We start from the raw sequence: 48,305 nt of genomic DNA, 5'->3' as shown, positions 1-48,305 counted from the left end.
CGTCACCACCCTGGATGCGATCACCGCCCCCAACCCGTTTGGTTTCGGCAGCCGTAGCGATGTGGCACTGAACTCCGAGCAGACCAGCAACGACGTCAGCATCGACGGCATCAACACCGATGCACCGGTGAGCGTGACGGGCGGCGAGTACAGCATTGACGGCGGTGCGTTCACGAGCGCGGACGGCACGATCGCGCCGGGCGGACAGGTGCGCGTGCGGGTGATCGCGTCAAGCCAGTTCTCGACCGGTGCCACCGTGACACTGAACGTTGGCGGTGTCGAAGGCAGCTTCGTCGTCACCACGCTGGCGGCGGATACCACGCCGGATGCGTTTACCTTTGGCAGCATCAACGACATTCCGCTCAACTCGGTGCAGACCAGCAACGAGGCCACCATCACCGGCCTCAACACCGACGCGCCGGTCAGCGTCAGCGGCGGCGAGTACAGCATCGACGGCGGCAGCTGGACCAGCGCGGCGGGCACGATCGCAGCCGATGCTGCAGTGCGCGTGCGCGTCACCGCAGCCGGCATGTTCTCGACGCCGGCAACGGCGACGCTGGACATCGGCGGCGTGACGGCGGACTTCACCGTCACCACGCTGGCGGCAGTGACTGATCCGAACGCGTTCAGCTTCGGCAGCGTCAGCGACGTGCCGCTGAACTCGGTGCAGACCAGCGGCGCGGTGACGATCACCGGCATCAACACCGGTAGTCCGGTGAGTGTCGTCGGCGGTGAGTACAGCATCGACAACGGACCGTTCACGGCCGCGGACGGCCTGATCAATCCGGGCCAGATGATCGCGGTGCGCACGACGGCTAGCGGGGATTTCAGCACGGCGGTGACGGTCATTGTGACGATCGGTACCGTGACCGGCACCTATACGGTGACGACGCTGTCCGAGGACCTCACGCCGGACAACTTCAGCTTCAGCGGCGTCACCGGCGTGAACCCGTCGACCGAGCAGACCAGCGATCCGGTGACGATCACCGGCATCAACTCGGCAGCGCCGGTGCTGGTGACGGGGGGCAGCTACAGCATCGACGGCGGCGCGTTCACCAGCGCGCCGGGAACGATCACCAGCGGCCAGCAGCTGCGTGCACGCACCAACGCCAGCCCGGACTACGACACGACGGTGCAGGCGCAGATTGATGTGGGTGGGGTCTCGGCCGGTTTCAGCGTCACCACGCGCAGTGCAGACGGCGCGCCGGACCCGTTCGCCTTTGCGCCGGTGACCAACGCCCAGCTCGGTCGTACCTACACCAGCAACAGCGTGACGATCAGTGGCATCGATCTCCCTGTGGCGATCACCATCGGCGGCGGCAACGGCAGCTACAGCATCAACGGCGGCGCGTTCACGCGCGCGGCCGGCACGGTGCAGGCTGGCGACACGGTACGCGCGCAGGTGCAGGCCGCGACCAGCTACGGCGAAACCCGTCAGGTGGTGGTGACGGTGGGCAATGGTGCCCAGGCGCAGAGCGCGATGTTCCGGGTCAGCACGGCGGATGACGACCTGTCGCCGAACTATCTGAATTTTGGTTCGGTGGCCGACGCTCCGCTGGGCAGTACGCAGACCAGCCGGCGCGTGACGATCAGCGGCATCACCACCGCAGTGCCGATCAGCATCAGCGGCGGGCGTTACAGCATCGACGGCGGTGAGTTCACCACGGGGGCCGGCACGATCAGCGAAGGTCAGACGGTCGTGGTGGAAGCGATCGCTGCGTCGACCTACGCGACCACGGTCACGGTGCAGGTAACGGTGGGGGCCGCGCGTGGCGAGTTCACGGTGACGACACTGGCCGAAGACGCCAATCCGGATGTGCTGGACTTTGATGTCGTGCCGGATGCGCTGCCGGGCAGCGTGCAGACCAGCGTCACGCTGATCGTCAGCGGCATCAACGTGCCGACGGCGATCCGCGTCAGCGGGGGCGAGTACGCGATCGGCGATGGCGAGTTCACTCACGCGGACGGTGAGATCGCTCCGGGTGAGACGCTGACTCTGCGCGGGATCGCGTCGATGCAGTTCGGGGCCACGCAGACGGTGACGCTGACGATCGGCACAATCACGGCCCACTTCACGATCGTGACGGCGGCGGCGGACACCGACCCGGACAGCTTCGTGCTCGGCACGATCTCCGGAGCGGACCCGGACAGCGAGCAGCGCAGCGGCGTGATCACGATCAGGGGCATCAACACTGCGGCGCCGGTCACCATCAGTGGCGGGCGCTACAGCATCAATGGCGGCGCGTTCACCAGCGCGCCCGGCACGGTGGAGGCGGGCGAAGAGATCGTTGTCGCCGTCACTGCGGCCAGCACATCGGACACCACCGTCACGGCGACCCTGAGCATCGGGGCCGTGAATGCGCAGTTTGCGGTGTCGACGTCTACGGTTCTGCCTCCGGTGGAAGTCGAAGGACGCCGTGGCGGCGGTGCGATGGGACCGGGCTGGCTGCTGAGTCTGGCGGCCCTGGCCTTCTGGCGCCGTCGGAGGCCTGCCGGCGTGCTGCGCCGCTCGGGTGACGCCATGCGGTAATGGATGCGACCCGGCGCTGGCTCAGCCTGCTCCCACAGCGCCCGCCGGGTTGCGCTGGCTGGCTCCCGCAAACCGTGACCGGGCGCCTTCGCGGCAGTGCGTGAGCTTGTCGGTGGTTTTGAATCACATTCAAAGTCTTGCGTCTGTGACGCGAGCCGGGCTTGTTTGCCTGGCGTAGCGGATTGCGGCGTGTGGGCGTCCAGCGCGAACGCTCCCGGGGCAAGGTGCTGGCCCCGCGCGCTGCGCCTTTGGGTAGTTCTGGCGCTGACGCTGGTGTTGCTGATCGTGACCGTATGTCGCAACCAGACGGCTTTCGGCTGGAAATACCCGATACTGCGCCCGTGCCCGAGCCAAGATCCGGATTCATGGGGGCAAACCAACTGATGACTGCGGAACCCGAGTCGGGGAAGCCCGGCGCTGTAGTCACGCGTTCGCCCGAAGTGGTTGACGCGTTGCAGCGCAATGCTGCGCGTATCGACGCGGTTTACCAGGCGGCAGAAGTCGTTGGCGACGATGATCCGTCAATGAACCGCCTGCTGCGTATTGCCGTGCAGCTGACCGGTGCCCGCTTCGCTGCTTTTTCTCTGGTGGCTGAAAAGCGTTCCATTGTGAAGGCGTCACTTGGGTTCGCCCCAGACATCGCGGGCCTGATGTGGCCGCTGGATCAGGCGGTGGTTGCCGCCAATCACCTGCTGGCCGGTCCGGAGATCGAGCCCATCGAGTCACCACTGCTGCGTGCATTGGCGCAGCAAGGCATTGCTCCGGCGCACTACGCCGGTATTCCGATCCGGATGCCCAATGGGCTGGTCGTCGGCGTGCTTTCGGTGGTGTGCGCGTCGGATATCGCCATGCATCCGGAATTGCAGAAAGCGCTGGAAGATGTCGGGGCACTCGCGGAGGACTGGATCCTGCTGCGCAGCGCATCGATCGTCGATGTGCTGACCGGCCTGTTCAACCGGCGCTATTTCGAAGAGCTGGTCGCCCGGGAATGGCGCCGCTCACTGCGGCATCTGGCGCCGATTGCGATGCTGATGATCGATATCGATTACTTCAAGGCGCTCAACGACGGTCTGGGGCACGAGGCGGGCGACGCAGCCCTGCGGCAGGTGGCCACCATTCTCAAGGCGCAGTTCCGTCGCGGCGGCGACGTCGTTGCCCGCTACGGCGGTGAGGAGTTTGTGGTGGTGCTGCCAGAGACCACTGCCGAAACCGCCATGGACCTCGCGCGCGCTGCGCTGCGTGCAATTGAGGACGCACAGCTGAAACATCCGGATTCGCCCTACGACGCGCTGACGGTCAGCATCGGCGTGGCGTCTGCAGCGTCTGCGGAGGAGCAACGGCGCGGGCCGATCTGGCTGCTGACGCGTGCGGACCAGGCGCTGTACGAAGCCAAGCGCAAGGGGCGTAATCGCGCTGTGTTCGATCCTGCCAGTGCGTATCGCTGAGTGCCTGAAGCCGGGCGGCTGTTTGGTGACCCGAACAGTTCTGGCCGGTGGGGCTGCGTTTATCGGGGCGGCACGAGCGACTAGACTGAACTGACATGTCGGTCAGAAAAATTCATGCGGCACTGCAATCGATCGCGATCCTGTTGTTCGGCGCGGTGTTGCTGCTGTCTGCGCATTACATGCTGAGCCTCGCGCGTCAGGCGCGTGAATCGAATGTGCGTGACGAGGTGCTCGAAACTGCAGCGGTGGTCCGTGCGCGAATCGAGAGCGAACTGAATGCGACGGTGTTTCTGGCGCAGGGCTTTGCCACCTACGTGACCGCGCTGGGGCCGTTGCCGGATTCGGATGTCGATCAGGCGCTGCGCGCCTTGTACGAATCCGGGCGTCATCTGCGCAATGTCGGTGTCGCGCCGCAGAATGTGATCCGCCACGTTTATCCCCTGGCGGGCAATGAAAAAGCGCTGGGAATGCGCTACGAATCCAATCCGCAGCAGTGGCCTGCGGTGCAACGGGCAATCGAGTCGCGCAGCACGGTGATGGTCGGGCCGATTGATCTGGTTCAGGGTGGCCGCGCGCTGTTGAGCCGAACGCCGATTTTTCTGGCCGATCAGAGCTACTGGGGGATTCTCAGCGTCGCCATCGATATTGATGCGCTGCTCGACGTCGCGGGCATCCAGCGGGCTCCCCACGATCTGGACTTTGCGCTGCGTGGAGTCGACGGGCAGGGGGCGCAGGGCGCCCTGATCTCGGGAGACCCCGGTGTTTTTCAGCACGATCCGGTCCTGATGGAGCTGAAGGTACCGGGCGGGAGCTGGCAATTGGCTGCGATGCCGGCCGATGGCTGGAATCAGCGCCCGGCCGGGGACTGGATCTGGGATCTGCTGGCCTACGGTATTGCCGGGATATTGATCCTGTCCTTGTGGGCCGCGGTGAGGGAGCGGCGGCTGGCGACGCAGGCACGTGATGCGCTCGAGGCCCTGAACCAGCAGTTGTCTGCCGCCAATTACGAACTGGGGCGCTTGTCGGAGACCGATCCGCTGACCGGCGTGCCGAACCGGCGCGGCCTGGATGAGGTGCTGGCGCTGGAATGGCGACGCTGTCGTCGCCACGGCGAGGCGCTGACGCTGATGATGATCGATATTGATCAGTTCAAGGCCTACAACGACGCTTACGGACACATCCAGGGCGACAGTTGCCTGCGCCAGGTGGCCGACGCCTTGCAGGCAACTGCGCAGCGCGCGGGGGAGTTTGTTGCACGCGTCGGCGGCGAGGAGTTTGTGATGGTGTTGCCCGGAATGAATCACGATGGCGCGGTGGCGCAAGCCGAACGCATGCGTGCCGACATCGAAGCGCTGGCAATCCCCAATAGCGGGTCGACGGTGTCCGCCGTCGTGACCATCAGTCTGGGCGTCGCGACGCGGGTGCCCGAATCGACCCTGACCCTAGAAGCGCTGATGGAAGCCGCCGACAGTGCGCTGTATCGCGCCAAGCGCCTGGGCCGCAACCGGGTCGAGATCGCGTCGCTGTAGATAGCGGTCCGGAAGTCCGCCGTCTAATCGATCAGGACTACCTGACGCACGGCTTCGCCGCGCGCGAGGCGGTCGAAGGCGGGATTGAGTTCGTCCAGGGTCAGCGTGTGCGTCAGCAGGCGATCGACCGGCAGGCGGCCGGCGCGGTATAGAGCGATGTAGCGCGGCAGGTCGCGCGACGGCACGGCCGAGCCCATGTACGAGCCTTTGACCGTGCGTTCCTCTGCGACCAGGCTGACCGCCGGGATCGCGAATTGCCTGGACGGATGCGGCAGGCCGGCAGTGATCGTGGTGCCGCCGCGGCGGGTGGCCTGATACGCCTGCAGCAGGGCGATTTCCGAGCCCGCGGTCTCGATCGCATGATCCACGCCGCCACCGGAGTGCTCGCGAATCTGCGCAACACTGTCGCTGCCGGCGAGCACGGTATGGGTGGCACCCAGTGACCGCGCCAGTTCCAGCTTCGACTCCAGCAGATCGACCGCGATCACCGGGTTGGCGCCGGCAGCAACAGCGCCCAGCAGTGCCGCCAGACCGACTCCGCCCATGCCGAAAATGGCAACGCTCTGTCCCGGCGCGACGCCGGCCGTGTTGACCACGCTGCCGACCCCGGTCATCACCGCGCAACCGAATAGTGCGGCGATCTGCGGTGGCAGATCCGGGGCAACGCGGACGGCGGAGCGCGCTGACACCACGGTGTATTCGGCGAAGCCGGAAACGCCCAGGTGATGATGCAGTTCGCTGCCGTTGTCGGTGTGCCAGCGCCGTTGCCCGCTCAGCAGCGTGCCGGCGGTGTTGGCTTCGGCGCCGGGCGCGCACAGTGCCGCGCGGCCTTCGGCGCAGTAGGCGCAGTGCCCGCAGCTCGGCACGAATGCAAAGACGACGGCGTCCCCGCGTGAAAAGCCGTGAGTGTCCGCGCCGCATTCGACGACTTCCCCCGCCGCCTCGTGCCCCAACACCATCGGCATCACCCGGGGGCGCGAGCCGTCAATGACCGACAGGTCGGAATGGCACAGACCCGCCGCGCGGACTTTGACCAGCAGTTCTCCCGGTCCGGGCGGGTCCAGCTCGATCGTTTCGATCGCCAGCGGGCGTGACTCCATATAGGGAGCGGGCAGTCCCATTTCCCGCAATACGGCGGCGCGGACTTTCATGCCTCAGCTCTCCGGTGATTTGATGTGCAGTGCTTCCAGTGCCGTGCGTAACGCCTGCGGCAGCGGGGTGGGGCGGCGCTCGGCGCGATCGACGAACACGTGCACGAACCAGCCTTCGGCGGCGGCCTCGTCGTCGTCCTGCTGGAACAGTGCGATGTCGTAACGGACGCTGGTCCGACCGATTCGCGATACGCGCAGCGCGGCGTCCACCGCATGCGGGAACGCCAGCGCCTTCAGATAGCGGCAATGCGATTCGGCGCAGACGCCGATGACGTCGCCGCGATGAATGTCGAGACCGCCATAGCCGATGAGATAGCTGTTGATCACGGTGTCGAAGTAGCTGTAGTACTCGACATTATTGACGTGCCCGTAGATGTCGTTGTCCTTCCAGCGTGTGCTGATGCGCTGGATATGCGGAAAATTGCTGCGCTGCAAAATATTGGGCACTCGATTCTCCGGCCGATTCATCGGTACGATCCTAACCTTAGTTAGGCATCAAGCCGAGCTGGATTGCGTACGATGGGGCTCGGCAGCTGTTCGCCGTTGTATGCCTGTATGGCCAAAAAATCACGAGGAGATTCGACCATGTCGGTACCGTTGCTGGGACAGATGATGGATGCGCCGCTGCTGCTGTCGGCGTTGTTGACGCATGCCAAGGACTATCACGGCGATACCGAAGTGGTGTCTCGCACGGTTGAAGGCGGCATCCATCGCTACACCTATGCTGATGCCGCGCAGCGCTCGCGCCAGCTGGCCAACGCGCTGAAACGCATCGGTGTGGGTATGGGCGACCGCGTCGGTACCCTGGCCTGGAACGGCTACCGGCATTTCGAGTTGTACTACGCCGTGTCCGGGTCCGGTGCGGTGATGCATACGGTCAATCCGCGCCTGTTTCCGGAACAGGTTGCGTGGATCATCAACGATGCCGAAGACAGCGTGCTGTGCTTCGATCTGACCTTTGCCCCGCTGGTCGAGGCGATTGCGCCGAAATGCCCGACGGTCAAGCACTGGGTGGCGATGACCGACCGTGCGCACATGCCGGCAATCAAGCTGCCGAACCTGCTGTGTTACGAAGACTGGGTCGAGGCGGAATCCGACGAGTACGAGTGGCCGCAGTTCGACGAAAAAGCTGCATGCACCTTGTGCTACACCTCAGGCACGACGGGCAATCCCAAGGGTGTGCTGTATTCGCACCGCTCGATGATGATTCACACGATGTCCGGTGCTGTGCCTGACGTGTTCAATCTGTCGGCGCGCGACTGTGTGTTGCCGGTGGTGCCGATGTTCCACGTCAACGCCTGGGCGGTGCCTTACGCGGCGCCGATGGTCGGGGCCAAGCTGGTGTTTCCGGGGGCGGCGCTGGATGGTGCAAGTCTTCATGAATTATTCGAATCCGAGGGCGTGACCTTCTCCGCCGGTGTGCCCACGGTATGGCAGGGACTGCTGCAGCATCTGCAGGCCAACAAGCTGAAGGTCTCGACGCTGAAGCGCTGTGTGATCGGTGGTTCGGCCTGTCCGCCTGCGCTGATGAAGACCTTCGAGCAGGACTATGGCGTCAAGATCCATCACGCCTGGGGCATGACTGAAATGTCGCCGCTGGGCACGTTCAACCAGCTCAAGAACAAGCACCTGAAGCTGTCGGCCGAGCAGCAGTTCGCGATCGAAACCAAGCAGGGCAGACCGCCGTTCGGTGTGCAGCTGAAGATCGTCGATGCCGACGGCCGTAGTCTGCCGCGCGACGGCCATGCCTTCGGCGATCTGCTGGTCAAGGGCTACTGGATCGTCGACCGTTACTTCAAGGGCGACAAGAGCCCGTTGCAGGATGGCTGGTTCCCGACTGGCGACGTCGGCACGCTGGATTCCGACGGCTATCTGCAGATCACCGATCGCTCCAAGGATGTCATCAAGTCGGGCGGTGAGTGGATCAGCTCGATCGATCTGGAGAACGTGGCCTGTGCGCATCCCGGTGTCGCGCAGGCAGCGGTGATCGGCGTGCATCATCCGAAGTGGGACGAACGTCCGTTGCTGGTGGTGGTGAAGAAACCCGGCGAAGAGGTCGATCGTGACGCGCTGCTGGCGATTTTCCCGGATCGGGTGGCCAAGTGGTGGATTCCGGACGACGTGGTGTTCGTGTCGGAGCTGCCGATGACCGCAACCGGCAAGATCTCCAAGCTGCGCCTGCGAGAGCAGCTCAAGGATCATCGCCTGCCCGGCGTCTAGCACTGCGGAGGTCCGCGGCAGGCGGCAGGCCGAGGAGAATGTCAGGGTTATTTCGGATATCAGGTCGTAATGCTGGCGTGCTAGCGTTACGGCTGCGGTATTCTGGCCGCCTCTCCAAGTTGATCCCTGTTCGACATGATCGGATTCAGACTCCTGTTGCCTGCATGCATGGTGGCGCTGCTTCTTGGTGCGTGCGGGGGAAGCCAGACTTCGTCCGAACCGGGCGGTTCGTCCTCCGGTGGCGGTTCCGTTACGCCGGTCGGTGACGCCGATACGGAGACCTGGCGCGCGTTGCAGAGCTATCTGAAGGTCATCAAGACCTCGTCGGACTTCGACGAATGCTTCACCAACACTCCGCAGACCGAGCCCTGGCAATGCGCACGTGGCCCTCGCACCGGCACCGCCCTGGGCAAGGCGGTGCACACTTGGCTGATGTCGGAGTTCCGTGCAATCCCGGAATTGCGCGCCCTGCAGACCCAGGAGTTCGAACTGCCGATCTTCAAGCCAGTTCGCTATGGTCTGACGGTGGAGACGGCCGACGGCGTCGAATCGATTCCGGCATTCCCCTGGTACTACCGCGGGATCACTACGCGGGATGGCGTGACCGGCGCGCTGGTGGATGTTGGCGACGGCAGCCTGATCCCGCAGCTCACCAGCGGCGATCTGAGCGGCAAGATCGCGATGATGAATATTTCGCTGACCTTGAATTCGGAGGACGGCCAGGCAGCGAATCAGCTGGCGCAGTTGCGCGCCAAGGGGGCGATTGCGGCCATCGTGGGCACCGATGCGCCGGGCAACGAGATCGCAACGCAGAACTACGACATCGCGGACGGACTGCGGGCACTGCCGACGGTCATCGTCGGTCAGCAGGACCTGGCACGTCTTCGCGCGATGGAAGGCAATGCCGCGACACTGACCGTGGCCGCTGGGTATCTTGCCGGGACGAACTCGGTGCCGGCTTCGCTGATCGGTCAAACCGGCTATTCGCGCAATACCATCGCGGTGCTGCCCGGCGCGGACAGCAACAACATCGTCGTGGTTGGCACGCCGTTGAACGGCTGGACCTCGGTGGGCGGTGAGCGCGGACCGGGCGTCGGCATGCTGGTGTATCTGGCCCGCTATTTCGCCGAACGCGCGCGCACCGAAGGGCCGTTGCCGTACACCCTCTGGTTTGTTGGCACGGGCGCCCACGAAATCTACGGGTTCGGCCTGAACCGTTTCCTTTCATGCTTCGACAAGGACCGGATTGTTGCCTACGTGCACCTGGGTTCGGGCTTGGTCTATCCCGGCTATACGGAACCGCTGCTCGGCGACGGACATCCGACGCCGACGGGTGGCATGTCGCAGACGCGAACACTCGCGATCTCGGAGAATTCGATGCTGCAGGCGATCACCGGGCCGGCGTTTTCCGATCCTGTGCTGCAGCCGTATTTCACCATTCCGCCGTCGCTGTTCGTGCCGGGTGAGAACCGTGGTCCGTATGCGCAGGGCATTCCGACCGTTGGCATGAATGGCGCCAATGCCTATTTCCACACGATGCTTGACGACGACACGCAGATCTTTCGTGCTGCCTTGGGGCCAATGGCGCTGGCGTTCCGTCAGACCGTGGATGGACTGCTGAATGTCGATGCGGCGGCGCTGCGGCGTGCCAATTTGCTGGCGTCAACGATCGGAGCGTCGATGCAGGACGTCGCTCGCTATTGGAGCTGTGCGGGCGAAATCAGCGTGCCTTGAGTTGCAAACGGTTTAGCCCTGCGCGATCAGGTAAGTCGCGACCACGCCGCCGAGCAGGGCGGTGAGCCATATCATCGCCGGCGCCAGCGGCAGCCAGTAGTGTGATGGCACGTCGCTGGCGGAGATCGTGCGCAGCAGGCGCTGATGCTGCACCGACGCCAGCACCGCCAGCACGGTCGCAGCGAGGATGAAGCCCAGGCCGATCAGGTGCGCCCACGGGGCTTCGGAGGCGACCGTGGTCTGACCCTGCGCGTGCAGAAATTTCACGAACAGCCCGAAGCGTTCAATCAGAAAGCCAAAACCCATCAAGGTCAGGCAGCTGCGCTGCCATGCCAGCAGAGTGCGCTCGGCGGCAAACAGCACGCGTGGATCAGAGGTCATGGCAAAGGCTCCACTGCCGCAGGGGTATCAGCTCGGGACCGGCTCGGTGCTGGCGCGGCGCTCGGCCTGCAGCCGGTTCAGGTTCAGAAACACCCGCGCGGCGACGCGCGGATACTGGCGGCAGATGCGCTCCTGATCGGCGTCGTCGAAGCGCAGCAGACGCGCATCACTGACGGTATCGACATTGGCCATGCGTTTCTGGCCGAAGTACCCCACCTCACCGACGACGGCTCCGCGTGACAAGGTGTTGAGATGCATTTCCTGGCCGTCGCGTTCAATCCAGACCCGCAGCGAACCATCGATGACGACGTAGATGTCGCCTGCGGGATCGCCGGGGCGACCGTCGCCGCAGTCATCGCCCTCGCTCATCAGCCGGGTGCCGGCCGGTACCGTCTGCAGGTTGGCCATCAGCGCGAACACGCGGGCCTGCCGCGTGCTCAGGCCTGACAGCAGCGGGATCGTTTCCTGGACGTCGGCACCGAGATTCACGCGCAGCGTGTCCCACAAGGTCACGATCCGTACGCCGCTCATGAAGGCCGGAGTGATCAGCACGTCGACCAGCCAGGCCGCGACCAGGGTCAAGGCGGCGAGCCATCCAAACACGACCTGGTTGTGCAGGTCGCCGGTGATCAGCACCAGAAAGCCGAGCGCGAGAACGGCCTTGGTCAACGTGACTGGGCGCAGCACGGCGGCCAGGGCGACAACCGCGCCGCGGGACTCGGAGGCCTTGTCGCGTGCGGCGTTGTTGAAGCGGGCGAGATAGTGAATGGTGTCGTCAACCGCGAGGCCCAGGACCAGGCACTCGACCAGGCTGGTCGTTGCGTTCAAAGTGATTCCGCTCAGGCCCAGACCGCCAAAATAGATCGCGGTTTGCAGCAAGGTTGGCAAGGTGGCCATCAGGCCGATCTTGAACGACGCGAACTGTAACGCCAGACAGGCATAGATCAGCAGCAGCGCGAGCACGATGCTCTGCAACTGGCCGGCGGTGACGACGTCGACCGACTCCGTGACCAGCACCGCTTCGCCGGCGACCTTGGCCACCAGTGGTTGCGGCAATGCCAGCAGCTGGGGCTTCAAGTGTTGCAGGAATGCGTCGACCTCCACGGTTTCATCGACCGTCAGGCGCAGGCGGATCTGTGTGGCGGAGCGGTCCGCATTGACCATCGCGCGCAGCGCGTTGCTGTCGCCGAAGAACAGCAGTTGCTCGATGCGGGTCTGCTGCTCCGGCAGGGTGCCGGTCGGCGCGTTCATCAGCGTCTGATTGAGCACGCGCAAGTGGTCGGGCAAGCCCACCACTGCGCCGACCTCGGGTTGCTTGCGCAGCCAGTCCTGCAGCCGGTCCAGCGCAGCGACCATGTCCGGATCGCTGAGAACATTGCTGGCGTAGCCGTCGATCAGGATATTCATCGGGGTCACGCCGCCGAGTGCGGCATTGGCCGCTTCATAGTCGACGCGCACACGGGCTCCGGGTTCGAAGACGCCGATAAACTGATCGCCGACATGAACACGGCTGCCTGCGGCGAGGGCGGCCACCAGCAGCATGCCGGCGACGGCCAAGATCTGGCGCCGGTAGCGGGTGTCGAAATTGCCGAGCCGGATCGCCAGACGCTCGAACAGATCCGGTCCGGATGTTGGGCGGTGGCGTGGACGCGCGAAGACATGCAGCAACGCCGGCGCCGTGACCAGAGCAAGCACGGCGGAATAGATCACCCCGAGTGCCGACAGCACGGCAAAGTCACGCACCGCGGGTAACGGGCTGATGCACAACGCCAGCAGGCCGATCATCGTGGTAAATGCGGTCAGTGCAACCGGCGACGACATCGACCGCAGCAATTCCAAGGTCTGCTCGGCACGCGTGGTGGGCTTGGTCGTGCGCTGCAAGGCGTCGAATTCGGAGACGATGTGTGCGCAATACGCCAGCCCCATGGTCACGACCAGGGGGGGCACCAGGCAGGTGATCAGGTTCAAGCTCAGGCCGAGAGCCGCCATCGTGCCCAGAGTCCACAGCAGCGCGATCGAGACCACCGTCAGCGGAAGCGCTACGCCGCGGATGCTGCGAAACACCAGCGTCAGGAATGCGGACATCAACACGGCGATCGCGGGAATCACCCATGTCAGCTGATTGATCACGGCGTCGCTGGTCGCGGCACGTAACACTGGCGCGCCGGTCACGTGGACCTGGACCGTCGGTGTCGTGTAGCGCTCAGCGAGATCGAGGATGCGTTGAGGCAGACCCAGCGCGCGCAGTTCGGAATCGTCGTCGCTGCTGAGGTCGGCGACGATCGCGGTGGCGCGGCTGTCGCCGGCGACCAACTGATCCCGGATCAGCGGATTGGCGTGGATCGCGGCGCGTTGTTCCGGCGTCACGGGTGTTTCGCCGACGCGCTCGAAGGTCAGCGTACTGTCGCTGCGTCGGGGCAGCGCGGTGTTGGTCAACGACTGTACCGATTCGATTCCCGGAACTGCATTCAGATCGCGCGTCAGCGCGCGGACAGTGTTCAGGGCCTCCCCGGCGAAGATGTCGGCGGCACGCACCACCACGACCACCTGCTCACGATGGCCGAAGCGGCGCTTGATCTCGTCCTCGGTTGCCTGCGCCGGAATCTCCGGCACCACCAGGGTGCGCACCGAGGAATCAATGCCCAGCCGAAGATGTCCATCGCGTGGATCGACCAGCTGTACCGTTGCCAGCAGCGTCAATGCCGCTGTAGCCAGAAGTGCACCCCATGGATGGCTGACCATCCAGCGCCGTGGATGCCACCGGCGCGGATCAAGCCCCCTCATGCGCGCTGAACCTCAGGTGGCGGCGCGGGTCCGGATCAGTCGTAGGGCTCGAAGAAGCGGCCGGCATCGAACATCCATTCCGGCAGATGCTCCAGCAGCGTGAAGTCGCTGAGTTCGATCACGGTCTTGCTGCCGGCCGCGTGGTTGCTCATCGTGTAGCCGAGTACAACGGAATAATCGTCCAGCGTGATCAGCGAAGTGGCGTCTGCGCTCAGTGTCTTCACCGGAGTACTGCCCTTGGCGAAGAATTCGCTCTTCAGCAGCACGCAGGTCGCTTGATCGACGTAGGAGCGTACCGACTGATAGCCGGAGGCGTCGGCATCCGCGTCGGTATTGAGGACATAGACCGGCCGCTGATCGATCTTGGCGTCATCGACGCGCTCGGTCTTGCCCTGGAATAACAGACCCAGAACCTGCTTGATTTCACCGTAGCTGAAGTCCGTTCCCCACAGCGGCTCGGACATGTTCTTGCCGGTGATCTGTACTGCGTTCTCTACGTTGGGCAGATGGAAGTACACCTCTTCCTGCGCGCCGTCCTGCAGCAGCAGATAGCTCGAACCGCGCATGGCCACCGGTTCCAGCAGTCGCAGCTGTACGCGGGGCTCCTGCGTGGCCGTCGGCTTCCAGTACAGCTTCATGCGCAGGCCGTGGCTGCCTCCTTCGCGATCGGTCACTTTGACGTTGAGGTCGCGCAGCGCGCCGCTCTGAACCAGGTTGTGGCTCATGCATGCCTGGATATCGGTCAGTGTCGCGTCGGCCGGATTCAGGGCCGGCTTCGTTTCGGCCGCGCTGGCTGTGTATGAGGACGCAACACCTGCGGCAGTCAGCAGGCTGAGGGCGAAAGCGCGCCGCATGCCCGCAACGGCGGGGCCAAAAGTCGATGTGCGATTCATGTTGGTTCCCTGGTTGGTGCAACCGGCGCCACGCGAGACGGCGGATCGTTGAGCAGCATCCGGGCCATTGTTCAGGTGCGGCGCAATGGCGTCAACAAAAAAGCCCGCCGGCGAGGCCGGCGGGCTGATATCGGACTGCGAACGGGTTACTCGACCACGCGCAACTCGACGCGACGATTTTCTTCACGGCCGTCTTCGCTGTCGTTGAGAGCGATCGGGCGCGACTCGCCGTAGCCGACCGGGGTCATCCGGCTGGCGTCGACGCCGTGGCTCGACAGATAGAGCTTCACTGCGTTGGCGCGACGTTCCGACAGACCCTGGTTATAGGCGTCGGTGCCGATGTTGTCGGTATGGCCTTCGATTTCCACTGCGATGCCGGCATAGGCATTCAGGGTTTCGGCGACGCTGTTGAGAATCTCGCGCGCCTCCGGCGTCAGGCGATCGGAATCGAACTCGAACTTGACGCCCTTGAGCACGAAAGTCTGCTCGACGGCGCAGCCATTCTCGTCGATCTGCTCACCGGCACGGGGCAGTCGGCAATCTCCGACCAGGGCACAGCCGTTCTGCAGCACCTTGGCGCCAGCCGGGGTGTTGGGGCATTCGTCGATGTCATCCGGGACGCCGTCACCGTCGGCATCGACGGCGCAGCCCTGGGCGTTGACCGTCGTGCCAGCCGGGGTGTCCGGGCACTGGTCGAGCCGATCCACCACACCATCCTTGTCAGCGTCGTTTTCGCATCCGTTTTCGTCGACGATCGCGCCGGCCGGAGTATCCGGGCACTGGTCGCTGACGTCCGGTACGCCGTCGTTGTCGCTGTCGGTGCTGTCCATGGCGACCACTTCGGCGCCGTCCTTTGCGGTCTCCACCGGCGTGACGCCGAGCGGGAATAGCAGGCCGACGTTGAATACGCCGTCGGTAAAGGCGCCGTTGCCCGGATGGACGCCGGCTTCCTTGCGATCATGCTGATCGGTGCGATAGCGCCCTTCGGCGCGGATCATGATGTAGCGGTTCAGTGGCAGCAGATAGCCAGCGCCGATGTCGAAGACAGTCGACTCGAAGTCCGGAATCGCCCCGGGATGATCGTCGGTGCGGCCATACATCAGCGACAGCAGCGTATAGAAGTTGGGGCTGCTGTCGAACAGGAAGATCAGGCTGCTGACGCCGACACCCTTGAATTCGACGCTGTTGTCGGTGCCGTCGGACGGATCGCCCACGGAGCCGAAGGCGGTCAGCTCCAGCGCCATGCCATTGGTGACTTTCTTGCCAAACGACATGACACCGCCGATGGCGTCATCCACGCCGCGATCCTTGTCGGCATAGGTGTACGAGAACATCGGGGATACATAGTAGTGCCGGCCGTTCAGCGCCTGTGCCGCGACTGCATCGTTATCCTGCGCAAGCACAGGAGCTGCGCCGAACAGAGTCACCAGCAACGCAGACACACCCCACCATTGGCGTCGTTTCATCGTTCTCCCCCTAGAGTCTGTTCCACGCCGGGAACGTCAATCGGCGAACTATAACAGCGGCTTGCGTCTTCGTCTCGACTTCGCGCACAGCGGCGTCGGCGGGGCTATAATTCGCGCCCTTCGATTTCATTGAACCGCAATGGAACCCCAGCATATCCGCAATGAGGTGACGGCCCTGCGCGCGCGTTTCGACGCGCTGCGGGGCTATCTTTGACTACGACAACAAGCGTGACCGGCTGGTTGAGGTCAACGCCGAATTAGAAAGCGGTGAGGTCTGGAGCAACCCTGAGCTCGCTCAGAACCTGGGTCGCGAACGCGCGCGGCTCGAAGATGTCGTGCACCCGCTGGAGCGCGCAACCGCCAGCCTGGCCGACGCGCTGGAGCTGCTGGAGCTGGCGGAGGGCGAAAACGACACCGCCACGGTTGACGAGATCGCGCGCGATCTGAAGCAACTCAGCGAGATGGCTGAGACGCTCGAATTCCGCCGCATGTTCAGCGGCGAGCTTGATGCGAGCAATGCCTATCTGGACGTCCAGGCCGGCTCCGGTGGCACCGAGGCGCAGGACTGGGCCGAAATGCTGCTGCGTATGTATATCCGCTGGGCTGAAGGCAAGGGCTTCAAGGTCGAGCTGATGGAACGCTCCGACGGCGAAGTGGCCGGGATCAAGTCGGCAACGATCTTTGTCGAGGGCGACTATGCCTACGGGTGGTTGCGTACCGAAACCGGCGTGCATCGCCTGGTGCGCAAGTCGCCGTTCGATTCCGGCAACCGGCGGCATACATCCTTCGCAGGCGTGTTCGTTTCGCCCGAAGTCGACGACAGCTTTGAGATCGAGATCAATCCGGCGGACCTGGAAGTGGATACCTTCCGTTCCAGCGGCGCCGGCGGGCAGCATGTCAACAAGACCGAGTCGGCGATCCGCATCAAGCACATGCCGACGGGCATCGTGGTCGCGTGCCAGACCGAACGCTCGCAGCATGCCAACCGTGATCGCGCGATGAAAATGCTGAAGGCCAAGATGTACGAGGCCGAAATTCAGAAGCGCAACGCAGTGAAGCAGGCGGTCGAGGATTCCAAGAGCGACATCGAGTGGGGCAACCAGATCCGCTCGTATGTGCTCGACCAGTCGCGCATCAAGGATCTGCGTACCCACGTCGAGATCGCCGACACCCAGAAGGTGCTCGACGGTCATCTGGACCCATTCATCGAAGCGAGCCTGAAACACGGGCTCTGAGGCCCGGAACGGCGGGATCGGCATCAGCATTGCAGTGCGATGCTGCCGATCCGCCTTTCATGCCCTTGGACCCGCGGAGAACACGTAGTGACCGAACAACACCAGCCGCCGCAGCTCGACGAAAACCACATCATCGCGACCCGCCGAGAGAAGCTTGAGCGCATGCGCGCCGAAGGCGGCGCCTATCCGAACGATTTCCGCCGAGACACCCTCGCCGAATTTCTGCACGGCAGCTATGGCGAAGCCGAAGCCGCGGTGCTGGAGGGCGAGACCACGATGTTTGCACTCGCCGGCCGCCTGATGGCCAAGCGTGTGATGGGCAAGGCCAGCTTCGGCCAGCTGCAGGACATGTCCGGCCGCATCCAGATCTTCGTGCAGCAGAACGCGGTTGGCGAGGCGGTCTACGATCAGTTCAAGCATGCTGACGTCGGCGACGTGCTGGGCGTCACCGGCACCGTTTTCAAGACCAAGACCGGCGAGTTGTCGGTCAAGGTTGCGACCTTGCGCGTGCTGGTCAAGGGGCTGCGGCCGTTGCCGGAGAAGTGGGCAGGCCTGACCGATACCGAAGTGCGTTATCGCCAGCGCTATCTGGATCTGATCGTGAATCCGGAGGTGCGCGCCACGTTCGAGAAGCGCGGCAAGGCGGTGCGCTTCATCCGCAATTTCCTCGACACGCTCGGCTTTGTCGAGGTCGAGACGCCGATGCTGCAGCCGATTCCCGGCGGCGCCACCGCGCGTCCGTTTGTGACGCATTACAACGCTCTGGGTCGCGACTTCTACATGCGTATCGCGCCGGAGCTGTATCTGAAGCGGCTGGTCGTCGGCGGCTTCGAGAAGGTGTACGAGATCAACCGCAATTTCCGTAACGAAGGCCTCAGCACCCGGCACAACCCCGAGTTCACCATGCTGGAGTTCTACCAGGCCTATGCGGACTATCAGGACGCGATGGATCTGGTCGAAACGCTGGTGCGCGACGTCGCCATCACCGTCAACGGCGCCGGACAGCTGAGCTATCAGGGTCGCGACTACGACCTCGACAAGCCGTTCAACCGCTGGACCATGAAGGAAGCGGTACTGCGCTACAACCCGGGGCTCGATCCGGCCGTGCTGGAAGATCGGGAGCAGCTGGCGGCTTTCGTCAAGTCGGTGGGCGGCGATGCCAAGCCCTCGTACGGCCTCGGCAAATTGCTGACCGAAGCGTTCGAGCAGACCGCCGAGGAGCAACTGCTGGATCCGACCTTCATTACCGAGTATCCGACCGAGGTGTCGCCGCTGGCGCGCTGCAATGATGCCAATCCGGAAATCACCGACCGCTTCGAGTTGTTCATCGGCGGCCGCGAAACGGCCAACGGTTTCTCCGAGTTGAACGATCCGGACGATCAGGCCGCGCGGTTCCATGCACAGGTTGCGGCCAAGCATGCCGGTGACGACGAGGCCATGGTGTTCGATGCTGACTATATCCGCGCGCTGGAATACGGCCTGCCGCCTGCCGCCGGTGTCGGTCTGGGCATCGACCGGCTCGTGATGTTCCTGACGGATTCGCCCAGCATCCGCGATGTGCTGTTGTTCCCGCAGATGCGACCCGAAGTCTGAACGTGAGTCTGTCTGCGCAGGGCGTTCGGGTGGGGCGACGGTTCCATCCGTTCGCCGGGCCAGCCTGGTCACGGGTACGCGGTGAAGCGCCCGGCGCGCGCCCGCAGATGCGTCCGCAAGTGTGAGCTCTGCCGGGCACAGCGGATCCGCTGGAGCGCATCGCCGCTGGGTGATGATCATGGGCATGATGGTTGCCATCGGCCCGATGACGATCGACATGTACCTGCCGAGTCTGCCTGCGCTGCAGGCGCACTTCGGCGTTGATGCCGGAGCGGCGCAGCTGACCCTGTCGGCGTACTTCCTCGGGCTGGCGATCGGGCAGATCGGCTACGGTCCGGTTGCCGACCGTTTCGGGCGACGTGCGCCACTGCTGTTCGGACTGTGTCTATATACGCTGGCGTCGTTGCTGTGCGCGCTGGCGCCGGACATTCTCTCGCTCAGCCTGCTGCGGTTCATCCAGGCCATCGGCGGCTGCGCCGGCATGATCGTGACCCGCGCGATGCTGCGCGATCGCTTTGAGCAGCAGGAGATGGCGCGCATCCTCTCGGCGATGGTGCTGGTGATGGGGGTGGCCCCGATCCTTGCTCCACTGGCGGGTGGGCAGATTCTGGTCTGGTTCGGCTGGCAGGCGATCTTCCTCGCGCTGGCCGTGTTCGGGGTACTCAGCTGTGTCGCGGCCTACACCGGCTTGCCGGAGACGCTGACCCAGCGCGGCAGGCCGATCGTTGCGCGTGAGGTCATGCACAACTATGCGCGCCTGCTCGCGCACCGCCGCTTCATGGGTTACGCGCTGTCCGGCGGTATCGCCAGCGCCGGTATGTTTGCCTACATCTCCGGCTCAGCGTTCGTCTTCATCGAGGTATTCCATATCACGCCGCAGCGCTTCGGCCTGTTTTTCGGTGCCAATGCCTTCGGTCTGATTGTGGTGTCGCAGCTAAACAGCCGGCTGTTGCTTCGATTTCGTGCGGAGCGTGTTCTGCGTGCGGCGTTGATGTGCTTTGCTGGCAGCGGCGTGGTGCTGGTGGCAACCGCGGCGACGGGTTTTGGCGGGCTGTGGGGCGTGGCGCTGCCTTTATTTGTCTGCATCAGTTCGCTGGGCTGCAGCTTTCCCAACGCCACTGCCGCGGCGATGGCCCCGTTCGGCGACCGCGCCGGTCTGGCCTCCGCGTTGATGGGCACCTTGCAGTTCAGTGTCGCCGCAATCGCCGGCGCGGCGGTCGGCCAACTGCATGACGGCACGGCGATGCCGATGGCGGTGGTGATCGCCGCCTGCGGTCTCACGGCGTTGATCTTGCTGCGAGTCCTCGTGGGCTCGCCCAGCGTTGCCCCGTAAAGCGTCGCGAATCACTACACTGGCGGCTCTCGAATTCGTCGTCCTGACGGGTACACCATGAATCTGATCCGCAACTGGATCGAGCGCCATTTCTCCAATCCGCAGATCGTCGGTCTGTTGTTGCTGTTCGTGAGTCTGTGGCTAGCGCTGGCGCTACTGCCAACCGTATCGCAGCCGCTGCTTGCGGCGGTGGTGATCGCGTACCTGTTGGAGGGGCCGGTTGCGGCGATGGAACGTCGCGGCGTGCGACGGAGTCTGGCCGCGAGCACGGTGTGGTTGCTGTTCTACTTCGGTGTGATGCTGGCCCTGTTCATGCTGCTGCCGCAGTTGCTGCGGCAGATCACCCAGTTCGTGCAGGAAGCGCCGCGTCTGATCGAGGAACTGCAGATCTGGCTGATCTCGCTGTCGCAGCAGTATCCGACCTTCTTCTCCGACCGCCAGATCGAGGAGCTGCTCGGCGGTGGCGGCCTGCACCTCAGCACCGTGCGGGATCAGCTGCTGGTGCGCACGCGGTTGCTGGGTGTGGGGGCGACCTATCTGGTCGTGTATCTGATACTGGTGCCGTTGATCGCGTTCTTCATGCTGAAGGACAAGCGTCAAATGCTGGCTTGGCTGCGTCGTTTTCTGCCCGCCGATATCAGCATGATCCATCAGGTCTGGACTGAAGTGGATGGTCAGCTGGCGAATTACGTTCGTGGCAAGGCCATCGAGATCGTCATTGTCGGCGTCGTGACCTATGCAACCTTCAGCCTGCTCGGACTCGGCTACGCGATCCTGCTCGGTGCACTGACGGGATTTTCCGTGCTGGTGCCGTATCTGGGCGCGACGGTGGTGACCATTCCGGTGGCGGCGGTGGCCTATGCGCAGTTCGGCGTCTCATCCGAGCTGGCGTACGTGGTGCTGGCCTACGGCGTGATCCAGGCCCTGGACGGTAACGTGCTGGTGCCGGTGATCTTTTCCGAGGCCAACAATCTGCACCCGGTGGCGATCATCATCGCAGTGCTGTTCTTCGGCGCCATCAGCGGTTTCTGGGGTGTGTTTTTTGCCATCCCGCTGGCGACCGTGGTCGCCGCCGTGCTGCGCGCTTGGCCCAGCGACGCCGCAATGAACGCGTCGTCGCCGAATGCGGAGTCCCAGCCCTAGCGAGCTGCGCTGTGCCCTACTGGGTGATCAGCAGCCGGTCGATTTCATTCAGATCGGCGACCGTCAACTTGCCGGCCGCAGCTTTCAGCTGCAGCACTGAAATCAGGTAGTCGTAGCGGGACTTCAGGTAGTTGCGCTGCGCTGCGTACAGCTGCTGTTGTGCATTGAGGACATCGACGGCCGTGCGTGCGCCGACTTCGAGGCCGGTTTCGCTGGCTTCCAAAGCGGTGGTGCTGGAGACCACCGCCTGCTTGTAGGCCTTGACCTGTGCCGCGCCGGTGACCACGCCCTGGAATGCGTCCCGTGTGCTGCGTTCGACGCTGCGCTGGGCGCCGTCGAACTCGGCCTTGCGCTGCTCGCGGGTTGCGGTGGCCTGACGTACGCCGGAGCGCACCGCGCCACCGGCCAGAATCGGCACGGTCACGCCGACGCCAACGGAATTCTGCGTCGCGTCGGTCGGGAAGGCGCCGGATTCGCTGGAGCTATCCACGTAACGCGCCGTCAGGTCGATCGTCGGCAGGTGTTTGGAACGGGCAACCTGTACGCCACGTTCGGCGATGTTGAGTCCCAGCTTGGCGGCCATCAAGTCAATGTTGCCGTCGAGGGCCTGGGACACCCATTGATCCGAGTCATTGGGCGTCGGCGTCGGCAATGGAAAATCGTCCTGCAGCGTCGCCACCGACTTTTGCGGTGCATGGGTGATTTCCGTCAGTGCTTCACGTGCCGACGACAGCTGCTGTTGTGCCTGGATTTCCTGTGCGACGGTCAGGTCGTAACGAGCCTGCGCCTCCTGCACGTCGGTGATCGCCGACAGACCCACCTCGAAGCGCTTCTTGGCCTGTTCGAGCTGGCGTTCAACCGCCGCCTTCTCGGCTTGCGCCGAGCGCAGCGTGTCATCCGCCGACAGCACCCCGAAATAGGCATTGGCCACGCGCAACACCAGGTTCTGTTCGGCGTTGCGGTAGGTGGCCTGTGCCAGGGCAACCTGTTCCGACGCTTGCTGCAGGCGGCGCCAGCTTTCCAGGCTGAACAGCGATTGGCTCAGATTGACGCTCAAGGTCTTGTCCGTGCCGTAGTTGTTCGAGGAGCCGAATCCGGCGACGGTGGACTGGGAGTCGGTATAGCCGTAATCGTAACTGCCGTTGATCTGTGGCAGCAGAGCGGCGCGCGCCTGCGGCTTGGATTCGATTGCGGCGTCCCGCTGGTACTGCGCCGCGCGGATCGTGGTGTCGTTCTCCACAGCCAGATCGAAGACGCGGGAAAGATCATTGGCGTGCGCCAGTCCGGGGAGGGCCAGCGCGGCGGTCAGCAGATATGGATGGAGGCGCATGGGATTCCTTGGCAACAGATTCATGGACACGGATTCTTGATTTATTCGGTATTCAGTAACGCGCAACGGCGGGATCGATCCGCAATGACCAGGCATCGATCCCGCCTTCGACATTGGACACGTCCTCGAATCCGGCGCGCAACAGCATCAGTGCCGCCATATGGGAACGCATCCCGTGATGACATAGGACGGCGATCGGGGCCGCAGGGTTTAATTCAGCCATGCGATCCATCAGCTGGTCCAATGGGATATGGCGCGCACCGGGCAACGCCGCGATGGCCAGCTCGTCGGCGTTGCGGACGTCCAGCAGCGTCGTAGCGCCTTCACCCATCTGGCGCTGCAAGGTGCCGACATCAATGGATTTCATAGCGGATTTCATGAGGTGGATCATGAGCGGACCGCAGTCTAGCACCGCCTCGCCAGGCATCCGTTGAGGCAGGTCAGTCGACCCGGAAGCGGACCACGCCAATCAGCTGGTCGCTTTGCGTGGCCACGCGTACTTCCCAGGCGCCGCGAGGATCGTCGCCGAACGATTGCTTGCGTGACCACGCGCGGTAGCCGGCCTCGCGGCCTCCTGCAATGTCCAGTGGAACCACGTCGACCAGCGTGCCGTTATGCAGCCAGCGGTGCTCGATGCGCTCATGCAGTCCGCGCGGCGCGTGAATGCTGCTCCAGACAAAGAGACCGTTGCTCAAGCTCGACACCGGCAGTCGCGTCAGCGCATCTCCGGGTTCCTTCTGCGCCGGATCGACATGGTCGGTGACGACGATACGGGTCACGCGCAGGGTCGACGGCGGGATCGCTGCGCGCAGTTGCCACAGCGCCCACACCAAGGTGACTGCGGCGGCGGCCGTCAGCAGTGCGCGGCGGCCGCTCGGCAGGCGCAGCAGCTGCCACCACACTGGCAGGCTCAAGGTGCCCATCATCGCCAGCGCCATCAGCAGACTTTGCGTGGTGGTCAGCTGCCACAGCATCGGCGCGGCGGTCAGAACCGTGACGAACGCCGCGACTGCATGGAAGCTCCACAACAGTGCGCGACGCGGGAGCACGTGACGGTAGTACAGCGGGTCGATGATCGAAACCAGCGCCAGCGCCGTCATCAGCACGATGAACCCTGTCTGCGATGAATTCCAGGTCACCGTTGCAATGAAGAATGGCAAGGTGAAGAACAGTGACTCCTGATGCAGGGCCTGGGTCAGGTAGCCGGCGAGCAGCGGTGACAGTCGCAGTGCTGCCTTGCGTTCGGCCAGTCGTTGCAGCGCGGGCTCGGCGAAAGCAAGCAGCCACGACAGCGGCAGCAGGAACACCAGGGCCTGTGCCACGCGCTCCTGGCGCTGGATCAGCAGGAAGCTGCCGATGCCGGCGCCAAAGCTCAGCAGCGCTACACCGTGGCGCCAGCGTGCCCACAGTGCCTGCCAGCGCGGAACCTCGACCGTCATGCGCTGCACCGGATGAATCAGTCCGGTGATTGCGGCTGCGGATGCACCAGCGAGGCCAGCTCGGTGCGGCTGTAGACGCCAAGCTTGCGGTAGACGCGATACAGGTGATTCGCCACGGTGGATGGGGCAACGCCGATCTTCTTTGCGGCCTGCTTGAACGAAAGACCCTGGGCCACACAGTTGACGATCTCACGCTCGCGTGCGGTCAGCCGGTCCAGCGGGCCGGCCGGCCAGGCTACCAGCAGAAGCAAGTCGCCCAGCGTGTCACAGCGGATCATCAGATCGCCGCACGCAGCTGTGGTGCCGGGTTCCGGAATCGCAAACGGCAGACCGTTGGCGGGACGCTGCGGGAAGTGTTCCTCCAGCAGGTCGAGAAAACGCACGGTCGCCTCGTGGAAGGCGCCGGTATGGTCGATCACCGCTGCAGCGGCGCCTGCGGGATACTCGGCGCGCGCCTTGGCCAGATGCAGAAAGAATGCGTGCGAGCCGGCCTGAATCAGATGAAAGGTGGCGCGTTGCTGGCGTTCACATTCCAGCGGGGTGAACGGGCGGTTGCGATCCTTGCGATACAGGGTCAGCAGGGAATACATCCCGGTGCGCGGGTCCAGGTGCCCGGTCGAGAGGATGCGGCTGATGCCATAGGGCGCAAACGCTTTGCGATACAGCTCCGAGCCAAAGAACGCTTCGTCCGGCATGACGCTGGTCATGTCCACCGGCGTGTCCAGGCGCTTCAGGATTTCCGGAACGATCGGATTGATCTTGGAAGTGGCTTCCAGCGTTTGCGGAAATTCGGGCGGCAGCCCGGTTACCGTCACCGTGTGAAATTTCAGCTTTGCCGCGCTGCCGCTGCCCCACAGCGCGCCGTCGTGCGGAATCAGCGCTTGCAGCTGCTGCAAGGCCCAGCCGCGATAGTCTTCTGCAGTCACCGATAGCGCAAAGCGGTACAGGCGCGCGATGACAGGATCGAGGGGGTCGAGTGTTTCGGCTGCTTTTGATGTTGGCATCGTGATGGTTTTAAGCGCTTTTTACTATGGGCTCAAGCGCGATCGAGTGTGCATACTGCCAGACGTACGAACCGGTTCCATAAGAATTCGTCGCGCTGGAGGATCATGAAAACGCTCAGGGATTGGCTCAACGAGTATTCGGAAAGCCATCGCAACCCCACCAACAAGCTGTTGCACTGGATCTGCATTCCGCCAATCGTATTCTCGATTGCATGCGCGCTGAAGCTGATTCCGGTGGGGACTGACGTGATCAATGTCACCACGGTCGTCGGGCTCCTGGTGCTGGCTTATTACTTCCGTCTGTCGTGGCAGCTGGGCATTGGCATGGTGCTGATTTTCGGCGTGGCCTACGCCGGGGTTCTGGTCCTGGAGTCCGCGCTTGGAGCGCAGATGATCTTCTGGGCCGGGGGGCTGTTTGTGCTGGCCTGGATTGGGCAGTTCGTTGGTCACTATGTGGAGGGCGCGCGTCCGTCGTTCTTCAAGGATTTGCAGTTTTTGCTGGTCGGACCGTTGTGGCTGTTATCGGATGTCTATCGCCGCATGGCGATTCCGATGGGAGCCGGTGCGGTCGCTGTACGTCAGTCCGGGGGGGCTACGTCGGCATAAGAAGCCAGTGTTGGGGGTAGGGGGTAGGGGGATGGCGGTCCGAGGTCTGGGCCGCTTTTTTTTGTGCCCGGCCGGCCCCAGGACTTCGTGTTGCTGAGCTCATTGTGGGGTGCTGCGCATGCTTCATCGCTCAACAGTGCTCGCTGCTGGGCAGACCGTTGCGACGTAAGGGTCATGGGTTTTCAGTTTCTCGATCACCGCACGAAAGCGTGGTTCGCAACGGATCGGGTCCATCATCGGCAGCATGACCGCCCAGTCCATGACGTTTCCAGGGACGCTGGCGAGGCGTTCGGTGTAGCTCAGCGCCAGCTCCGGTTCGCCGAGCATCATCAGAATCGCGGCGATGACGTGGTCTTCCATCAGATTGGCACTGTCTGCCGACAGATTGCTGCTGGGCGGAAGCGCCGCCATGCGCTCCGCCACGGTGCGCCGATCGGCGCGTCCGGCCAGTGCCTCGACCAGTTCATGCGCACCGCCTGTTCCGGCGGGTTTGAACGTGGCGGCAAGCTGCGCCAGCGTCGCGTCTGCCGCCCCATACTCGCCGAGCAGCAGGTTTCCGAGCGCCACATACTGCAGGCAGCTCGGGTGGTCCGGAATGATGTCCAGCAGCGCCTGGCAACGGGCCCTCGCATCAGCGATGCGTCCTGCGGCCAGCAGGCTATAGGCATGGTTTTCCGCAATCACGCCGGAGCGGGGATCGAGCACCGATGCGCGTTCCAGTTCCGCAAGACCTTCGGCCAGATTGCCCGCGGACGCCAGCGCATTGCCCAGCCAATGATGGGCCGCGGCGGACGAAGGGCGCAGCATCACCGCGCGCCGCAGCAGCGCGATGCTGTTTTCACGTTGCAGGCGCACCGTGGAGGTATTGCCCAGTGCCGCGAAAGGCTCCGGCAGGCTGGGGTCCAGCGCCAGGGCGCGCAATGCGGCTTCGTCCGAATGCTGCAGGCCTTGATCCCAGGAAATTCTGGAGCTGTACGCCGGCAGGATGGTGTAAGCGAGGGCCAAACCGGCGTAGGCCTGCGCAAATACCGGATCAGCGGCGACCGCCTGCTTGAACAGATCGACTGCGGCCCAGAGATTGTCTTCGCCCCGGGTGTGCCACAAGGCCATGCCGCGCAGGAACATATCGTATGCGGCGATGTCTTTGGGAGCGCTGGCATGTGGCTCGGCAGTTGTGGCATTGCCGATGGTGACTTTGAGCGCGGCGCCGATGGCCCGGGCGATCTCGTCCTGGATCGCAAAGATGTCCTCCAGCTTGCGGTCGAAGGTTTGCGACCACAGGTGAAAGCCGGTTTTCGCGTCGATCAGCTGCGCAGTGATGCGGACACTGGTGCTCTGTTTGCGGACGCTGCCTTCCAGCACCATGCGCACATTCAGCGCGCGGGCGATGTCGGGCACTTCCATCGCCTTGCCCTTGAACGAGAAGGATGAGGTTCGCGCCGCGACCTGCAGTTCCGGCGTGCCTGCCAGCACGTTGAGGATTTCCTCACTGATGCCGTCGGAGAAATATTCGTTGTCGACGTCGCCTGACATGTTCACGAAGGGCAGCACGGCGATGGAGTGCGCATCGGTAGTCGATGTGGCCTCGGCCTCCGGCGACGCATCCTGGTGCGGCGTCAGCGCGAATTTGTCGATACAGAAATAGACCAGGGCCAGCGTCAGTGCGGCGATGATCGCCCGATCCATCCGGCGCGCGGTCTGCGGCGCTATGGACTGCGAAGGTGCAACGTCGCTGTCCAGCTTGAAGCCTTCGGGCGTCAACTCGAACAGCCACGAAAAGACCAGAGCCGGAATCAGGCCCAGCGCGAGGACCAGGACCAGGGTCCGCAGGACCCAGTCGGGGGTCTGGAAGATAGGCAGCAGGGTTTCTGCGACCTGCATGATCAGCCACGCGCCGACCAGATACAGGCCCGCCATGCGGATGACGTTGCGGCGGCGCAGTTCGCTGAAGAAGCTCACGGTGCGCGCTCTGTCGTTGTCTGGGCCTGCGAGATCAGTGCTTTGAAGGCGGGGTCATTGCGGACCAGATCCCAGGTCGGATCGAACTGCAACTGCGCGACACCGAGGAAGGCGGCGGGCGTGTTCAGCAAATGGGCGAGCAGCGGCACGCAATCTGCAGCGTTGCCATTCATTGCATAGATCTGCGCCAGATAATATTGCCAGGTCACGGATTCGAGCCGGTCTTCCGACTCGGGCAACATCGCGGCCGCGCGACGGCCTTCCGTAGCGGCGGACTCTGCCTCGCCCAGGCCGGCGAGCGACAAGCCCAAGGCCGCACGCCAGGCGATTTCCACGTAGCGGCTGTTGGTGGTCCTGGCCAGCGCATCGGTCGCAGCAGCGCGGACCTCGACGAAGCTTGCTTGGGCGGCCTCGGCATGGCCGGCGCGCTGCTCAATGACGCCGAGTTGCAGTCGCCAGTCGATAGCGGCCGGAATATAGCCGCTGAAGGACATGTCGGACTGAGTGCCCTGGTCGCTGGCGATAGCGTCGCGCAGCAAACGCGATGCGCCCGAGTAGTCGCGGTGATAGAACGCCTGGATGCCTCTGAGCGCCGAATAAATAGGCAAGTCTTCGGAGGTTTGTGACAGCACGCGGTCGATCTGCGACAGATCGCCCAGTTTCCACAGGCACAACAGCTTGACCGAAAATGCCGACGGATTGTCCGGCTGCAAGGCGATGCTGGCATCGAACTCGGTGATCGCTCCTCTGCAGTCGCCAATGCCCCCCAATGTCACGCCAAGGTGATAAGGCATGTCCGGGTCGTTCGGCGCAATGGCGTGGGCTTGCTTGAAATCCGCGACGGCGGCCTCCCACAGCCCCAGGCGGCGGGCCAGAAAGCCCGAATAGGCCCAGACCTCAACATCTCCGGGCAACGCGGACTTGACGGTATTGATCACGGCGTAGGCCCCGGCAAAGTCGCGTTTGTCGTAGTACAGGTCGATCGCGCGCGTCATTTCGACCTGCGGCGCATTGGGGGCCAGTGTGGTCGCCGTGGCCATGGCCTGCTGTGCTTCCTGCTTCAGAGCGCCGGTGGGATCCACGCCGGTCCATCCGGCGAGAAGGGCGATACGTGCCAACTCGGCCCAGGCGAGTGCGAATCCGGGATCGAGCTGGACCGCTTCCCGGTACGCCGCCAGAGTCTCGTCGAGGTGCGATCGTGAGCCCGCGACCTGGGCCGCAAGCACCCGGGCCTTCAGGTAGGCGGCATAGGCCTGCGGATTCTCGGTGGGTTTTTGCTCCAGTGCGATCAGTTCTCCCTGCGTCAGCGTGGCCGCCAGCGACTGGGCGATTTTCTGAGCCACCTCACTTTCAACGGCGAAGATGTCATCAAGCGTGCGGTCGTAGGTGTCGGCCCATAGGTGGGAATCGCTGGCGGCATCGATCAGCTGCACATTGATCCGAACCCGGTTGCCGGCGCGTTGCACGCTGCCTTCGAGAATGTGGGCCACGCCCAGCTCCCGCGCGATCTGGGACAGATTGTCCGGGCGGCTTGCATAGCGCTGGGTGGAGGTGCGGGAGATCACCTTGAGTGCGCCAATCTTGGCCAGTCCGGTCAGGATCTGGTCCTGCACGCCGTCGGCGAAATAGCCGTTGGCCTTGTCTTCGCTGAGGTTCTCGAACGGCAGGACGGCGATGGACTTGTCCCTGGGCGCGGCAGTTGCGGCTGCCGCTGCTTGGGGGGCAAAGGCCTGCTCATCCGAGGGCATCGACGACAGGGAGGGGCTGAGAACGAACTTGTCGACGCTGAAGTACAGGACCGCCAATGCCAGCAGCGCCAATGTGACTCGTTCCATCCGCCGTGCGGTCTGCGGGCCGATCGATTGCGCCGGATCAACGTCGGCGTCGCGCTTGATCCCCTGCGGCGTCAATTCGAAGACCCAGGCGAACACCAGCGCTGGCACGAAACCGATCGCCATGACCAGGATTACCGCGCGCAGGACCCACTCGGGCACCGCAAATGCCGGCAGTACCGTGTCCGCGACCTGCACCAGCAGCCAGGCCCCCACCAGATACAGCCCGGCCATGCGGATGACGTTACGACGCCGTAGTTCGGCCAGTAAATTCATTGGGCGGGGTGGGCGCTGCGCAGTGAGGCTGCTTTGCGGATTGGCGTGGCGTACCACCCTGCCGGACCCATTACGGGGATGTCCGGTAGCACGACGATCGCTGCGCCGAGGGAGATTTCGGTTGCTTATTCAAGGACTCAGCCGCGTTCGTCGGAAAGCCGGCATCATCGCATGAGTTTCATTCGAAAGGAGCGACAACGGGCGAAGTCAATCGGAATCGGTTGCCACGTCTGTCGTCGTTGGACGTCATTTACAGTGCGTGACAGCCGTCTGGCGCGGCGAGCAGGCCGGTTTCGGGCACCGGATTCGGTGTTTGTCGCTGAATATTCACGCAAACCCCTTGAATCGCGAAACGTCGTCCCCAACAATTAGCAGCCTCTGGTGGAGAGTGCTAACAGTTGCCACGAAGACGACTGGCGCACTCCCAATGGATGAATCTAACTTGTTGACCTATCGGGAGATTTACATATGAAGCTGCGTCCTTTGCACGATCGCGTGATCGTCAAGCGTCTGGAGGAAGAGAAGAAATCAGCCGGTGGCATCATCATTCCGGACGCCGCTGCCGAAAAGCCGGTGCGGGGTGAGGTGATTGCAGTCGGTCAGGGCAAGAAGACCGACGAAGGCAAGTTGATCGCACTGGACGTCAAGAAGGGTGATGTCGTGCTGTTCGGCAAGTACTCGGGTTCTGAAGTGCGGGTTGACGGCGAAGATCTGCTGGTGATGCGTGAAGACGACATCATGGCGGTGTTCACCAAGTAAACCGTGCCCGGGCCGGCGCACCTCGCAGCCGCGAGGATCCCGTTCCGACCCTCCGATGCACGCAAATTTCTGGGTTCCCGCAGTCGCGGGAATGACCAATAAAGATTAACGAGGAATTCAAGATGGCAGCCAAAGAAGTGTTGTTTGGTGATGACGCGCGTACCCGCATGGTGGCCGGCGTCAACATTCTGGCCAATGCAGTCAAGGTCACGCTGGGTCCGAAGGGCCGCAACGTCGTGCTCGACAAGTCGTTCGGCGCTCCGACGGTGACCAAGGACGGTGTGTCCGTCGCCAAGGAAATCGAGCTGAAGGACAAGTTCGAGAACATGGGTGCGCAGCTGGTCAAGGAAGTCGCTTCCAAGACCTCCGACGAAGCCGGTGACGGCACCACGACCGCCACCGTTCTGGCGCAGTCGATCGTCAACGAAGGCCTGAAGTCGGTCGCCGCCGGCCATGACCCGATGGAAATCAAGCGCGGCATCGACAAGGCTGTCGAAGCCGTCGTCGCCGAGATCAAGAAGGTCTCCAAGCCGTGCAAGGACCGCAAGGCGATTGCCCAGGTCGGCACCGTGTCCGCCAACAGCGACGAGTCGATCGGTGAGCGCATTGCCGAGGCGATGGACAAGGTTGGCAAGGAAGGCGTGATCACCGTCGAAGACGGCTCCGGTCTGGCCGACGAGCTGGACGTGGTCGAAGGTATGCAGTTCGACCGCGGCTACCTCAGCCCGTACTTCATCAACAACGCGCAGAGCCAGCAGGTCGAACTCGACAACCCGCTGATCCTGATCACCGAGAAGAAGATCTCGAACATCCGCGAGATGTTGCCGATCCTCGAAGGCGTGGCCAAGCAGGGCAAGCCGCTGCTGATCATTGCCGAAGACGTCGAAGGCGAAGCGCTGGCGACCCTGGTCGTCAACAACCTGCGTGGTATCCTGAAGGTCGCTGCCGTCAAGGCGCCGGGCTTCGGTGACCGCCGCAAGGAAATGCTCAAGGACATCGCGATCCTGACCGGTGGCCAGGTGATCTCCGAAGAGCTCGGCCTGTCGCTCGAAAAGGTTGCCGTGACCGATCTGGGTACCGCCAAGAAGGTGCAGATCGACAAGGAAAACACCACGATCATCGACGGCGCCGGCAAGAAGGACAAGATCCAGTCGCGCGTCAAGGAAATCCGTGCGCAGATCGACGCTTCGACCAGCGACTACGACCGCGAGAAGCTGCAGGAACGTCTGGCCAAGCTGTCGGGCGGCGTTGCCGTGATCAAGGTGGGCGCTGCCACCGAAATCGCCATGAAGGAAAAGAAGGCCCGCGTCGAAGACGCCCTGCACGCAACCCGTGCAGCCGTCGAAGAGGGCATCGTGGCGGGTGGCGGTACCGCGCTGATCCGTGCGCAGAAGGTGCTGGAAAACTTCCAGGCTGCGACGGCTGAGCAGCAGGTTGGCGTCAACATCCTCAAGCGTGCGATCGAAGAGCCGCTGCGCCAGATCGTCAAGAACGCCGGCGAAGAGCCGTCCGTGATCGTCAACAAGGTCAAGGAGTCGAAGGGTTCGATCGGCTACAACGCCGGCACCGGCCAGTTCGTCGACATGATCGAAGCGGGCATCATCGATCCGGCCAAGGTCACGCGTATGGCGCTGCAGAATGCAGCCTCAGTCGCCGGCCTGCTGCTGACCACCGAAGCCATGGTGGCCGAGCTGCCGAAGAAGGACGAGCCGGGCATGCCGGGCGGCATGGGCGGCATGGGCGGCATGGACGGCATGATGTAAGAAGCTGTCTCACACCGTTTCAAGTGTGATCGCCAGGGCCCCGGAAACGGGGCCCTGGTTTTTTATGCCTGGAAAGGAGTGCGGGCGGCCTCAGTCGAGGAACTTGGCCACGCCCAGCTGCAGTCCTTTGCCGGGCAGTGCCATCAGCGTCGAGGTGCCGTGCGCGACCAGCTCGCGCTTCTCGTTGTAGACACTGGTTTCGGCATAGCTGATCTGACGTCCGGGACGCAGGCAGCGGCCCTCGGCCAGCAGCGAGCCACCCGCCACCGCTTTCAGGTAGTTCAGCTTCAGGTCGACGTTCACCAGGCCGGAATCCTCCGGCAGCCGCATGAAGCCGGCCCAGAATGTTGCCGTGTCGATCAAGGTTGCGATTACGCCGCCATGGACGATGCCCAGTGGCTGGAAATGCTTGCGCGCGATTTCCAGTGAGACCGTGCAATGATCCTCGGCGATCGAACGCAGCTTGAAGTCGATGTGCGAAGGGAAGTCGCCGGTGTTGACCACATCGATCAGCTTCGTCACGTATTCGGGGTTGAGTGTTGGCATGGAGTTCTGTCGAAAAGTGCAAGGTGCGTTAGCCTAAGGCCATATGAAATCGTTTGAACACGTCTATCGGCTGCATCGCCTGCTCAAGGCCTCGCGCTATCCGGTGCCGTTCGAACGCGTGCAGGAGGAGCTGGAATGCTCCCGCGCCACCACCAACCGCGTGCTCGCCTACCTGCGCGACATTCTCAATGCCCCGCTGGAAACCTCGCGCGAACCGCGCGGCTATCGCTATACCGACGAAGCCTACGAGCTGCCCGGCTTCTGGTTCAGTGCCGAGGAGCTGCAGAGCCTGCTGACCCTGCAACAGCTGTTGGCCACGTTTCAGCCCGGCCTGCTCGATGATGCGCTGGCGCCCTTGCGGGATCGCCTCAACGAGATCCTGACCTCGCAGGGTCTGTCGGTCGACAATGCCCAGCGCCTGCGGCTGCTGCGTGCCGCCGCGCGTCCGCCGGGCAAGCACTTCGCCACGGTCGCGGCGGCAGTGCTGCAGCGCAAGCGCCTGCAGATCGAGTACCTGTCGCGTGCCAGCGTGCAGAGCAGCACGCGCGAGGTGTCACCGCAGCGGCTCACCCACTACCGCGACAACTGGTATCTGGACGCCTGGTGCCACCGCTCAAACGGCCTGCGCACCTTTGCGCTGGATTGCGTGCAGAGTGCCGAGACGCTGGAGGCCGCGGCACAGGATGTCGATGCCGACCAGCTCAATGATGAACTCGGCGGCTCCTACGGCATCTTCTCCGGAGCGCCTAGTGCGACCGCCGTGCTGCGCTTCACGCCCCAGCGCGCACGCTGGGTTGCGGTCGAGCAATGGCATCCGCACCAGCAGGGCATCTGGCTGCAGAACGGCAGCTACGAACTCTCCGTGCCGTATCACCGCGACGATGAACTGATTCTCGACATCCTGCGCTACGGCCCCGACGTTGAAGTCATGGCGCCCGTCACGTTGCGTATCGCTGTCGCGCGCCGGCTCGAGCAGGCGAGTGCCTTGTACCGGAACATCCCGACAGACTGATTCCGCGAAGTCCGGGAATTTCCGTTCCCATCGAGCAGCGCCGTCAGACTCCCCACCCAAAAAATCCGTTCGCATCGAGTAGCGCCGCCAGGCGCGGATCGAGATGCCGCGGGATACGCCCGTCCCGCAATGTCCCGCTGGCGGCGGAGCAAGTCGGGAGCAGGGATCAAAAAGCTGCGCGCAAGGCTCAGCTTATGAGCCTGTCCCTGTGCACACTGAGCCCATCCAGTTTCCGCCAGGAGCACCGCATGTACGACACCCTGCCGTTCGCCGTCCAGCTCACCGCCGACCGCAAGTATCTGAATGTCAGAATTCCGGTTGAGAGCCTGCCGCCGTCCCTGCGGCGCCAGCCCACAGCCATGAATGTGCGTCTGCTGCCCGAGAGTGAGGAAATCCGACGCCGCCCATGGCAGACCTGGGTGCCGGATTTTCTGCTGGGCTTGGCGGCCAAACGCTGAGGCCTCCGCGTTGATCCATCCCTGCCGGAAGGGGATGGGTTCGCTGTCACCCTTGCAATCCCGGCTGCAGTCGCGACAATTCGCGCACTGGTGAGAGGATTGACGGATGAAACAGGTTTCCTTGGCGCGCTTCCTGATCGAGGCGCAGCGGGCGGGGCAGATCAATGCGGATCTGCGGTTGTTGATCGAGATTGTGGCGCGGGCCTGCAAGGCGATTTCGCATGCGGTCAGCAAGGGTGAGCTGGGTGGGGTTCTGGGCGATGCCGGGACCGGCAACATCCAGGGCGAGGCGCAGAAGAAGCTGGATGTGCTGTCCAACGAAATCCTGATCGAGGCCAATGAATGGGGCGGCCATCTGGCCGGCTGCGCGTCAGAGGAAGAAGAGCATCCGGTGCCGATTCCCAATGCCTTCCCCAAGGGCAACTATCTGCTGCTGTTCGATCCGCTGGATGGATCGAGCAATATTGATGTCAACATCAGCGTCGGCACGATCTTCTCGGTGCTGCGCTGTCCCGAGGGTGTGACCGAGCCAACCGCCGAGCATTATCTGCAGCCGGGTACGGCGCAGCTGGCGGCGGGGTATACGGTGTACGGTCCGAGCACGATGCTGGTGCTGACGGTCGGTCACGGCACCCACGCGTTCACACTGGATCGCGAACTGGGTTCGTTCATCCTGACCGAACGGGATATGCGGATTCCGGAGGACACCAAGGAGTTCGCGATCAACATGTCGAACATGCGGCACTGGTATCCGCCGATGCGCAGCTATATCGAGGAGCTGCTGGCGGGCAAGACCGGACCGCGTGGCAAGGATTTCAACATGCGCTGGGTGGCGTCGATGGTTGCTGACGTTCATCGCATTCTGTCGCGCGGAGGCATCTTCATTTATCCGCGCGACACCAAGGATGCAAGCAAGCCGGGCAAGCTCCGGCTGATGTACGAGGCCAATCCGATGAGTTTCATCGTCGAGCAGGCGGGTGGGGCTTCGACCAATGGGTTGCAGCGGATCATGGAAATCCAGCCGGAAGAATTGCACCAGCGCGTCCCGGTGTTCCTCGGCTCGAAGAACGAAGTCGAGGTGGCGACCCGCTACCACCGTGAAGCGCAGCGCTAGGCGCAGGCAATGCATGTGACTGCACAGGGCTCCGGGTTGAGGCGTGGAATTGCGCTGTTGGCGATCGCGCTGGGTCTGAGCGGCTGCGACGGCACGGTCGCGGTTGATTTGACGGTGTCCGGTGCAGACGTCTTCGACGTCGCGAGTCTGCCGGTCGACGGCATCGAGTTTCGTAATGTCAGCGGCGGTACTGCGCAGTTGCGGTTCAGCAACTCTCGCAAATTGGATCTGCTCGATGCCCGCGATGGGCAGTCGGTCGCGCTGGTATCGGACGATCGCTTGCCGCAGAACACGTATGACGGTGTGCGCTTGATCCTCAGCAGTAGCGAAGTGGCCAACAACGCGCGCTTCCAGCGCATCAACGGTGAATCGGCGCCGGTGACGCTGGGGACCACGAGTTTTGCGCCGATCGATTTGAAGGTGAGTCAGGACGAAAATTACAGCGTGTTGCTGACGCTGGAGCTGCCGTTTTCGGTATCGCTGGTGCGTGCGGCGGGCGACCAGTTGTTTCGGCCTGCGCTGCGTGCGGCGGAGTCCGATCAGGGAGCTTCGGTTTCGGGCTCAGTTGACGCCAGTCTGGCTGAAGCCAGCGGGTGTTCGGATGATGACGGAGGGCGTGCGGTTTACGCGTTTCCGGAGCAGACCGACGTGTTCGATGACTACAACACCGCCAGCGGCTCGGCGTTCCAGCCGGTGGCGGCTGCTGCAGTCAAGCACAGCGGCTCTGGATACCGGTATGAGCTGCGCGGGCTGGACGGCGGCAAATATGTTTTGGCGCTGACCTGTCAGGCCAATCTGGATAACCCGCTGACGCCGGACGCCTTGAGTTTTGTCGAGCCGACAACGGTGACGCTCAAAGACGGCGAAGACGCCACGCTGGATTTGCCGGAAAACAACTGACCCAGCGCCGCGGCCCGGCGAGAGCTCGCGGCGTTGGGCAAACAGCGCTCAGTGTGGTGTCAGTTCTTCTGTTCGAGCTTGCAGGTGCTGAAGCCAAACAGAGCGTATGGCGGGCAGAAGCGGAACATGCCAGTCATCATCGGCACGATGCCGATCCAAGCCCAGATCGGGCCTCCAGCCAGCGCCCAGATAATCAGTGCCGCGCCCACGCTGACGCGGAGGATGCGATCAATACCGCCTACATTTGCCTTCATTGCGTGATCTCCTGATCTTGGTCGGGCCGGAGCGCAGTATCCGTGCTGCCGCCCCGATCAGGATTGACGTGGATCAAATGCGAAACGTTCGCGCATTTCAGCGTAGAACTTGCGGTCTTCGTCGTTTGCCGGCGGCGGCGTGACGACCTGCAAGGTCACGTACTGGTCGCCAGCGGTATGACCGGGCAGGCCGCGGCCCTTGAGTCGCATCTTGCGACCGCTCTGGCTGCCTTCAGGCAGAGTCAGTTCAACCGAACCCCCCAGAGTCTGCACCGGGACGCGACCGCCCAGCGCGGCCTCCCATGGCGCCACCTTGAGTGTGAAGTAGATGTCGCGACCTTCGACTTCGAAGCGCGGATGCGGTGCGAACTCGACTTCCAGCAGCAGGGCGCCACCGTTCTGGCCTTGCTCGGCCAGTCGGATCGACTTGCCCGCAGTGATGCCCTTGGGAATGCGAACGCTCAGCGTGCGTCCGCCGACGTTGATCTGCTTCTGTGCGCCGTTGAAGGAGTCTTCCAGCGAGATGGCCAGGCGCGCGCGGGTATCCGCGGGCGGCTCATCCATCGTCATGTCGTGGAAGTTGCCGAAATGGGCGCCGCCCATGCGCGCGCCGCCGCCTGGCATGCCACCGCCCATGCCGCCCATGCCGGCGGCGCCGCCAAACAGCTGCGAGAAGAAATCCGAAAATCCGCCACCGCCAAAATCGCTGGCGCCACGGCTGCGGCCCTGACTGAAGCCGGTGTTCCAACCCGGGGGGGGCTGGAAGTTCTGGCCGCTTTTCCAGTTTGCACCCAGGGCGTCGTAGGCCTTGCGCTTCTCGGGATCGCTCAGGACCTCGTTGGCCTCGTTGATCTCCTTGAATTTCGCTTCAGCATCCTTGGCTGCGTTCTTGTCAGGATGGAACTGACGCGCGAGCTTTCGATACGCGCGTTTGATCTCGGCCGCGTCTGCCGAGCGCGGCACACCAAGTACCTTGTAATAGTCTTTGTATTCCAAAGCGACTTACCGTAACCGATTGATTTAAAAAATAACTGCCAGACAAGCTGACCGACAGAGCCGTTCTGTCGCCAGGCTCGGATACTCACGTATCGTCGCGATTGCACTAGCGACCATCATAAATGGGGGCATCGACTGCCGTCGCAAGATGGGGCTGACAGGTCTGAATCCGGCGACAATCGTCGTGCGGTGTCGCTTGCTCGCTACAGCTGCCGCAGACCTTCCTTGCACCCGTCACAGACAGCCCAAGTCCGCTAAGTATGAAGCGTCCGGAAGCCTGACGCCCATGCGGTTGATCCCTGGGGCAAGGGCCCGGAAGCGGTCGGGCTCAAAATCAGTCCAGGCGTGTGCCGGACCGGTGATCCGGTTGGAGCTTTGCGGCAGATTCGCTCACGCGGGGATGTAACAAAACGGGGCGCCAGTTGGCGCCCCGTTTCCGGTAACCATCAGTGATTGACGGTGATCTTGCGGGCCTGCGCCTGTGCACGTTTGGGGATGATGACCTCCAGAACTCCGTGCTTGCCGCTGGCAGTGACTGAATCGCCGTCGACGGTATCCGGCAGGACGAAGCGGCGCAGGAACTTGCCGCTGGCGCGCTCGCTGCGGCGACGTTCGATTCCCGAATTCTCAACCGCCTGCTCACGGCTGCCGCTGAGGGTCAGCACGCCGCGCTCCAGCGTGATCTCGATGCTGGACGGTTCGACGCCGGGAACGTCGGCGAACAGCACGAAACGGTCGGCGTATTCCTCGATGTCGACAGCGGGAATCCAGTCCGCGGTGGCGCCGCTGGAGGCCTCGGCACTGCGCTCGAACAGGCGGCCGACTTCATCCAGCAGATCGCGGCGAAAGCCCCAGGGATCATGGCGAACAATATTCATAACAGCCTCCAGAATCGGTTCAATGTCTCGACACCGTATCTAGGGCCGGAGGTCACCGATTCAAGAGGCATACGAGTTCAGGTGGCGCTGCGCAGCAGCGCCGGCGGCGCAACCTTGAGCACTTCGTCCGGCGTCGTCAGGCCCTGTGCGATCTTCTGCGCGCCGGACAGGCGCAGCGGCAGCATGCCGTCGCGGATCGCGGTTTCACGCAAGCGGGCCGGGTCGGCGGAGTCAGTGATCAAGGTCCTGAATGCTGGGGTCATTGTCAGCATCTCGTAGATGCCGGTGCGTCCCAGGAAACCGGTCTCGCGGCATTCCAGGCAGCCGATGGCGCGGAACATGCGACTCGGTTGTTTCACGCTCCAGCCGCCCGTCAACAGCTTCCACTCCGCGGGGTCGATCGCAACGGCTTCCTTGCAATGCGGACACAGGGTGCGCACCAGACGCTGTGCGACCACGCCGAGCAGTGTCGATTTGATCAGATATGAGGCAACCCCCAGATCGAGCAACCGTGTGATCGCAGACGGCGCGTCGTTCGTGTGCAACGTGGCGAGCACCAGGTGTCCGGTCAGTGCTGCCTGCACGGCAACCTCCGCCGTTTCCAGATCGCGGATCTCGCCGACCATGATGATGTCCGGGTCCTGGCGCATCAGTGCGCGTACGCCGGCAGCAAACGTCAGGTCGATGCCGGGCTGCACCTGGATCTGGTTGAACGCCGGTTCGACCAGCTCAATCGGGTCTTCGATCGTGCAGACGTTGACTCGCGAGGTGGCCAGCTGCTTGAGCGTGGAGTACAACGTTGTGGTCTTGCCGGAGCCGGTTGGTCCGGTGACCAGAATGATGCCGTTGGGTTGCTTGATCAGCTCGCGCCAGCGCGCCGCATCGTGCTCTGAAAAGCCAAGCGCGGCGAAATCCTTGACCAGTACATCCGGATCGAAAATGCGTAGCACCAGCTTTTCACCGAACGCGGTTGGCAGACTGGCAATACGCAATTCGATTTCCTTGCCGCCGGGTGTGCGCGTCTTGATGCGGCCATCCTGCGGCCGGCGTTTCTCGGCGACATCCATGCGCGCGAGAATCTTGATGCGGCTGGAGACCGCGGCATAAATGCCCGCCGGCACTTGGTAGACATCGTGCAGCACGCCATCGATGCGAAAGCGGATCTGCGCAAACTCGCGGCGTGGTTCCAGGTGAATGTCGCTGGCACGCTGCTCGAAGGCGTACTGCAGCAGCCAGTCAACGATCGCGACGATGTGTTGGTCGTCGGCGGTCAGCTTGCCGGAGTGCCCCAGCTGGGTCAGTTGTTCGAGGTTCTGCACGCCGCCGGAACCGGCCTTGTCGCTTTGAGTCTCGGCGGATTTGACCGAGCGAGCCAGGGCATAGAACTCGACCAGATAACGATCGATGTCCTCGGGATTGGCGATAACGCGCCGGATCGGCTGCGAGATCAGTCGTGCCAGATCAGCTTCCCAATCGCGTTTGAAAGGGTCAGCGACAGCAATCACGACTTCATTGGGGCGCACCGCAATCGGCAGAATGCGCGCGCGCGCTGCGTAGGGGTACGGCATGATCGAGGTCACCTGGGTGACGTTCATGTGCAGGGGATCGATGCGCACGTAGGGCAGGCCGCATCGCGCCGCGAACCACTGCGTCAGCGCCTCGATGCTGAGCGTGCGTCCGGCGTTGCGGGCATCTTCGGGCTGCAGCGCCGCGATCGCACTGACGGGATGCTGGTTGGCGATGTTGCGCAGGCCGGACTGTATGCGTTGGCCGGTGGAAGCGCTGATCAGGCCGTCGGCGATCAATGCAGACAGCAGGGTCGCCGCATCCAGCTGCGTTATCGGTATCGTTGGGGCGGCGTGCATTGGGGACTTGTCCATGTTGCTACGTTAGCATTGGCCGAAGCGTGTCTGAATCGGTATGCGCCAGGCGGCGTCGATTCGCGCGGAGTCGGTCAACGGGCACTATCAAGAATGCCGGCAGGGGTCGGTCACGGGAGTTGGGATTTGGAGTTCGATTACGTCGTGGTGGGCGGGGGTTCAGCCGGCTGTGTGCTGGCCAATCGCCTGTCTGCGTCTGGCCGTTATCGCGTGTGTCTGTTGGAGGCCGGCCCGCCGGACCGCAGTCCGATGATCCGCATGCCTTCTGGGCTGGTGGCATTGCTGCGATCGTCGCTCTACAACTGGCAATACTGGACCACGCAGCAGCCACAGATGGGCAATCGCTCGCTGTACTGGCCGCGTGGACGCACGCTGGGCGGCAGTTCGGCAATCAACGCGATGTGTGTCGTGCGCGGCAACGCCTGGGACTACGATCATTGGGCCGCGTTGGGAAATCCGGGCTGGAGCTACCGTGAGGTGCTGCCGTACTTCAAGGCGCTGGAGAACTACGAGGCCGGAGCGGCCGATGCGTTCCATGCGCAGGGCGGACCGCTGAACGTTGCGCAGTTGCGTCATCACAATCCGCTGTCGGATGTCTTCCTGCGTGCAGCACAGGAAGCAGGACACGCACGCAACGACGATTTCAATGGCGCGCAGCAGGACGGTTTCGGTTACTACCACGTCGCACAGATCGATGGTGAACGCTGCAGCAACGCGCGTGCCTATCTGCGCGATGCCGCAGGTCGCGACAATCTGCGGATCCTGACCGAAACGCGAGCGACCCGCGTGCTGTTCGACGGGAAACGCGCGGTGGGTGTGCGCTACTTCGCCAACGGCGTCTATCGTGAGGTGCTGGCACGGCGCGAAGTTCTGTTGTCTGCCGGTGCGGTCAACTCGCCGCAACTGCTGCTGTTGTCCGGAGTCGGACCGGAGGCCGAACTGCGGCGCCACGGCATCCACCCGGTCAAGGTGTTGGCCGGGGTTGGCAGCAACCTGCAGGATCATCTGGATGCACTGGTCAGCGTGCGCTCGCGGCGGCGGCTGCCGTTATCGCTGCATCCCTTGTCGCTACCACGATCGCTGTGGGCCTTGCTCCGTTATCTGTTCGGTCGTCGCGGTGAGCTCACCAGCAATATCGCCGAGTCCGGTGGCTTCATCCGCTCGCAGCCGCAATTGCCGGCGCCGGATCTGCAGATGCACTTTGTTCCGCTGGCCAACGCGCATCATGGGCTCGATCTGCGGCCGCTGCTGAAAACTTATGCTTTCTCGATCCTGAGTTGTGATCTGCGTCCGTACTCGCGTGGCGAGATCCGACTGGCCAGCCCCGATCCGATGGCGCCGCCGGAAATCGATCCGCGCCATTTCGAAGATCCGCGCGATCTGGATCAGCTGCTCGTTGCGATCCGCAAGGCGCGAGAAATTCTGGCGCAGGCGGCATTTGCCGAACATCATGCGGGCGAGCTGGAGCCCGGGGCGCATTTGCAGACCGATGACGAATTGCGGCAGTGGCTGCGCGAGCATACCGAGACGCTTTACCATCCTGTCGGGACCTGCAAGATGGGGCCGGTCGCGGACGCGCAGGCGGTTGTTGATGCGCGACTGTGCGTGCACGGCATGCAAGGTCTGCGCGTGATCGATGCGTCTATCATGCCGACTCTGGTCGGTGGCAATACCAATGTGCCGACGACGATGATCGCCGAGAAAGGCGCTTCGATGGTGCTGGAGGATGCCGACTGATGAACGACAAGGAAACCGGATTGACGATGAAACGAATGGCGATCAGTGCTCTCGCGGTGTTGCTGAGCGGGTGCGGAGCCAGTCAGTGGTTTGCCCGGGGAGAAAGCGTCAGCGTTGACGAGGTGGGCCGGGCGCAGCTGTGCTCGGACGAATCCGATGATGCGGCGTTGCAGGTGTTTGCTTCCGGCAACGCGGTGGCGCAGTGGCAGCAGCGCACCGGCATCGATCTGCATCCGAGCGCGCTGCAGCCGGGGCGCTATGCCCTGATCCAGATGGGGCAGCGCCACACGGGTGGCTACGGCATCGCGGTCAGCGGCGATGCGACCCGCGTCGACAGTGTCCTGAAGCTGTATGCCACCTTCTTTGCGCCGGCCCAGGGGGCGATGACGACGCAGATGATCACCAGCCCCTGCGTGCTGGTGCAGCTGCCGCCCGGAGGCTACGACACCGTCGAAGTCTACGATCAGACCGGAGCGGTGCGCGCCGCGGCCAGTGTCAGTACGTCGCCGTAACGCGCGAGGCCCGTCACCGCTTGGGAACGTCGATACTCCGCGTGCAGATTCCTAGGGGATAAACATGCTGCAATTTCTTCCAGCGCCGTTGATCGGCGTCATCATGCTGTCGCTGTTGATCTGCAACACCGTGTTCTGGTCGATACCGGTCTATGTCTGCATCTTCGTGAAGCTGCTGCTGCCGCGCGGCCCGGTGCGGGACTGGGTCTCTCGCATTGCCGCCTGGCTCGCACAGACCTGGGCGGTGTTCAATTCCATGCTGGTGGATGTCCTGCTTGCGGTGAAGTGGGACATCCGCATTGATGCCGAGCTCGATCCCAAAGGTCAGTATCTGGTCTGCGCCAACCATCAGAGCTGGAATGACATTGTGGTGGTGATGCGTGCGTTCGGCCGTCGCGCACCGTTCTTCAAGTTCTTCATCAAGCAGGAACTGATCTGGGTGCCGATTCTGGGCCCGGTGTGGTGGGGGCTGGACTTCCCGTTCATGAAGCGCCACACCAAGGAACAGATCGCGCGCAATCCTGCGCTCAAGGGCAAGGATCTGGAAACCACGCGCAAGGCCTGCGAAAACTTTCGCAATCAGCCGGCAATGATCCTGAATTTTCTCGAAGGCACGCGCTTTACCCAGGCCAAGCACGCCCGGCAGCAGTCACCCTACAAGCACCTGCTCAAGCCCAAGTCCGGCGGCTTTGCATTCACGATGGGTGCCATGGGCGAGAAGCTGAACTCCCTGCTGGATGTCACCATCGTCTATCCCGGTGGCGCCCAGGGATTCTGGGCTCTGCTGAGCGGGCGCGTGCGGCACGTCATCGTCGAAGTGCGCAAGCTGACGATTCCCCACGCGCTCTATGTCGGGGATTACGAGAACGATCGCGAGTTCCGCGCGCAGTTCCAGACCTGGATCGCGCAGCTCTGGGCCGAAAAGGATCAGCGCATCGAATCGATTCTGGCTGAAGCCGGTTCGGCGACTCAGTCGCGGTAGAACTGCTGCTTGAAGCGGACAGGGATGGTTGCGTTGCTGCCTTGCGGCAACACGTCCGCTTCGATCGTCATGAACTCGCCGTCGAGCGTCGTAAATGTCGCAACGACGTAGTGCACTTCGGCCTCATGGATCGGGCGCAGAGCCAGTGTTTGCTGGTGGCCGAGCAGGGTTGTTGCTGTGCCGCTCGCGGTCGCGGGGATCGGGACATAGCGGTCGTCGATTTTCTGCTGGGCATTGAGCACCAGCAGGATCTCGTTGCGGGTGCGATCGATGCCGAACTGCCGCGCGACCTGCGGCGTCAGCTCGGTGGTGTTGATCGCTGCGTAGTGCACGCGGTAGTCACCCTGATCGACGAACTGTTCGGCATGCACGCCGAAGGCGCAGATCAGCAGCAGCCACGCCCAGCGTGAGATGCGGTTCATCGGGATTCTCCAGCGGCTTGCGGGGCCTGCAGCATGTACAGCGCCACTTCACTGAACAGATTGGGTGCCAGACGAATGCGCAGTCCTTCCTGGTGCGAGCGATCGAGCAGGCGTCTTGCCAGTACACGCCAGCCGCGCTGACTGCACAGCGCTTCGAAGTCGTTGACGGTACACAGGTGGATGTTCGGGGTGTCGTACCACATGTCCGGCAACGCCGGGGTCACCGGCATCTTGCCGGCGGCCAGCGCACTGCGCACGCGCCAGTGTCCGAAGTTCGGGAACGTCACGATGCCGACCTTGCCGACGCGCAGGATTTCGGCAATCGCTTCGTCCGGACGTTGCAGCGCCTGCAGCGCCTGCGTCATCACCACGTAGTCGAACGAGCCGGATTCGAAATCGCGCAGACCGTCATCGATGTCGGCCTGGATCACGTTGACGCCGACATCGATGCAGCGGGCGACTTCATCGTCGTCGATCTCCAGGCCGTAGCCTGTGACCTGCTGGTGTGCGGCGAGGTGTGCGAGCAGGGTGCCTTCACCGCAGGCGAGGTCGAGGATGTGCGAGCCGGGACGTATCCAGTCGCAAATCAGCGCCAGATCGGGCCGCAATGCGGGTGGGGTGGACGGATTCATGCGCCGACCTCGGTGGCAACACGATCCAGGTAGGCGTGCAGCACGCGGTGGTACTGCGGGATCGGCATCAGAAAGTCGTCGTGCCCCAGCTGCGAGTCGATCAGCGCATAGGACGTGCTGCGACGGGCCTTGACCAGTGCGCTGACGATTTCCTTCGAGCGCGCCGGCGAGAAGCGCCAGTCGCTGGAAAACGCGATGACCAGAAAGTGCGCCTGCGCGCGCGCGAATGCGGCGACCAGATCGTCGCCGAACTCGCGTGCCGGATCGAAATAGTCCAGCGCCTTGGTCATCAGCAGGTAGGTATTGGCGTCGAAGCGATCGACGAACGACTGACCCTGGTAGCGCAGGTAGCTCTCGACTTCGAACTCGACGTCAAAGTTGAAGCTGAACTGGTTGGCGCGCTGCAGTCGACCAAACTTGGCGCGCATCGCGTCGTCGGACAGATAGGTGATGTGCCCGAGCATGCGTGCCAGTTTCAGACCATGGGTCGGAATGACGCCATAGTCGTAGAAGTGCCCGCCGTGGAATTCCGGATCGGACAGGATTGCCTGGCGCGCAATTTCGTTGAAGGCGATGTTCTGCGCCGACAGCTTCGGGGCCGAGGCGATCACCAGCGCGTGACGCACTCGCTGCGGCTGATCGATGGCCCACTGCATCACCTGCATGCCGCCAAGGCTGCCGCCGGCGACGGCCGCCCACTGCTCGATGCCCAGTGCATCGGCGAGCATCGCTTGCGAGCGCACCCAGTCACGAACGGTCAGCAGCGGAAATTCCGGCCCGTAGGGTTTGCCGGTGTCGGGATTGAGCGTGCTGGGTCCGGTTGAACCCTTGCAGCCGCCGAGATTGTTCAGCGCGACGACGAAGAAGCGGTTGGTGTCGAACGGCTTGCCGGGGCCCACGCAGTTGTCCCACCAGCCAGGCTTGCGGTCGTCCAGCGAGTGAAAGCCTGCAACGTGATGGTCACCCGACAGCGCGTGACAGATCAGCACGGCGTTGCTGCGGTCGGCATTGAGGGTGCCGTAGGTCTCGATCATCAGATCGTGGCGCGGCAGACTGCGCCCGCAGTCCAGGGTCAGCGCACGTTCGATGCTGACACGCTGGGGGGTGACCAGCCCGACCGAATCGGCAGGCACGTCGGCCGTCCTCATCTCGCGCACTAGCGGAAGATGCCCGGCAGCGGCAGCAGACGGTTCAGCACCTGCAGCAGCAGGATCACCGCCAACGGCGACAGATCCAGCCCCGACAGCGGCGGGATGATCCGCCGCACCGGACGCAGCAGCGGTTCATTGATGCTCCACAGAATGTTGCTGGCCGGATTGTTCACGCCGGGGCCGAGCCACGACATGATGGCCTGCACAAACAGCGTGAAGGTATACAGATTGACCGCCAGTACCCCGGTCTTGAGGATGGCGAACCACACTGCCGACAGCACCGAGACGCCGAAGCCCAGCAAACCGGTCACGCTGTAGACGTAGATCAGGGCAATCGCCAGCACCACCAGGGCAGCGCCGGTGTTGAGCTTGCCGACGGCCGGGATGACGCCGCGCAGCCAGTCGGTCGGATACCGGGTTGCACGCCAGATGCCCTGCGAGATCGGGTTGTAAAAGTCGGCGCGGACCCACTGCAGGATGATGCGCAGCATGAACAGCCACAGCACCAGATCAAACAGCGTGGTCAGCAGAAATAGTGCTGCGTTTGAAGCGTTCGCGCCCATCAGGTCTCCCGACTCAACTGCTCGCCCAGCTCGGCGCCACGGCGGGCGGCGGCGGCAAGCGCTGCTCCGAAGATGGCGTGCAATCCCGAGTTTTCAAGCGAAGCGACAGCGGCTTCGGTGGTGCCGCCCTTGGAGGTGACGCGCGCGCGCAGCTCCGCGACGTCGGTGTCGCCCTCGGCCATGCGCGCCGCACCGATGAAGGTCTGCTTGGCCAGCTGTGCTGCGATATCAGCGCTCAGGCCGAGGGCCTCACCGGCCTCGCGCAGCACTTCGGTCAGCAGGAAGTAGTACGCCGGGCCCGAGCCCGAAACGGCGGTGACCGCATCGATCTGCGCTTCGTTGTCGAGCCAGACGCATTTGCCTGCAGCCTCCAGAACGGCCTGCGCCAGCGCGCGCGCGGTGGCCGGCGTGTCGGCCGCGGTATACAGGCCGGTGATGCCGGCGCGCAGCAGGGCGGGCGTATTCGGCATGCAGCGCACATGGCTGAGGTGTTCGCCGAGCCAGCTGCGCAGGCTGTCGAGGCGGATGCCGGCGGCGATCGAGATGACGACGGTGCCGGCCGCCAGTTGCAGGCCGGTGACGGCCTGGCGCATCTGTTGCGGCTTGACCGCAAGGACTACCGCGTCGGCACCGCGGACGGCGTCGGCGGCCACGGCAAAGGTCTGCACGCCGAAGTCGCGGCTCAGCACGTCGCGGCGTGCCGCGTCGAGTTCCACCACGCGCACGCTGGCTGCGGCATGTCCTGCCGCTAGCCAGCCGCCGATCAGGCTGGCGGCCATGTTGCCGCCGCCGATAAAGGCGATTTCAGGGGCGCTGTCAGCGTCGGTCACAAATCCGGGATCCCAGGCAAGCACAAAGTGCGCGGTATGATATGGCATCGCGTCCTGCGCAACACCCACTGGACAGTTCCTTGAATCCGCCCTCCCGGCCCAAAGCGGCCTCTGATACCTCCCGGCTGCTTGAACAGTATCGCGCCCGCATCGAGCGGGCGCAGGTCTACGACGTTGCGCGCATCAGCGCGCTGGAAGACGCGTCCAAGCTGTCCAAACGTCTCGGAAACCGGATTCTGCTGAAACGCGAGGATACCCAGCCGGTGTACTCGTTCAAGCTGCGCGGTGCGTATAACCGTATCGCCAAGCTCAGCGACGCCGAGCGCGCCCGCGGTGTGATCACCGCGTCGGCCGGCAATCATGCGCAGGGCGTAGCACTTGCGGCGCAGCGGCTCGGTCTGACGGCGTGGATCGTGATGCCGCGGACGACGCCGGCATTGAAGGTCGAGTCGGTGCGCGCGCTGGGAGGCAAGGCAATCCTGCATGGCGACGCCTACGACGACGCCCGCGAGCACGCATTCAAGCTGGCCGAGGAAAAGGGCATGACGATGGTGCATCCCTACGACGATCCTGAGGTGATCGCCGGTCAGGGCACCATCGCGCGCGAGATGCTGGAGCAGTGCGGTGATCTGGATGCGGTGTTTGTCCCGGTCGGCGGCGGCGGTCTGCTGGCGGGAGTTGCGGCATGGATCAAAGCCGTGCGGCCGTCGATCAAAGTGATTGCGGTCGAGCCGGACGATTCCAATTGCTTTGCCGCGGCGATGCAGGCGGGTCGGCGCGTGACTCTGCCGAGCGTGGGTTTGTTTGCCGACGGTGTGGCGGTGCGCCAGATCGGTGAGGAGAACTTCCGTGTGGCGCGGCATCTGGTCGACGACTATCTGCTGGTCAGCGTCGACGAAATCTGCGCTGCGACGCGTGACATCTTTTACGACAACCGCGCGCTGCCGGAACCTGCTGGCGCGCTGGCGGTCGCCGGAATCAAGCGCTGGGTCCATCAGCACGGCGTGCAGGGTCAGACCCTGGCGGCAATCGT

General features: G+C 63.5%; 41 protein-coding genes and 1 pseudogene (1 of these 42 only partly in view). 20 read left to right on the top strand and 22 right to left on the bottom strand.

Annotation, left to right across the window (positions count from 1 at the left end):
• From E4T66_RS13540 to E4T66_RS13530, 3 genes and pseudogenes are all read left to right on the top strand, one after another.
• Nucleotides 1-2,530: pseudogene (locus E4T66_RS13540) on the top strand (hypothetical protein); the annotation flags it as partial.
• A gap of 365 nt (nt 2,531-2,895) precedes the next feature.
• A complete protein-coding gene (locus E4T66_RS13535; protein ID WP_169577618.1) occupies nt 2,896-3,975 on the top strand; it encodes a GGDEF domain-containing protein in 1,080 nt (359 codons plus the stop codon).
• Nucleotides 3,976-4,070: 95 nt separating this feature from the next.
• Nucleotides 4,071-5,504: a diguanylate cyclase gene (locus E4T66_RS13530; protein ID WP_136849586.1), complete on the top strand. Its 1,434-nt coding sequence runs from the start codon at nt 4,071-4,073 to the stop codon at nt 5,502-5,504.
• A 23-nt stretch (nt 5,505-5,527) separates the two neighbouring features.
• Here E4T66_RS13530 and E4T66_RS13525 read toward each other — a convergent pair whose 3' ends face one another.
• Entirely contained in the window at nt 5,528-6,655 is a 1,128-nt protein-coding gene (locus E4T66_RS13525) for a zinc-dependent alcohol dehydrogenase family protein (protein ID WP_136849585.1), read from the bottom strand.
• Nucleotides 6,656-6,658: 3 nt separating this feature from the next.
• On the bottom strand, nt 6,659-7,102 hold the full coding sequence (locus tag E4T66_RS13520) for an acyl-CoA thioesterase (protein WP_248679698.1): 444 nt from the start codon (nt 7,100-7,102) through the stop codon (nt 6,659-6,661).
• Nucleotides 7,103-7,240: 138 nt separating this feature from the next.
• Here E4T66_RS13520 and E4T66_RS13515 point away from each other — a divergent pair, with 138 nt between their 5' ends.
• On the top strand, nt 7,241-8,875 hold the full coding sequence (locus tag E4T66_RS13515) for a 3-(methylthio)propionyl-CoA ligase (protein ID WP_136849583.1): 1,635 nt from the start codon (nt 7,241-7,243) through the stop codon (nt 8,873-8,875).
• Between the two features lie 135 nt (nt 8,876-9,010).
• Nucleotides 9,011-10,609: a hypothetical protein gene (locus tag E4T66_RS13510; RefSeq protein WP_136849582.1), complete on the top strand. Its 1,599-nt coding sequence runs from the start codon at nt 9,011-9,013 to the stop codon at nt 10,607-10,609.
• A 12-nt stretch (nt 10,610-10,621) separates the two neighbouring features.
• On the opposite strand, the gene E4T66_RS13505 is transcribed toward E4T66_RS13510, so the two are convergent.
• The 4 genes from E4T66_RS13505 to E4T66_RS21800 all read right to left on the bottom strand — a co-directional run bounded on the left by E4T66_RS13505 (nt 10,622) and on the right by E4T66_RS21800 (nt 16,133).
• Nucleotides 10,622-10,990 carry a YidH family protein gene (locus tag E4T66_RS13505; protein WP_136849581.1) on the bottom strand — a complete coding sequence of 123 codons (369 nt, stop codon included), beginning with the start codon at nt 10,988-10,990 and terminating at the stop codon, nt 10,622-10,624.
• Between the two features lie 27 nt (nt 10,991-11,017).
• Nucleotides 11,018-13,774 carry an MMPL family transporter gene (locus E4T66_RS13500; RefSeq protein ID WP_136849580.1) on the bottom strand — a complete coding sequence of 919 codons (2,757 nt, stop codon included), beginning with the start codon at nt 13,772-13,774 and terminating at the stop codon, nt 11,018-11,020.
• Nucleotides 13,775-13,809: 35 nt separating this feature from the next.
• The gene (locus E4T66_RS13495) at nt 13,810-14,667 is read right to left on the bottom strand and encodes an outer membrane lipoprotein-sorting protein (RefSeq protein ID WP_136849579.1); all 858 of its coding nucleotides are present in this window, start codon (nt 14,665-14,667) and stop codon (nt 13,810-13,812) included.
• Nucleotides 14,668-14,813: 146 nt separating this feature from the next.
• Entirely contained in the window at nt 14,814-16,133 is a 1,320-nt protein-coding gene (locus E4T66_RS21800; protein ID WP_136849578.1) for an OmpA family protein, read from the bottom strand.
• 139 nt (nt 16,134-16,272) lie between these two features.
• Here E4T66_RS21800 and prfB point away from each other — a divergent pair.
• From prfB to E4T66_RS13470, 4 genes are all read left to right on the top strand, one after another.
• Nucleotides 16,273-17,368 (top strand): peptide chain release factor 2 gene (gene prfB / locus E4T66_RS13485; RefSeq protein WP_136849577.1). Its coding sequence is split into 2 segments (ribosomal slippage): nt 16,273-16,344 and nt 16,346-17,368, totalling 1,095 coding nucleotides; the frame shifts between segments, so codons are not numbered across the junction.
• A gap of 87 nt (nt 17,369-17,455) precedes the next feature.
• Nucleotides 17,456-18,961, top strand: a complete 1,506-nt coding sequence (lysS, locus tag E4T66_RS13480) for a lysine--tRNA ligase (RefSeq protein WP_136849576.1) — start codon at nt 17,456-17,458, stop codon at nt 18,959-18,961.
• A 172-nt stretch (nt 18,962-19,133) separates the two neighbouring features.
• Nucleotides 19,134-20,294 (top strand): Bcr/CflA family multidrug efflux MFS transporter, encoded by a 1,161-nt coding sequence (locus tag E4T66_RS13475; RefSeq protein WP_136849575.1) that lies wholly within the window; start codon nt 19,134-19,136, stop codon nt 20,292-20,294.
• Nucleotides 20,295-20,351: 57 nt separating this feature from the next.
• Entirely contained in the window at nt 20,352-21,437 is a 1,086-nt protein-coding gene (locus E4T66_RS13470) for an AI-2E family transporter (protein WP_136849574.1), read from the top strand.
• Between the two features lie 16 nt (nt 21,438-21,453).
• On the opposite strand, the gene E4T66_RS13465 is transcribed toward E4T66_RS13470, so the two are convergent.
• The 4 genes from E4T66_RS13465 to E4T66_RS13450 form a co-directional block, all read right to left on the bottom strand.
• A complete protein-coding gene (locus E4T66_RS13465; protein ID WP_169577617.1) occupies nt 21,454-22,767 on the bottom strand; it encodes a TolC family outer membrane protein in 1,314 nt (437 codons plus the stop codon).
• 52 nt (nt 22,768-22,819) lie between these two features.
• Nucleotides 22,820-23,134, bottom strand: coding sequence for a rhodanese-like domain-containing protein (locus E4T66_RS13460; RefSeq protein WP_136849572.1), 315 nt, complete (start codon nt 23,132-23,134; stop codon nt 22,820-22,822).
• 73 nt (nt 23,135-23,207) lie between these two features.
• Nucleotides 23,208-24,206, bottom strand: coding sequence for a DUF5924 family protein (locus tag E4T66_RS13455; protein WP_136849571.1), 999 nt, complete (start codon nt 24,204-24,206; stop codon nt 23,208-23,210).
• 17 nt (nt 24,207-24,223) lie between these two features.
• Nucleotides 24,224-25,210, bottom strand: a complete 987-nt coding sequence (locus tag E4T66_RS13450; protein ID WP_136849570.1) for a helix-turn-helix transcriptional regulator — start codon at nt 25,208-25,210, stop codon at nt 24,224-24,226.
• Nucleotides 25,211-25,315: 105 nt separating this feature from the next.
• Here E4T66_RS13450 and E4T66_RS13440 point away from each other — a divergent pair, with 105 nt between their 5' ends.
• Nucleotides 25,316-25,816 carry an Mpo1 family 2-hydroxy fatty acid dioxygenase gene (locus tag E4T66_RS13440; protein WP_136849569.1) on the top strand — a complete coding sequence of 167 codons (501 nt, stop codon included), beginning with the start codon at nt 25,316-25,318 and terminating at the stop codon, nt 25,814-25,816.
• 123 nt (nt 25,817-25,939) lie between these two features.
• Here the strand turns inward: E4T66_RS13440 and E4T66_RS13435 are convergent, their stop codons facing one another.
• Both E4T66_RS13435 and E4T66_RS13430 read right to left on the bottom strand, forming a co-directional pair.
• Nucleotides 25,940-27,775 carry a tetratricopeptide repeat protein gene (locus E4T66_RS13435; protein WP_136849568.1) on the bottom strand — a complete coding sequence of 612 codons (1,836 nt, stop codon included), beginning with the start codon at nt 27,773-27,775 and terminating at the stop codon, nt 25,940-25,942.
• On the bottom strand, nt 27,772-29,883 hold the full coding sequence (locus E4T66_RS13430; RefSeq protein ID WP_136849567.1) for a hypothetical protein: 2,112 nt from the start codon (nt 29,881-29,883) through the stop codon (nt 27,772-27,774). The genes E4T66_RS13435 and E4T66_RS13430 overlap by 4 nt, the downstream gene beginning before the upstream one ends.
• 468 nt (nt 29,884-30,351) lie before the next feature.
• On the opposite strand from E4T66_RS13430, the gene groES reads away from it, so the two are divergent.
• Nucleotides 30,352-30,642 (top strand): co-chaperone GroES, encoded by a 291-nt coding sequence (gene groES, locus E4T66_RS13425; protein ID WP_136849566.1) that lies wholly within the window; start codon nt 30,352-30,354, stop codon nt 30,640-30,642.
• 122 nt (nt 30,643-30,764) lie between these two features.
• Nucleotides 30,765-32,405, top strand: coding sequence for a chaperonin GroEL (gene groL, locus E4T66_RS13420; protein ID WP_136849565.1), 1,641 nt, complete (start codon nt 30,765-30,767; stop codon nt 32,403-32,405).
• A 90-nt stretch (nt 32,406-32,495) separates the two neighbouring features.
• On the opposite strand, the gene E4T66_RS13415 is transcribed toward groL, so the two are convergent.
• Entirely contained in the window at nt 32,496-32,951 is a 456-nt protein-coding gene (locus E4T66_RS13415) for a PaaI family thioesterase (protein WP_136849564.1), read from the bottom strand.
• A gap of 43 nt (nt 32,952-32,994) precedes the next feature.
• On the opposite strand from E4T66_RS13415, the gene E4T66_RS13410 reads away from it, so the two are divergent.
• The 4 genes from E4T66_RS13410 to E4T66_RS13395 all read left to right on the top strand — a co-directional run bounded on the left by E4T66_RS13410 (nt 32,995) and on the right by E4T66_RS13395 (nt 36,435).
• On the top strand, nt 32,995-33,963 hold the full coding sequence (locus E4T66_RS13410; protein WP_136849563.1) for a helix-turn-helix transcriptional regulator: 969 nt from the start codon (nt 32,995-32,997) through the stop codon (nt 33,961-33,963).
• 248 nt (nt 33,964-34,211) lie between these two features.
• Complete coding sequence (locus E4T66_RS13405; protein WP_136849562.1) at nt 34,212-34,421, top strand: hypothetical protein; 210 nt, start codon at nt 34,212-34,214, stop codon at nt 34,419-34,421.
• Between the two features lie 106 nt (nt 34,422-34,527).
• Nucleotides 34,528-35,535: a class 1 fructose-bisphosphatase gene (locus tag E4T66_RS13400; protein ID WP_136849561.1), complete on the top strand. Its 1,008-nt coding sequence runs from the start codon at nt 34,528-34,530 to the stop codon at nt 35,533-35,535.
• Nucleotides 35,536-35,544: 9 nt separating this feature from the next.
• Nucleotides 35,545-36,435, top strand: coding sequence for a DUF4382 domain-containing protein (locus E4T66_RS13395; protein ID WP_136849560.1), 891 nt, complete (start codon nt 35,545-35,547; stop codon nt 36,433-36,435).
• A 59-nt stretch (nt 36,436-36,494) separates the two neighbouring features.
• On the opposite strand, the gene E4T66_RS13390 is transcribed toward E4T66_RS13395, so the two are convergent.
• The 4 genes from E4T66_RS13390 to tfpB all read right to left on the bottom strand — a co-directional run bounded on the left by E4T66_RS13390 (nt 36,495) and on the right by tfpB (nt 40,443).
• Nucleotides 36,495-36,689 carry a YgaP family membrane protein gene (locus E4T66_RS13390; protein ID WP_136849559.1) on the bottom strand — a complete coding sequence of 65 codons (195 nt, stop codon included), beginning with the start codon at nt 36,687-36,689 and terminating at the stop codon, nt 36,495-36,497.
• A 57-nt stretch (nt 36,690-36,746) separates the two neighbouring features.
• On the bottom strand, nt 36,747-37,685 hold the full coding sequence (locus tag E4T66_RS13385; protein WP_136849558.1) for a DnaJ C-terminal domain-containing protein: 939 nt from the start codon (nt 37,683-37,685) through the stop codon (nt 36,747-36,749).
• A 446-nt stretch (nt 37,686-38,131) separates the two neighbouring features.
• The gene (locus tag E4T66_RS13380; protein WP_136849557.1) at nt 38,132-38,563 is read right to left on the bottom strand and encodes an Hsp20/alpha crystallin family protein; all 432 of its coding nucleotides are present in this window, start codon (nt 38,561-38,563) and stop codon (nt 38,132-38,134) included.
• Nucleotides 38,564-38,640: 77 nt separating this feature from the next.
• The gene (gene tfpB / locus E4T66_RS13375) at nt 38,641-40,443 is read right to left on the bottom strand and encodes a type IV pilus assembly ATPase TfpB (RefSeq protein ID WP_136849556.1); all 1,803 of its coding nucleotides are present in this window, start codon (nt 40,441-40,443) and stop codon (nt 38,641-38,643) included.
• A 126-nt stretch (nt 40,444-40,569) separates the two neighbouring features.
• On the opposite strand from tfpB, the gene E4T66_RS13370 reads away from it, so the two are divergent.
• The 3 genes from E4T66_RS13370 to E4T66_RS13360 all read left to right on the top strand — a co-directional run bounded on the left by E4T66_RS13370 (nt 40,570) and on the right by E4T66_RS13360 (nt 43,674).
• On the top strand, nt 40,570-42,180 hold the full coding sequence (locus E4T66_RS13370; protein WP_211242911.1) for a GMC family oxidoreductase: 1,611 nt from the start codon (nt 40,570-40,572) through the stop codon (nt 42,178-42,180).
• On the top strand, nt 42,180-42,692 hold the full coding sequence (locus E4T66_RS13365; RefSeq protein WP_136849554.1) for a protease complex subunit PrcB family protein: 513 nt from the start codon (nt 42,180-42,182) through the stop codon (nt 42,690-42,692). The genes E4T66_RS13370 and E4T66_RS13365 overlap by 1 nt, the downstream gene beginning before the upstream one ends.
• Nucleotides 42,693-42,756: 64 nt before the next feature.
• Nucleotides 42,757-43,674 carry an acyltransferase gene (locus tag E4T66_RS13360; RefSeq protein WP_136849553.1) on the top strand — a complete coding sequence of 306 codons (918 nt, stop codon included), beginning with the start codon at nt 42,757-42,759 and terminating at the stop codon, nt 43,672-43,674.
• On the opposite strand, the gene E4T66_RS13355 is transcribed toward E4T66_RS13360, so the two are convergent.
• The 5 genes from E4T66_RS13355 to proC are packed head-to-tail and all read right to left on the bottom strand — an operon-like array spanning nt 43,662 to nt 47,320.
• Complete coding sequence (locus E4T66_RS13355; RefSeq protein WP_136849552.1) at nt 43,662-44,096, bottom strand: DUF4426 domain-containing protein; 435 nt, start codon at nt 44,094-44,096, stop codon at nt 43,662-43,664. The genes E4T66_RS13360 and E4T66_RS13355 overlap by 13 nt on opposite strands.
• Nucleotides 44,093-44,728 (bottom strand): methionine biosynthesis protein MetW, encoded by a 636-nt coding sequence (gene metW / locus E4T66_RS13350; RefSeq protein WP_136849551.1) that lies wholly within the window; start codon nt 44,726-44,728, stop codon nt 44,093-44,095. The genes E4T66_RS13355 and metW overlap by 4 nt, the downstream gene beginning before the upstream one ends.
• Nucleotides 44,725-45,876, bottom strand: a complete 1,152-nt coding sequence (gene metX, locus E4T66_RS13345) for a homoserine O-succinyltransferase MetX (protein ID WP_136849550.1) — start codon at nt 45,874-45,876, stop codon at nt 44,725-44,727. Before metX ends, metW begins: the two co-directional genes overlap by 4 nt.
• An 8-nt stretch (nt 45,877-45,884) precedes the next feature.
• A complete protein-coding gene (locus E4T66_RS13340) occupies nt 45,885-46,442 on the bottom strand; it encodes a YggT family protein (protein WP_136849549.1) in 558 nt (185 codons plus the stop codon).
• On the bottom strand, nt 46,442-47,320 hold the full coding sequence (gene proC / locus E4T66_RS13335; RefSeq protein WP_136849548.1) for a pyrroline-5-carboxylate reductase: 879 nt from the start codon (nt 47,318-47,320) through the stop codon (nt 46,442-46,444). The genes E4T66_RS13340 and proC overlap by 1 nt, the downstream gene beginning before the upstream one ends.
• Here proC and ilvA point away from each other — a divergent pair.
• On the top strand, nt 47,314-48,305 hold the 5' portion of the coding sequence (gene ilvA, locus E4T66_RS13330; RefSeq protein WP_136849547.1) for a threonine ammonia-lyase, biosynthetic. It continues 610 nt past the right edge of the window; 992 of the gene's 1,602 nt are visible here — the first part of the coding sequence; the start codon lies at nt 47,314-47,316; the stop codon falls past the right edge of the window. The genes proC and ilvA overlap by 7 nt on opposite strands.

The sequence above is a fragment of the Sinimarinibacterium arenosum genome, from assembly GCF_005047655.1.
Taxonomy (GTDB): Bacteria; Pseudomonadota; Gammaproteobacteria; order Nevskiales; family Nevskiaceae; genus Solimonas.
Note: the sequence above shows the minus strand (reverse complement) of the source record. Positions and strands in the feature narration are given on the sequence as shown.

Coding starts and splice junctions, on each gene's coding strand:
- E4T66_RS13535 (WP_169577618.1), top strand. CDS start 2,896: ATGGGGGCAAACCAACTGATGACTGCGGAACCCGAGTCGGGGAAGCCC.
- E4T66_RS13530 (WP_136849586.1), top strand. CDS start 4,071: ATGTCGGTCAGAAAAATTCATGCGGCACTGCAATCGATCGCGATCCTG.
- E4T66_RS13525 (WP_136849585.1), bottom strand. CDS start 6,655: ATGAAAGTCCGCGCCGCCGTATTGCGGGAAATGGGACTGCCCGCTCCC.
- E4T66_RS13515 (WP_136849583.1), top strand. CDS start 7,241: ATGTCGGTACCGTTGCTGGGACAGATGATGGATGCGCCGCTGCTGCTG.
- E4T66_RS13510 (WP_136849582.1), top strand. CDS start 9,011: ATGATCGGATTCAGACTCCTGTTGCCTGCATGCATGGTGGCGCTGCTT.
- E4T66_RS13505 (WP_136849581.1), bottom strand. CDS start 10,990: ATGACCTCTGATCCACGCGTGCTGTTTGCCGCCGAGCGCACTCTGCTG.
- E4T66_RS13500 (WP_136849580.1), bottom strand. CDS start 13,774: ATGAGGGGGCTTGATCCGCGCCGGTGGCATCCACGGCGCTGGATGGTC.
- E4T66_RS13495 (WP_136849579.1), bottom strand. CDS start 14,667: ATGAATCGCACATCGACTTTTGGCCCCGCCGTTGCGGGCATGCGGCGC.
- E4T66_RS21800 (WP_136849578.1), bottom strand. CDS start 16,133: ATGAAACGACGCCAATGGTGGGGTGTGTCTGCGTTGCTGGTGACTCTG.
- E4T66_RS13475 (WP_136849575.1), top strand. CDS start 19,134: ATGATCATGGGCATGATGGTTGCCATCGGCCCGATGACGATCGACATG.
- E4T66_RS13470 (WP_136849574.1), top strand. CDS start 20,352: ATGAATCTGATCCGCAACTGGATCGAGCGCCATTTCTCCAATCCGCAG.
- E4T66_RS13465 (WP_169577617.1), bottom strand. CDS start 22,767: ATGCGCCTCCATCCATATCTGCTGACCGCCGCGCTGGCCCTCCCCGGA.
- E4T66_RS13460 (WP_136849572.1), bottom strand. CDS start 23,134: ATGAAATCCATTGATGTCGGCACCTTGCAGCGCCAGATGGGTGAAGGC.
- E4T66_RS13455 (WP_136849571.1), bottom strand. CDS start 24,206: ATGACGGTCGAGGTTCCGCGCTGGCAGGCACTGTGGGCACGCTGGCGC.
- E4T66_RS13450 (WP_136849570.1), bottom strand. CDS start 25,210: ATGCCAACATCAAAAGCAGCCGAAACACTCGACCCCCTCGATCCTGTC.
- E4T66_RS13440 (WP_136849569.1), top strand. CDS start 25,316: ATGAAAACGCTCAGGGATTGGCTCAACGAGTATTCGGAAAGCCATCGC.
- E4T66_RS13430 (WP_136849567.1), bottom strand. CDS start 29,883: ATGAATTTACTGGCCGAACTACGGCGTCGTAACGTCATCCGCATGGCC.
- groES (WP_136849566.1), top strand. CDS start 30,352: ATGAAGCTGCGTCCTTTGCACGATCGCGTGATCGTCAAGCGTCTGGAG.
- groL (WP_136849565.1), top strand. CDS start 30,765: ATGGCAGCCAAAGAAGTGTTGTTTGGTGATGACGCGCGTACCCGCATG.
- E4T66_RS13415 (WP_136849564.1), bottom strand. CDS start 32,951: ATGCCAACACTCAACCCCGAATACGTGACGAAGCTGATCGATGTGGTC.
- E4T66_RS13410 (WP_136849563.1), top strand. CDS start 32,995: ATGAAATCGTTTGAACACGTCTATCGGCTGCATCGCCTGCTCAAGGCC.
- E4T66_RS13405 (WP_136849562.1), top strand. CDS start 34,212: ATGTACGACACCCTGCCGTTCGCCGTCCAGCTCACCGCCGACCGCAAG.
- E4T66_RS13400 (WP_136849561.1), top strand. CDS start 34,528: ATGAAACAGGTTTCCTTGGCGCGCTTCCTGATCGAGGCGCAGCGGGCG.
- E4T66_RS13395 (WP_136849560.1), top strand. CDS start 35,545: ATGCATGTGACTGCACAGGGCTCCGGGTTGAGGCGTGGAATTGCGCTG.
- E4T66_RS13390 (WP_136849559.1), bottom strand. CDS start 36,689: ATGAAGGCAAATGTAGGCGGTATTGATCGCATCCTCCGCGTCAGCGTG.
- E4T66_RS13380 (WP_136849557.1), bottom strand. CDS start 38,563: ATGAATATTGTTCGCCATGATCCCTGGGGCTTTCGCCGCGATCTGCTG.
- tfpB (WP_136849556.1), bottom strand. CDS start 40,443: ATGGACAAGTCCCCAATGCACGCCGCCCCAACGATACCGATAACGCAG.
- E4T66_RS13365 (WP_136849554.1), top strand. CDS start 42,180: ATGAACGACAAGGAAACCGGATTGACGATGAAACGAATGGCGATCAGT.
- E4T66_RS13360 (WP_136849553.1), top strand. CDS start 42,757: ATGCTGCAATTTCTTCCAGCGCCGTTGATCGGCGTCATCATGCTGTCG.
- E4T66_RS13355 (WP_136849552.1), bottom strand. CDS start 44,096: ATGAACCGCATCTCACGCTGGGCGTGGCTGCTGCTGATCTGCGCCTTC.
- metW (WP_136849551.1), bottom strand. CDS start 44,728: ATGAATCCGTCCACCCCACCCGCATTGCGGCCCGATCTGGCGCTGATT.
- metX (WP_136849550.1), bottom strand. CDS start 45,876: ATGAGGACGGCCGACGTGCCTGCCGATTCGGTCGGGCTGGTCACCCCC.
- E4T66_RS13340 (WP_136849549.1), bottom strand. CDS start 46,442: ATGGGCGCGAACGCTTCAAACGCAGCACTATTTCTGCTGACCACGCTG.
- proC (WP_136849548.1), bottom strand. CDS start 47,320: ATGCCATATCATACCGCGCACTTTGTGCTTGCCTGGGATCCCGGATTT.